Source organism: Acidovorax sp. AC410, assembly GCF_979253235.1.
In genome coordinates this window covers 5867386-5921446 of sequence record NZ_CEEDCG010000001.1, presented here as the reverse complement: position 1 = coordinate 5921446, position 54061 = coordinate 5867386, and the positions used below count along the sequence as shown (strand labels likewise).

General features: G+C 67.7%; 54 protein-coding genes and 1 riboswitch (2 of these 55 running past the window's edge). Of the genes, 25 read left to right on the top strand and 29 right to left on the bottom strand.

Going from position 1 to position 54061, the window contains the following annotated elements:
- Positions 1–657: the 3' end of a PHA/PHB synthase family protein gene (locus AC0IZS_RS27495; protein ID WP_471638585.1), read on the top strand. Its footprint begins 1047 nt before the window's first position; 657 of the gene's 1704 nt are visible here — the last part of the coding sequence; the start codon falls outside the window, past its left edge; it ends in the stop codon at positions 655–657.
- Between the two features lie 98 nt (positions 658–755).
- Positions 756–1934, top strand: coding sequence for an acetyl-CoA C-acetyltransferase (locus tag AC0IZS_RS27490; RefSeq protein ID WP_322592172.1), 1179 nt, complete (start codon positions 756–758; stop codon positions 1932–1934).
- An 82-nt stretch (positions 1935–2016) separates the two neighbouring features.
- On the opposite strand, the gene AC0IZS_RS27485 is transcribed toward AC0IZS_RS27490, so the two are convergent.
- Positions 2017–2370, bottom strand: a complete 354-nt coding sequence (locus AC0IZS_RS27485; protein WP_471639582.1) for a DOPA 4,5-dioxygenase family protein — start codon at positions 2368–2370, stop codon at positions 2017–2019.
- A gap of 223 nt (positions 2371–2593) precedes the next feature.
- On the opposite strand from AC0IZS_RS27485, the gene AC0IZS_RS27480 reads away from it, so the two are divergent.
- A complete protein-coding gene (locus tag AC0IZS_RS27480; RefSeq protein WP_471638584.1) occupies positions 2594–3079 on the top strand; it encodes a hypothetical protein in 486 nt (161 codons plus the stop codon).
- Between the two features lie 53 nt (positions 3080–3132).
- Entirely contained in the window at positions 3133–3552 is a 420-nt protein-coding gene (locus AC0IZS_RS27475; protein WP_471638583.1) for a hypothetical protein, read from the top strand.
- Positions 3553–3568: 16 nt separating this feature from the next.
- Here AC0IZS_RS27475 and AC0IZS_RS27470 read toward each other — a convergent pair whose 3' ends face one another.
- The 3 genes from AC0IZS_RS27470 to AC0IZS_RS27460 all read right to left on the bottom strand — a co-directional run bounded on the left by AC0IZS_RS27470 (position 3569) and on the right by AC0IZS_RS27460 (position 8859).
- Positions 3569–5032 carry a PepSY domain-containing protein gene (locus tag AC0IZS_RS27470; RefSeq protein ID WP_471638582.1) on the bottom strand — a complete coding sequence of 488 codons (1464 nt, stop codon included), beginning with the start codon at positions 5030–5032 and terminating at the stop codon, positions 3569–3571.
- 9 nt (positions 5033–5041) lie between these two features.
- Positions 5042–7198, bottom strand: coding sequence for a TonB-dependent receptor (locus tag AC0IZS_RS27465; protein ID WP_471638581.1), 2157 nt, complete (start codon positions 7196–7198; stop codon positions 5042–5044).
- Positions 7199–7279: 81 nt separating this feature from the next.
- Positions 7280–7504, bottom strand: a riboswitch (cobalamin riboswitch).
- 23 nt (positions 7505–7527) lie between these two features.
- The gene (locus AC0IZS_RS27460; protein WP_471638580.1) at positions 7528–8859 is read right to left on the bottom strand and encodes a lytic murein transglycosylase; all 1332 of its coding nucleotides are present in this window, start codon (positions 8857–8859) and stop codon (positions 7528–7530) included.
- 66 nt (positions 8860–8925) lie between these two features.
- Here AC0IZS_RS27460 and sbcB point away from each other — a divergent pair, with 66 nt between their 5' ends.
- The 3 genes from sbcB (at position 8926) to AC0IZS_RS27445 (ending at position 13696) form a co-directional block, all read left to right on the top strand.
- Positions 8926–10365, top strand: coding sequence for an exodeoxyribonuclease I (sbcB, locus tag AC0IZS_RS27455; RefSeq protein WP_471638579.1), 1440 nt, complete (start codon positions 8926–8928; stop codon positions 10363–10365).
- A 43-nt stretch (positions 10366–10408) separates the two neighbouring features.
- Positions 10409–11656, top strand: coding sequence for a cystathionine gamma-synthase family protein (locus AC0IZS_RS27450; protein WP_471638578.1), 1248 nt, complete (start codon positions 10409–10411; stop codon positions 11654–11656).
- Between the two features lie 108 nt (positions 11657–11764).
- Positions 11765–13696, top strand: coding sequence for a sigma-54-dependent Fis family transcriptional regulator (locus tag AC0IZS_RS27445; RefSeq protein WP_471638577.1), 1932 nt, complete (start codon positions 11765–11767; stop codon positions 13694–13696).
- A 36-nt stretch (positions 13697–13732) separates the two neighbouring features.
- Here AC0IZS_RS27445 and AC0IZS_RS27440 read toward each other — a convergent pair whose 3' ends face one another.
- Both AC0IZS_RS27440 and AC0IZS_RS27435 read right to left on the bottom strand, forming a co-directional pair.
- Positions 13733–14530 carry an isocitrate lyase/PEP mutase family protein gene (locus AC0IZS_RS27440; protein WP_471638576.1) on the bottom strand — a complete coding sequence of 266 codons (798 nt, stop codon included), beginning with the start codon at positions 14528–14530 and terminating at the stop codon, positions 13733–13735.
- A gap of 20 nt (positions 14531–14550) precedes the next feature.
- Positions 14551–15288, bottom strand: a complete 738-nt coding sequence (locus tag AC0IZS_RS27435; protein ID WP_471638575.1) for an SDR family NAD(P)-dependent oxidoreductase — start codon at positions 15286–15288, stop codon at positions 14551–14553.
- Positions 15289–15395: 107 nt separating this feature from the next.
- On the opposite strand from AC0IZS_RS27435, the gene AC0IZS_RS27430 reads away from it, so the two are divergent.
- Complete coding sequence (locus AC0IZS_RS27430) at positions 15396–15989, top strand: TetR/AcrR family transcriptional regulator (protein ID WP_471638574.1); 594 nt, start codon at positions 15396–15398, stop codon at positions 15987–15989.
- Positions 15990–16028: 39 nt separating this feature from the next.
- Here AC0IZS_RS27430 and AC0IZS_RS27425 read toward each other — a convergent pair whose 3' ends face one another.
- Positions 16029–16436: a DUF779 domain-containing protein gene (locus AC0IZS_RS27425; RefSeq protein WP_471638573.1), complete on the bottom strand. Its 408-nt coding sequence runs from the start codon at positions 16434–16436 to the stop codon at positions 16029–16031.
- Between the two features lie 11 nt (positions 16437–16447).
- Positions 16448–17968 (bottom strand): aldehyde dehydrogenase, encoded by a 1521-nt coding sequence (adh, locus tag AC0IZS_RS27420; RefSeq protein ID WP_471638572.1) that lies wholly within the window; start codon positions 17966–17968, stop codon positions 16448–16450.
- Positions 17969–18302: 334 nt separating this feature from the next.
- Here adh and AC0IZS_RS27415 point away from each other — a divergent pair, with 334 nt between their 5' ends.
- Complete coding sequence (locus AC0IZS_RS27415) at positions 18303–19643, top strand: protein kinase domain-containing protein (protein ID WP_471638571.1); 1341 nt, start codon at positions 18303–18305, stop codon at positions 19641–19643.
- On the opposite strand, the gene AC0IZS_RS27410 is transcribed toward AC0IZS_RS27415, so the two are convergent.
- Together AC0IZS_RS27410 and AC0IZS_RS27405 are read right to left on the bottom strand one after the other, a co-directional pair.
- Positions 19618–20982: an MATE family efflux transporter gene (locus AC0IZS_RS27410; RefSeq protein WP_471638570.1), complete on the bottom strand. Its 1365-nt coding sequence runs from the start codon at positions 20980–20982 to the stop codon at positions 19618–19620. The two genes, AC0IZS_RS27415 and AC0IZS_RS27410, sit on opposite strands and share 26 nt — an antisense overlap.
- Positions 20975–21430: a VOC family protein gene (locus tag AC0IZS_RS27405; protein WP_471638569.1), complete on the bottom strand. Its 456-nt coding sequence runs from the start codon at positions 21428–21430 to the stop codon at positions 20975–20977. The genes AC0IZS_RS27410 and AC0IZS_RS27405 overlap by 8 nt, the downstream gene beginning before the upstream one ends.
- Positions 21431–21524: 94 nt before the next feature.
- Between AC0IZS_RS27405 and AC0IZS_RS27400 the strand changes: the two genes are divergently transcribed.
- Complete coding sequence (locus AC0IZS_RS27400) at positions 21525–22178, top strand: TetR/AcrR family transcriptional regulator (protein ID WP_471638568.1); 654 nt, start codon at positions 21525–21527, stop codon at positions 22176–22178.
- 6 nt (positions 22179–22184) lie between these two features.
- Here the strand turns inward: AC0IZS_RS27400 and AC0IZS_RS27395 are convergent, their stop codons facing one another.
- On the bottom strand, positions 22185–23744 hold the full coding sequence (locus tag AC0IZS_RS27395; RefSeq protein ID WP_471638567.1) for an EAL domain-containing protein: 1560 nt from the start codon (positions 23742–23744) through the stop codon (positions 22185–22187).
- 110 nt (positions 23745–23854) lie between these two features.
- Entirely contained in the window at positions 23855–24376 is a 522-nt protein-coding gene (locus tag AC0IZS_RS27390) for a hypothetical protein (RefSeq protein ID WP_471638566.1), read from the bottom strand.
- 216 nt (positions 24377–24592) lie between these two features.
- Between AC0IZS_RS27390 and AC0IZS_RS27385 the strand changes: the two genes are divergently transcribed.
- A complete protein-coding gene (locus AC0IZS_RS27385; RefSeq protein WP_471638565.1) occupies positions 24593–25123 on the top strand; it encodes a hypothetical protein in 531 nt (176 codons plus the stop codon).
- A gap of 13 nt (positions 25124–25136) precedes the next feature.
- On the opposite strand, the gene AC0IZS_RS27380 is transcribed toward AC0IZS_RS27385, so the two are convergent.
- A complete protein-coding gene (locus AC0IZS_RS27380) occupies positions 25137–25874 on the bottom strand; it encodes an HAD family hydrolase (protein ID WP_471638564.1) in 738 nt (245 codons plus the stop codon).
- A gap of 225 nt (positions 25875–26099) precedes the next feature.
- Here AC0IZS_RS27380 and AC0IZS_RS27375 point away from each other — a divergent pair, with 225 nt between their 5' ends.
- From AC0IZS_RS27375 to AC0IZS_RS27365, 3 genes are read left to right on the top strand one after another with little or no spacing between them, the layout of a single operon-like run.
- Positions 26100–26600, top strand: coding sequence for a hypothetical protein (locus AC0IZS_RS27375; protein ID WP_471638563.1), 501 nt, complete (start codon positions 26100–26102; stop codon positions 26598–26600).
- A gap of 40 nt (positions 26601–26640) precedes the next feature.
- Positions 26641–27264, top strand: coding sequence for a superoxide dismutase (locus AC0IZS_RS27370; RefSeq protein WP_471638562.1), 624 nt, complete (start codon positions 26641–26643; stop codon positions 27262–27264).
- A 57-nt stretch (positions 27265–27321) separates the two neighbouring features.
- Positions 27322–28254, top strand: a complete 933-nt coding sequence (locus AC0IZS_RS27365; RefSeq protein ID WP_471638561.1) for a ZIP family metal transporter — start codon at positions 27322–27324, stop codon at positions 28252–28254.
- 182 nt (positions 28255–28436) lie between these two features.
- On the opposite strand, the gene AC0IZS_RS27360 is transcribed toward AC0IZS_RS27365, so the two are convergent.
- The gene (locus tag AC0IZS_RS27360) at positions 28437–29333 is read right to left on the bottom strand and encodes an NmrA family NAD(P)-binding protein (protein WP_471638560.1); all 897 of its coding nucleotides are present in this window, start codon (positions 29331–29333) and stop codon (positions 28437–28439) included.
- Between the two features lie 120 nt (positions 29334–29453).
- Between AC0IZS_RS27360 and AC0IZS_RS27355 the strand changes: the two genes are divergently transcribed.
- Complete coding sequence (locus AC0IZS_RS27355; protein WP_471638559.1) at positions 29454–30425, top strand: AraC family transcriptional regulator; 972 nt, start codon at positions 29454–29456, stop codon at positions 30423–30425.
- Here the strand turns inward: AC0IZS_RS27355 and AC0IZS_RS27350 are convergent.
- On the bottom strand, positions 30422–31651 hold the full coding sequence (locus AC0IZS_RS27350) for a nucleoside recognition domain-containing protein (RefSeq protein ID WP_471638558.1): 1230 nt from the start codon (positions 31649–31651) through the stop codon (positions 30422–30424). The genes AC0IZS_RS27355 and AC0IZS_RS27350 overlap by 4 nt on opposite strands.
- 194 nt (positions 31652–31845) lie before the next feature.
- On the opposite strand from AC0IZS_RS27350, the gene AC0IZS_RS27345 reads away from it, so the two are divergent.
- The 6 genes from AC0IZS_RS27345 (at position 31846) to AC0IZS_RS27320 (ending at position 36097) form a co-directional block, all read left to right on the top strand.
- Positions 31846–32559 (top strand): YebC/PmpR family DNA-binding transcriptional regulator, encoded by a 714-nt coding sequence (locus AC0IZS_RS27345; RefSeq protein ID WP_471638557.1) that lies wholly within the window; start codon positions 31846–31848, stop codon positions 32557–32559.
- Positions 32560–32610: 51 nt separating this feature from the next.
- Positions 32611–32895 (top strand): DnaJ domain-containing protein, encoded by a 285-nt coding sequence (locus tag AC0IZS_RS27340; RefSeq protein ID WP_322592253.1) that lies wholly within the window; start codon positions 32611–32613, stop codon positions 32893–32895.
- Positions 32892–33467, top strand: a complete 576-nt coding sequence (locus tag AC0IZS_RS27335; protein ID WP_471638556.1) for a hypothetical protein — start codon at positions 32892–32894, stop codon at positions 33465–33467. The genes AC0IZS_RS27340 and AC0IZS_RS27335 overlap by 4 nt, the downstream gene beginning before the upstream one ends.
- Positions 33468–33469: 2 nt before the next feature.
- Positions 33470–34225 (top strand): hypothetical protein, encoded by a 756-nt coding sequence (locus tag AC0IZS_RS27330; protein WP_471638555.1) that lies wholly within the window; start codon positions 33470–33472, stop codon positions 34223–34225.
- 16 nt (positions 34226–34241) lie between these two features.
- Positions 34242–35531, top strand: a complete 1290-nt coding sequence (locus tag AC0IZS_RS27325; protein ID WP_471638554.1) for a hypothetical protein — start codon at positions 34242–34244, stop codon at positions 35529–35531.
- Positions 35532–35605: 74 nt separating this feature from the next.
- Positions 35606–36097 carry a DUF2199 domain-containing protein gene (locus tag AC0IZS_RS27320; RefSeq protein WP_471638553.1) on the top strand — a complete coding sequence of 164 codons (492 nt, stop codon included), beginning with the start codon at positions 35606–35608 and terminating at the stop codon, positions 36095–36097.
- Between the two features lie 17 nt (positions 36098–36114).
- Here the strand turns inward: AC0IZS_RS27320 and AC0IZS_RS27315 are convergent, their stop codons facing one another.
- A complete protein-coding gene (locus AC0IZS_RS27315; protein WP_471638552.1) occupies positions 36115–36576 on the bottom strand; it encodes a hypothetical protein in 462 nt (153 codons plus the stop codon).
- Positions 36577–36604: 28 nt separating this feature from the next.
- A complete protein-coding gene (locus AC0IZS_RS27310) occupies positions 36605–37354 on the bottom strand; it encodes an AAA family ATPase (RefSeq protein WP_471638551.1) in 750 nt (249 codons plus the stop codon).
- Between the two features lie 212 nt (positions 37355–37566).
- Between AC0IZS_RS27310 and AC0IZS_RS27305 the strand changes: the two genes are divergently transcribed.
- Entirely contained in the window at positions 37567–38772 is a 1206-nt protein-coding gene (locus AC0IZS_RS27305; protein WP_471638550.1) for a GGDEF domain-containing protein, read from the top strand.
- A gap of 73 nt (positions 38773–38845) precedes the next feature.
- On the opposite strand, the gene AC0IZS_RS27300 is transcribed toward AC0IZS_RS27305, so the two are convergent.
- From AC0IZS_RS27300 to AC0IZS_RS27285, 4 genes are all read right to left on the bottom strand, one after another.
- Positions 38846–40120, bottom strand: coding sequence for an amidohydrolase family protein (locus AC0IZS_RS27300; RefSeq protein ID WP_471638549.1), 1275 nt, complete (start codon positions 40118–40120; stop codon positions 38846–38848).
- A gap of 81 nt (positions 40121–40201) precedes the next feature.
- On the bottom strand, positions 40202–40651 hold the full coding sequence (locus tag AC0IZS_RS27295; protein WP_471638548.1) for a hypothetical protein: 450 nt from the start codon (positions 40649–40651) through the stop codon (positions 40202–40204).
- On the bottom strand, positions 40648–41571 hold the full coding sequence (locus AC0IZS_RS27290) for an ABC transporter permease (protein ID WP_471638547.1): 924 nt from the start codon (positions 41569–41571) through the stop codon (positions 40648–40650). The genes AC0IZS_RS27295 and AC0IZS_RS27290 overlap by 4 nt, the downstream gene beginning before the upstream one ends.
- Positions 41568–42629: an ABC transporter permease gene (locus AC0IZS_RS27285; protein WP_471638546.1), complete on the bottom strand. Its 1062-nt coding sequence runs from the start codon at positions 42627–42629 to the stop codon at positions 41568–41570. Before AC0IZS_RS27285 ends, AC0IZS_RS27290 begins: the two co-directional genes overlap by 4 nt.
- Before the next feature lie 100 nt (positions 42630–42729).
- Between AC0IZS_RS27285 and AC0IZS_RS27280 the strand changes: the two genes are divergently transcribed.
- Complete coding sequence (locus AC0IZS_RS27280; protein ID WP_471638545.1) at positions 42730–43317, top strand: hypothetical protein; 588 nt, start codon at positions 42730–42732, stop codon at positions 43315–43317.
- 31 nt (positions 43318–43348) lie between these two features.
- Here the strand turns inward: AC0IZS_RS27280 and AC0IZS_RS27275 are convergent, their stop codons facing one another.
- From AC0IZS_RS27275 to AC0IZS_RS27255, 5 genes are all read right to left on the bottom strand, one after another.
- Positions 43349–44917: an ABC transporter ATP-binding protein gene (locus tag AC0IZS_RS27275; RefSeq protein WP_471638544.1), complete on the bottom strand. Its 1569-nt coding sequence runs from the start codon at positions 44915–44917 to the stop codon at positions 43349–43351.
- An 8-nt stretch (positions 44918–44925) separates the two neighbouring features.
- The gene (locus AC0IZS_RS27270) at positions 44926–45873 is read right to left on the bottom strand and encodes a 5'-methylthioadenosine/S-adenosylhomocysteine nucleosidase (RefSeq protein WP_471638543.1); all 948 of its coding nucleotides are present in this window, start codon (positions 45871–45873) and stop codon (positions 44926–44928) included.
- Positions 45874–45972: 99 nt separating this feature from the next.
- Positions 45973–46983: a BMP family protein gene (locus tag AC0IZS_RS27265; protein ID WP_436217692.1), complete on the bottom strand. Its 1011-nt coding sequence runs from the start codon at positions 46981–46983 to the stop codon at positions 45973–45975.
- A 318-nt stretch (positions 46984–47301) separates the two neighbouring features.
- Positions 47302–47946: a uracil phosphoribosyltransferase gene (gene upp / locus AC0IZS_RS27260; protein ID WP_428000534.1), complete on the bottom strand. Its 645-nt coding sequence runs from the start codon at positions 47944–47946 to the stop codon at positions 47302–47304.
- Between the two features lie 179 nt (positions 47947–48125).
- Positions 48126–49100, bottom strand: a complete 975-nt coding sequence (locus AC0IZS_RS27255; RefSeq protein ID WP_428000535.1) for a threo-3-hydroxy-L-aspartate ammonia-lyase — start codon at positions 49098–49100, stop codon at positions 48126–48128.
- 182 nt (positions 49101–49282) lie between these two features.
- Between AC0IZS_RS27255 and AC0IZS_RS27250 the strand changes: the two genes are divergently transcribed.
- Entirely contained in the window at positions 49283–50050 is a 768-nt protein-coding gene (locus tag AC0IZS_RS27250; protein ID WP_471638542.1) for a basic amino acid ABC transporter substrate-binding protein, read from the top strand.
- A 102-nt stretch (positions 50051–50152) separates the two neighbouring features.
- Complete coding sequence (locus AC0IZS_RS27245) at positions 50153–50923, top strand: amino acid ABC transporter permease (protein WP_471638541.1); 771 nt, start codon at positions 50153–50155, stop codon at positions 50921–50923.
- Here the strand turns inward: AC0IZS_RS27245 and AC0IZS_RS27240 are convergent.
- The 3 genes from AC0IZS_RS27240 to AC0IZS_RS27230 all read right to left on the bottom strand — a co-directional run.
- Positions 50920–51774 carry an enoyl-CoA hydratase-related protein gene (locus AC0IZS_RS27240; protein WP_471638540.1) on the bottom strand — a complete coding sequence of 285 codons (855 nt, stop codon included), beginning with the start codon at positions 51772–51774 and terminating at the stop codon, positions 50920–50922. The two genes, AC0IZS_RS27245 and AC0IZS_RS27240, sit on opposite strands and share 4 nt — an antisense overlap.
- 113 nt (positions 51775–51887) lie before the next feature.
- Positions 51888–53210: a hemolysin family protein gene (locus AC0IZS_RS27235; RefSeq protein ID WP_471638539.1), complete on the bottom strand. Its 1323-nt coding sequence runs from the start codon at positions 53208–53210 to the stop codon at positions 51888–51890.
- Positions 53211–53332: 122 nt separating this feature from the next.
- On the bottom strand, positions 53333–54061 hold the 3' portion of the coding sequence (locus AC0IZS_RS27230; protein ID WP_471638538.1) for a glycine-rich domain-containing protein. 90 nt of this gene lie beyond the right edge of the window; 729 of the gene's 819 nt are visible here — the last part of the coding sequence; the start codon falls outside the window, past its right edge; its stop codon occupies positions 53333–53335.

Here is a 54061-nt window from a genome sequence, read left to right as displayed (position 1 = left end):
CGCGAGATGGAGATGGGCAGTGGCGGCATGATGAAGGGCCAGGATCTAGCCTCGACCTTCAGCTTTCTGCGCCCCAACGACCTGGTGTGGAACTACGTGGTGGGCAACTACCTCAAGGGCGAAACGCCGCCGCCGTTCGACCTGCTCTACTGGAACAGCGACAGCACCAACCTGCCCGGGCCGTTCTACGCCTGGTACCTGCGCAATTTTTACCTCGAGAACAACCTCGTCAAGCCCGGCAAGCTCACCGTCTGCGGCGAGAAGATGGACCTGGGCCAGCTCACGCTGCCCACCTACATCTACGGCTCGCGCGAGGACCACATCGTGCCCGCCACGGCGGCCTATGCCTCGACCCAGGTGCTGCCCGGCAAGAAGCGCTTCGTGATGGGGGCCTCGGGCCACATCGCGGGCGTCATCAACCCGCCCGCCAAGGGCAAGCGCAGCCACTGGATCCGCGCCGACGGCAAGTTCCCCGCCACGCTCGATGGGTGGCTGGGCGGCGCCACCGAGCACCCCGGCAGCTGGTGGACCGACTGGTCCGGCTGGCTCAAGGGCCATGCCGGCAAGCAGATCGCCGCGCCCAAGGGCTATGGCAAGGCCCCCAAATTCAAGGCCATCGAGCCGGCCCCCGGCCGCTATGTGAAGCAAAAAGCCTGAGCCCGCAGACCTGAGAGAATTCACCGCAAGATCCGAAAGCACAGGGCCTGTTGTTCCGCCGATGGGCCCGTATCCACCCCCAGAAAGAAGGACATTCCATGGAAGACATCGTCATCGTTTCGGCCACCCGCACCGCGGTGGGCAAGTTTGGCGGCGCACTGGCAAAGGTGCCGGCGACCGAGTTGGGCTCGATCGTGATCCGCGAAGCCCTCACGCGCGCAGGGCTTGCTGCCGGCCAGGTGGGTGAAGTCATCATGGGCCAGGTGCTGGCGGCCGGCGTGGGCCAGAACCCCGCGCGCCAGGCCTCGATGAAGGCCGGTGTGGCGCAGGAGACGCCGGCGCTCACCATCAACGCCGTCTGCGGCTCCGGCCTCAAGGCCGTGATGCTGGCGGCCCAGGCCGTGGCCTGGGGCGACAGCGAGATCGTGGTGGCCGGCGGCCAGGAAAGCATGAGCCTGGCACCCCATGTGCTGCCCGGTTCGCGCGACGGCCAGCGCATGGGCGACTGGAAGCTCGTGGACACCATGATCGTGGACGGCCTGTGGGACGTGTACAACCAGTACCACATGGGCATCACGGCCGAGAACGTGGCCAAGCAGTACGGCATCACCCGCGAGCAGCAGGACGCCCTGGCCCTGAACAGCCAGCTCAAGGCCGCCGCCGCGCAGGACGCCGGCAAGTTCGCCTACGAGATCGTGGATGTGGCCCTGGCGCAGAAGAAGGGCGATCCGATCTTCTTCAACACCGACGAGTACCTCAACCGCAAGACCAACGCCGAGGCCCTGGCCGGCCTGCGCCCCGCCTTCGACAAGGCCGGCAGCGTGACGGCAGGCAATGCCTCGGGCCTGAACGACGGCGCCGCCGCCGTGGTGGTCATGAGCGCCAAGAAGGCCGCCGCCCTGGGCCTCAAGCCCCTGGCGCGCATCGCCTCCTTCGGCACCACCGGCCTGGACCCCGCCACCATGGGCATGGGCCCGGTGTCGGCCACACGCAAGGCCCTGCAGCGCGCCGGCTGGAACGCCGCCGACGTGGACCTGTTCGAGCTCAACGAAGCTTTCGCTGCCCAGGCCTGCGCCGTGAACAAGGAGCTGGAGATCGATCCGGCCAAGGTCAACGTCAACGGTGGCGCCATCGCCATCGGCCACCCCATCGGTGCATCGGGCTGCCGCATCCTGGTGACCCTGCTGCACGAAATGCAGCGCCGCGACGCCAAGAAGGGCGTGGCCGCGCTGTGCATTGGCGGCGGCATGGGCGTGTCCCTGGCCTTGGAACGCTGATCCTCCCCGGCGCAGCACCCTGCGGCGCTGCAGCCCGCCAAAGCCCACCACCCGGTGGGCTTTTTTCATGGCCCGGGCTCGCTCAGCCGGTAAAGCCCGCCAGGTTCAGTGTGTGCGAGTGCCCCAGCCAGAGTGCGCAATCGCGGTGGTCGCGCAGGCCGTCACCGGTGTTGGGGTGGGCGAACACGTCCAGCGTGCCGTGGTTGAGCGCCAGCCAGCCCACCACGTGGGGGAAGTCGGCCGGGCCGAAGGCGAGCTGGTAGCTCCACATCGGGTGGGGCCCCACGGGGCGCTCGTGGAAGCGGCCGATCTCCACCCGGCCCGCCAGTTCGCGCGCGATGGTCTCGCGCAGTGCCCAGGCCGCGTCGCGGCTCTCGGCGTCGAAGTAGACATGGGCGTGCCAGTCGCGGATCAGGACGGGGTCGAGCAGGGGCATGGGCATGGGCGGCATGTTACGGCCTGGTCGGCCGCCGTGCAGGGCTGGCCTGCCCAAGCCCCCACGGCCCAGGGCGCTGGCGGCAGTGTCGGGTTTGCGCATCATCCAGGGGCGCCGCACAGTTCCTGCGGCCCGCAGCCCTTGGCACGCAGTGGAGTGCGCGCTACATTGGTCGATTCGGCCGCTCCCGCGCGGCCCCTTCCTGCACAGGGGCATCGACACCATGGCATTGACCCGATTCACCGCATCGCTGTTGCTGCTGGGATCCACCCTGGCATGGGCCGCACAGGCGAGCCCGACCGATGAATGCCGCGTGGGTGCCCGGTATACCGCCGCGCAGGCCGAGATCGATGCTGCGCTCAAGACCGTGGGCGATGGGCCGCTGCGCAACCGGGCGCGCCTGGAATCCCAGCTCAAGGCCAGTGGGGCCACGCGCGGCTGGTCGCAGGAGCAGCAGGCCGAGATGCTGCGCAAGGCCTACAGCTCCGAGGGCTACTGGGAGCTTGAGAAGTCCAAGCAGCCGCATGTGTCCACACTCATGCAGGCCGTGACAGCGAGTTCCGGCCCGGACCCTCGGGTCTCCAAATGCACAGCCGCCAGGCAGGTGAAGGCCAGCGCCTGGGCCGTGGCCGACATCCACAGCCGCCAGTACGCCTATGTGGCGCGCGAAGTGGGGATCAGCCAGGGCATGCAGGCCAAGGCGCGCTGAGCCTCGGTCGCGCGGCAGGCAGGCCGCCGCCCGGGAGCAAGAGGACCCATCGCATGGCACAGGCAAGCATCCGCATACAGGAGACCGCGCAGGCGGTGATTCCATGCCCCTGCGGCTGCGCCGCCCTGCGCGAGCAGTACGACGGCGTGGTCCACTTTGCGCAGGGTGGCGGCTATTTCCGCGTGCTGCTGATGCACGGGCCGGGAGGGGAGCCCTGCATCTGGCTGTCCATCACCACGCGCGGGCCGGCGGACGACCCGCAGGACTGGTTGGTCACCCTGCATGGCGATGCCGAGGGCGCACGCATCGAGGACCCTGAAGCATCGCCCATTGCATTGCCCGTGTCGTACCTGGGCCGGCGGCTCCGACGCGAGGAGCTGCTGTCCATCGAGGGCGCGCCGGCGCTGTATTTCGCCTGCTTCGATGCGCTGCTGGAGCAGCATTCACGCATGCGCGACTTCCTGCGCGAGTAGTCCCCTCCAAGGCCGGTCATTTCGCCAGCCGGCGCCAGCCGATCACCACCCCCGTGACCGACACGGCCAGGCCCGCGAGCGACAGCACCCAGATCGCCAGGTACCACGCTGGCGTCTTGAGGAACAGCGGAAAATCCAGGCTGTGCAGCCCGTTGAAGAGCCAACGGCGCAGCCGGCTGTCCGAAGTGCTGGTGGACAGCAACTGCCCTGTGGCAGCGTCCACATGCAGCCAGGTGGCCGCGTCGTCGTGCAGCACGATGCGCCACACCGGCAGCACAGGCGGCACATGGCGCGCATACCAGTAGCGGTCGGGCTCGGTCAGCAGCGCCGGGGTGTCTGCGGCGATGCCTGGGTAGCTCGCCGCAGTGGCCCTCGCCAGGTCCTCGGACAGGACCGCCACGGCCAGGCCGGTGGCTGCATCCACGCTGCGGCGCGCGCCGGCGGCGTCCAACACCACCCACACCGGGCGGCCGGCATACCAGGCGGCCTCTACCGCCTTGGCGGGCGATGGGCCGCTGGCCAGCGTGCGCAGGCTTGGCAGCCCGTGCGTGAACTCCGGCCCGGCCTGTCCGAACTTCGCCGCCGCGTTGCCCGGCGTACTGTGCGACAGCCAGCGGTTGGGACCCATCGAGAACCAGCCGCTGAACACCCAGGTCAGGATGGCGATGCCGCCGATGAGGCCCAGCACGTGGTGCCAGGCCAGAAAGCCGCGGTAGGGCGTGGGCGAGTCGCCGCGGTAGCGGCGGCGCAGGCGCACGCGCAGCACGCCCACGATGAGCCCGGTGCCGGCCGACACCATCGCCAGGCCCGAGGTCCAGAGCACTAGTTGCCGCCAGAAGTCTGCATGCCGGCGGATGGGCGCATAGGTGTAGTAGTGCAGCAGCGTACCGAACAGTGTCCAGCGGCGCTCGAAGGCGCTGGTGTCGCGCACCACTTCGCCGGTCTTTTGCGACACGTAGAGTTCGGTGCCGGCTTCGTCATCGATGGCGACGCGGTGCAGCGGCCGCGCCTTGTCGAAGCTGTTGGCGTTGGGCAGGGTCCACTGGTCGTCGACACCTGTTTCCAGGTAGCGGGTCGTTGCTGAGCGGGCGAAGCCGCGCGCGATGGCCTCGGCGCGCTCGGGCGTGATTGCGCCCTGCTGCGTGGCCGATGCAGACACCACATGGTGGTTGCCCTTGGCGTCGATGGCGCGCCAGACCGGCACATCCAGGCTCTGCTCCAGCACCAGCTTGCGGGGAGCGTTCACCCCGATCTTGGCCAGGGCCTCAGCCGGTGCCACTTGCACCTGCGCCAATTCCAGGGGCGAGAGACCATCAATCCGCTCCTGCGGCGTGAGCGCCGGAAAGCGCACATGCAGCATCACCAGCCCCGACACGAACCACAGCACGAACAGGATGCAGCCGGCAATGCCCAGCCAGCGGTGGGTGAAGTACAGCGCCCGCCGCAGCGGGCGCCACAGGGCGTGCAGCGCGGGGCTCACGCTGCGCAATCAGAAGCGCACATGGGCCGACAGCTCTGCCGAGCGCGGGCGGCCGAGGATCCACTGGTTGTTGCCGCTGTACAGCGTCTGCGCGTAGATGCGGTCCGTGAGGTTGTAGACATGCAGCGCCAGCACCGTGCCCGGGCGCACGGCCCAGCGCAGGCTGGCGTCGGCCACGGTGAAAGATGCCGCGCTGCTGCTGTTGGCGTTGTCCACCTTGCGTGCGCCCACGTAGCGCAGGCCCAGGCCGGCTTCCCAGGCGGGCTGGAAGGCCCAGGTCACCCAGGCATTGGCTGTGCGCTCGGGCACGCCCGGCGGGGTGTTGCCGTTGCGCGAGACCACGCGGCCGCTGACGACCTCGTTGAAGTCGTCGAATTTGGCATCCAGTACCGCGGCATTGAGGTCCAGGCGCACGGTGGACACCGGCGCATAGCTGACCGATGCCTCGATGCCGCGCGAGGACTGGGCCCCCACCTGCTGGAAGAGGTTGGGATCCACCGCGTCGCGGATCAGGAGCTTCTTCTTCTCGATCCAGTAGGCGGCCAGCGTGAACTCGCCCTTGCGGTCATCGAACAGCTGTTTCCAGCCGATTTCGGCCTGCCCGCCCGTGGCCAGGTCGAACTGGCTCTGTTGCGCCGAGGTGTTGACCACGCCGCCCAGCGGGTCGGCCGCCGTGGAGTACTGCGCGTAGACGGACGTGACCGGCGTGACGGCATAGACCGCGCCAATGCGGCCTGACAGGTGGTTGAATCCCTTGTTCACATCGGGGTCGATGCGTTTGGAATCCTGCTTGCCGTAGGAGATCGAATCCCAGCGCAGGCCCGTGACCAAGGACAGCTGTTGGGTCAGCTGCAACTGGTCTTCGACGAACAGCGAGCGCGTATCGGTCTGCGCCTTGAACAGCTCACCGATGGTCACGCCCGTGGTCGGGAAGTTGCCGGGCACGAACTGGTAGGGGTCGAGCGACTGCGCGGCTGCGCCGTCGCCCCGCGTCTTGGCGTATTCGAGCCGGTTCACGTCGAAGCCCACCGTGAGGGTGTTGGGCAGGCCGGCAATGGGCTGCTTGAGCGTGGCGTCGAAGCGGTTGCCCACCTGGTCCAGGGTGTAATCGATGCCGATGAAGCTCGAACGCGTGATGCGTCGCGTGGCGGGCACGTAGGCATAGCCCTCGGCATTGTTCCAGTGGCGGTCCGATGCGATGCGGTACAGCGAGTTGCGCAGGGTGAGGGCAGACGATGGCGTCCACTCCGTGTCCAGGCGCGTCCACTGGTCGCGGAACTTCAGGTACGCATCCGCCACGTTGAAGTTGGCCTTGCGCATCGCCGGGTCGATCTTGCCATTGACCAGGGGGATGCCGAAGTAGGGCGACGGCTCCTGGTGGCCGTAGTCGTGCGACAGCGTCAAGCGCAGGTCGGGCGTGGCATCGAAGCGCAGGGCGCCGGCCGCCACCAGCGACTTGGAGTCGCCGCGCTCCACATGGCCGTCCGAGCGGTTGTGCGACAGGTCTACGCGGTACGACCACTGCTCGTTGATGGCGCCGCCGCTGCCGAACGCGGTGCGCGCCGTGTTCTGCGAGCCGTAGGCCAGGCGCACTTCGTTGGAAATGGCACCGCGCGTGGGCTTCTTGGGCACGGTGTTGATGGCGCCGCCGATGGCGCCTTCGCCATACAGGATGGAGGCGGGGCCGCGCAGCACCTCCACACGCTCGGCCTGCCAGGGGTCGAACGGGAAGGTCACCGTGCCACCCGACACGTACTGGCGCGTGCCGTCGTACAGGCGCATCACCGAAGTATTGCCGGCAAAGCCGCGCGCCACCAGGGCGCCACCGGCGGCCGAGGCCGTCTGCGTGATGCCGGTGGCGCGCGAGGCGGCGTCGGCGATGGACTGGTCACCGCGCTGGCGGATGGTCTCGCCCTCCAGCACCTCGATCGAGGCAGGCGTTTCCAGCGCCGTGAGGCCCAGCCGGCTGCCGGTGCTGGTGGGCGTGGTCAGCGCCTGGGGTGTGTCGATGAAGGCACCGGACTGCACGGTGACCGGTGCCAGGGTGGCGGTTTGGGCCTGTGCGCCCGTGGCAGCAGCCAGTGTGAGAACGGCACCGTAGAGGCACGAGACATGGAAGCGCGCGGGTGCATGCCCTGTTGAGGGGCGGCAAAAGTGGGGATTCATGGGGCAACGGATACAGGGGCGTCCTCCCCGGCATCCCCGCCGGGTCTGGACTGAACGGTTTGCAGCACGCCATGGGCATGCTTGCAAGCCACTTCGTTGGCCGGTATCCGGGCTGGGTGGAAAAAGCGCCCCTTGCCTTCCCAGACGTGGTACGTCCAGTGGCTTCAAGAGGGATGCCGAGCCGCAGGGCTCTTCCACCGACCGTTGCGGGGGCAGCGCAGGTCAGACTTGTTGCCAAGCCCTCCTGCTTCCCGTTGAACTGCATTCCAGAAAAGGACTGCGAGCACCAACAGGGCGCGATTGTATGTGTTTGTTAAAAATCGCTGGGTTCAGGGCGCCGCAAGCCGTTGCAACAACTCGGTGGTCGGGTAGCCATCGGCCACCGCACCCAGGCTCTGCTGGTACTGGCGCAGCCCGGCGCGCGTGGCCGGGCCCATCACCCCATCGGGCGTGCCGGCGTTGAAGCCGCGCTGGTTGAGCAGGGTCTGCATCTGCTGCATCTGGCTGCGCGACAGCGACGCGAGCTCGCGTGGCCAGGCGGTGGCCACGCCGCTGCCGCCGTCGATCTGGCGCGCCAGCATGCCCACGGCCAGCGCATAGCTCACCGAGTTGTTGTAGCGCAGGATGGCGCGGAAGTTCGGCCCCACGAGAAAGGCCGGGCCGCGCGCGCCGGCCGGCGTGGCGATGGAGGCGGCGTCCAGCGCGGGCAGCGGCTGCCCGTCAACGGTCTGCACGCCTTCGGCCGCCCACTGGGCCGCCGTCTGGCGCACCGTCTGCTCGGCGCGCGCGTAGTCAAAGCCCGGCGGCAGCCGCACCTCCACGCCCCAGGGCTGGCCGGCCTGCCAGCCCATGCGCGCGAGGAAGTTGGCGGTGGAGGCTGCCACATCCGGGATGCTGCCCCAGATATCGCGGTGGCCATCGCCGTCGGCATCGACCGCATAGGCCAAAAAGACCGAGGGCAGGAACTGCGTGTTGCCCATGGCGCCGGCCCAGGAGCCCACCATGCGTTCGTCGCTGATGTCACCCTGGTCCAGGATGCGCAGGGCCGCCAGCAGCTCGCTGCGTGCCCAGGCGGCGCGGCGGCCCTCGAAACCCAGGGTGGCCAGCGCATCGACGGCGCGGAAGGTGCCGAAGTTGCTGCCGTAGTTGCTCTCCATGCCCCAGATGGCGGTGATGATGGAGGAGGGCACGCCATAGCGTGTGGCCGCGGCGTCGATGGCGGCCTGGTGCTCGACCCGCTTCGCCTGACCCTGGGCGATGCGCTGGGCCGACACGGCGCTGTCCAGGTAGGCCCAGGGCGTGCGGTTGAATTCGGGCTGGGCGCGGTCGAGCTCGATCACGCGCGGCTGCAGCGTGGCATGGGCCAGCACCTGCTGCACGGTGGCCGGTCGAATGCCGGCGGCCAGGGCCTCGCGCGAGAAGCCGGCGATCCAGGCGGCAAAGCCGGCCTGCTCGGTATCCTGCGGCGCGGGGCTGGTGACGGGGGCGGGTGCCACCGGCGCAACGGGCGGCCGTGGTGCCGGCACCGCTGCCGGCGCGGTGGGAGCGGGTGGTGTGGCGCAGCCTGACAGGGCGCAGGCCAGGGCCAAGGCAGTCAGGGCGGGGTGGGGTGCAACCTGCAAAAAGCGGCGGGCAAAATGGGGGGCAAGCGAAATGGGCATTCCCCATTGTCCCGTGCCCGGCATACTTGCGGGTTCCGGTGTTTCTGACCGTAGCAATTTCATTCCATGCATACCTTCCTCTGGCACGACTACGAAACCTTCGGCGCCAACACGCGGCGCGACCGGCCCGCGCAGTTCGCCGCCATCCGCACCGATGCCGACCTCAACGAGATCGGCGAGCCGCTGAACATCTTCTGCCAGCCGGCCAACGACTACCTGCCCGACCCGGTCTCGTGCCTCATCACCGGCATCACCCCCCAGCAGTGCCTGGAGCAAGGCATGCCCGAGCACGCCTTCGCGGCCCGCATCGAAGCCGAACTGGCCCGTCCCGGCACCATCGGCGTGGGCTACAACACCATCCGCTTCGACGACGAGATCACGCGCTTCATGTTCTGGCGCAACCTGATCGACCCCTATGCGCGCGAGTGGCAGAACCAGTGCGGCCGCTGGGATCTGCTGGACGTGGTGCGCATGACCTATGCGCTGCGCCCCGACGGCATCACCTGGCCGAAGAAGGAAGACGGCGCGCCGAGTTTCAAGCTCGAACACCTCTCCAAGGCCAACGGCCTGCTGCACGAGGCCGCACACGATGCCCTGTCGGACGTGCGCGCCACCATTGCCCTGGCGCGCCTCATCCGCCAGCACAACACCAAGCTGTTCGACTTTGCGCTCAGCCTGCACAAGAAGGACCGCGTGGCGGCCGAGCTGCGCCTGCCGGCCACGGCCATCACGGCCAAGCCGTTTTTGCACGTCTCGGGCATGTTCCCGGTGGAGCGTGGCTGCCTGGCCGTGATGTGGCCGCTGGCCAGCCACCCGACCAACAAGAACGAGCTGATCGCCTGGGACCTGGCGCACGACCCCACGCCGCTGGCCAGCATGGGCGTGGAGGAGATCCGCCTGCGCATGTTCTCGCGCGCGGCCGACCTGCCCGAGGGCGTCACGCGCCTGCCCATCAAGACCATCCACCTGAACAAGTCGCCCATGGTGGTGGGCAATGTGAACACCCTCACGGCCGAGCGTGCCCGGCACTGGAACATGGACCTGCCCCAGGCCGCCCAGCATGCCGAGATCGCGCGCGTGCTGCCCGACATGAGCGGCATCTGGCCCCAGGTGTTCGCGCGCCCCGAAGAGCCCACGCCCGACGTGGACCAGGACCTGTACGGCGGCTTCGTGGGCAATGGCGACCGGCGCCAGCTCAACGACATGCGCGCCATGGGCGGCGAGAAGCTGGCGCGCACCCGCCCCTCGTTCGACGACCCGCGCTTGAAGGAACTGCTGTGGCGCTACCGTGCGCGCAACTTCCCCGCCACGCTGTCGCCCGAAGAGCAGGAGCGCTGGGAGGCGCACCGCGCCGCCTGCCTGTTCGACGGCGCTGGCGGCGCCCGCACTGTGGAGCAGCTGTTCACCGAGATCGACAAGCTGTCAGAGACCGCTGATGACGACCGCACCCAGGACATCCTCGGCGCCCTGTACGATTACGCCGAGCACATAGCGCCCGAGCGTTGAGCATTTTACTTTTCCCAGGCCTGCAGAGCAGGCCCGCATCCCCATGAGCAGCAACGACCAGCCCACCCGCCAGTTCACCACCCAGATCGTGCATGCCGACCGCCTGGCCGGCACCGAGTACGGTGCGGTGCACCAACCCATCCACACGTCGGTGCAATACGGCTACGAGAAGGTGGAAGACCTGATAGGGGTGTTCCAGGGCACGATCAAGGGCGGGTTCAACTACGCCCGCCAGGGCACGCCCACCACGGCGGCGCTCGAAGCCAAGGTCACGCAGATGGAGCGCGGCCAGGGCTCCATCGTGTTTGCCACCGGCATGGCGGCCGTCTGCGCGGTGTTCCTCACCTTGCTCAAGGCGGGCGACCACCTGCTGGCCAGCAAGTTCGTCTTCGGCAACACCAACAGCGTGTTCGGCACCCTGGCCGACCTGGGCGTGGAGGTGACCACCGTGGACGTGACCGATGCGGCCCAGGTCGCGGCTGCCGTGCGCCCCAACACGCGCATGGTCTTCGTGGAAACCATTGCCAACCCCGGCACGCAGGTCCCCGACCTCGAAGCCATCGGCACGCTGTGCAAGGAGCGCGGCCTGCTCTACGTGGTGGACAACACCGTGGCATCGCCCTACCTGTTTCGCCCCGTCACGGTGGGGGCAGGCCTGGTGATCAACTCGCTGACCAAGAGCATCGGCGGCCTGGGCGATGCCCTGGGCGGCGCGGTCACCGACACCGGGTTGTTCGACTGGAGCCGCTACCCCAACATCTTCGCCCCCTACCGCAAGGGCGACGCCAAGGGCTGGGGCCTGCAGCAGGTGCGCAAGAAGGGCCTGCGCGACATGGGCGGCATGCTTTCGTCCCAGGCCGCGCACCAACTGGCGCTGGGCGCCGAGACCCTGGCCCTGCGCATGGACCGCACCAGCGCCACCGCCCTGGCCCTGGCCCAGTGGCTGGAGCAGCACCCGGCCATCGCCCGCGTGCACTACCCGATGCTCGAATCGCACCCGCAGCATGCGATCGCGCGCAAGCACTTCAAGGCCGGCTCGTGGCTGCTGGCCTTCGAGTTGCGCGATGCCGACCAATGCCTGTCTTTTTGCAACCGCTTGCAGCTGCCGATCAAGGCCACGGGCCTGGCCGATACACGCACGCTGATCATCCCCGTGGCGCACACCATCTTCTGGGAGGCGGGCCCCGCCGTGCGCGCCAACATGGGCATTGGCGACGGCATGATCCGCCTGTCCGTGGGGCTGGAGGAGATCGAAGACCTGCTGGCGGACTTCGAACAGGCATTGGCCTGAAAACCCTGGTGCCGGCTGGCGCGTGCAAGCTGGCGCCAAGGTAGGCGTGCTAAGGTTCTCCGAATTGCCGGGCGGTGCAAACTGCCACGGCCGCAAGGAGACAAACCTATGCATCTGGAGCATGCTGCCGCGTCTGCAGGAGGGCTCGCCAGCCCCTTGCTGGCGATTCCACCGCAGGACCTGATACCCCACGCCCATGCCCGCTCGGCCGCCTACGGGCTGCGAGAGCAGGACGTGATGGACGCCATGCCCCTGGCCCGTGCCGACCTGCAATGCACGCTGCAGCGCAACCGGTTGCTGGCCGACCATGCGCTGCCGGTGATGGAGACGCTCTACCACCAGATCGCCGGCACCCACAGCATGGTGCTGCTCACCGACCCCGAGGGCGTGATCCTGCACGCCCTGGGCGATGACGATTTCGTGGCCCGCGCCGACCGCGTGGCCCTGCGCCCCGGCGGCGTGTGGACCGAGGAGCGCAAGGGCACCAATGCCATCGGCACCGCGCTGGCCCTGGGCCAGGGCGTGCAGGTGCATGCCGGCCAGCACTACCTGCGGGCCAACCAGTTCCTCACCTGCTCGTGCGTGCCCATCCTCGACCCGCAGGGCAGGGCGCTCGGTGCGCTGGATGTGAGCGGCGACCACCGCAGCCAGAGCAAGCACACCATGGCGCTGGTGCGCATGTCCGCCCAGATGGTGGAAAACCACCTCTGGAACCAGGTCCACGCGGACGCTGTGCGCCTGCACTTCCATGCGCGGCCCGAGTTTTTGGGCACGCTGGTGGAGGGGCTCGCGGCCTTCAGCACCGACGGGCGCTTTCTCTCGGCCAACCGCAGCGGGCAGTTCCAGCTGGGCCTGTCGCACAGTGCGCTGCAGGCCCATACCTTTGCCTCGCTGTTTGGGGTGGACATGGCGAGCGTGCTCGACCATGGCCGCAGGGCACCTGGCGCGCTGCTCACACTGCGCCTGCCCGGTGGCGTGGCGGTGATGGCCCGGCCCGAGGTCCGGCCGCAGGCCGAGCGCCTGTGGTCCGGCGGCGCAGCCGAGCCAGCCCGGGCCCCTATCCAGGTGCGGCCTGCCCGTTCGACAGGGCTCTCGGGCCTGCGCTACCTCAACACCGGCGACCCCGCGCTGGCCCAGGCCATTGACCGTGTCACCAAGCTGCTGGGCCGCGACATCGCCACGCTGATCCTGGGCGAGACCGGCACCGGCAAGGAGTTGCTGGCCCGCGCCATCCACCAGGACGGGCCGCGCCGACAGGCGCCGTTCGTGGCAGTCAACTGCGCGTCCATCCCGGAATCGCTGATCGAGTCCGAGCTGTTCGGCTACGAGGAGGGCGCCTTCACCGGCGCACGGCGCAAGGGCAGCCCCGGCAAGATCGTGCAGGCCCATGGCGGCACGCTGTTCCTCGACGAGATCGGCGACATGCCTCTGGCCTTGCAGGCCCGCCTGCTGCGCGTGCTGCAGGAGCGCAGCGTGGCGCCCCTGGGCGGAACGCGCCAGGTCGAGGTGGACATTCAGGTGGTCTGCGCCACCCACCGCAACCTGCGCGCAATGATGGCCGAGGGCAGTTTTCGCCAGGACCTGTACTACCGCCTCAATGGCCTGGTGGTGCGCCTGCCCGCGCTGCGCGAGCGCAGCGACCTGGCGGCCATCGTGCAGCGCATTTTGCAGTCGGGCACCGAGACCGCCGCGCCGCCGCTGCCCGTGTGCCCCGAGGTCATGGACCTGTTCGCACGCTGTGCCTGGCCGGGCAACCTGCGCCAGCTGACCAATGTGTTGCGCACCGCGGCGCTGATGGCCGAGGGCGATACCGCCATCCGACGCGAGCACCTGCCCGAGGATTTTCTGGAGGAATGCGAGGAGGCTGCCGCGCCAGCGGTGGCGGTCGCACCCGCCGCGCAGCCCCTGCAGGCCATCACCGCCGCCGCCATCGCGCAGGCCCTGGCCGCGCAGGGCGGCAATGTATCGGCCGTGGCGCGTGCGCTGGGCGTATCGCGCAACACCGTGTACCGGCACCTGCGCGCCCAGGTGGTGGGCTAAGGCGCGCGGCCTCGCGGCAGCGCGGGCCTTTCAGTGTCAATTGAACAGGTTCTGCATCTGCCCGTACGGGATCTGCCCCTGCAGCTTGTCCGACTCACCCCCTTGCAGAAAGTCCGTCGCCAGCTTCGCGGCATGGCCCCACAGCACCTGCGGAATGCCGGAGCCCGCGCTGAGCCGCTTCACCCCCATGGCCTGCAGCTGCGTGGCGTTGGCTAGGCCGCCCCAGGCCATCAGGTTCAGCGGCAGGTCGACACCGGCCACGACGGCCTGGATCTGCGCGGCATCGGCCAGCCCGGGGACGAACAGCCCATCCACGCCTGCGCTGCGGTACAGGTTGCCGCGCGTGATCGCTTCGCCGACCTGGCTGCCTTCATCCACCAGCCGCGCCAGCACGACATCCGTGCGCGCGTTGACGAACAGGTCCAGCCCGTCCTTGGCCAGCCGCTCCCGGATCGCCTCGGCCTTGCGGGCCAGCAATTGGGCGGGCTTGCGCCCGTCTTCGAGGTTGATGCCGGCCACGCCCACCTCGGCCAGCCGCGCGGCCAGGTCCGCGACCTGTGCAGGGTCGTCCGAATAGCCGTCTTCCATGTCCACGGACAGCGGCACCTGCAGCACCCGCACCAGGTTCTTGGCATACGCCAGCACCACGTCCACAGGCATGGCGTAGCCGTCAGGGTACCCCTGCGACCAGGCCACGCCCGCGCTGGTGGTGGCGATGGCCGTGGCCCCCAGGCTCTCGAACAGCCTGGCGCTGGCGGCGTCCCAGGCGTTGGGCAGGCGCAGCAGGGTGGCGCTGGCGTGCAGGCCGCGGAACGTGGTGGCATCTGCGGTCACAGGGGTCTCCTTGTGGGGTGTTACGCGAGCATACCGCCGTCGACCGTGAGTGCAGTGCCGGTGATGTACTGGGCCTTGGCGCTGGCAAGGAAGGCCACGGCGTGGGCGATGTCCTCGCCGCTGCCGTACTTGCCGACGGCGATGGGCTGGCGGATCAGCTCCGACAGCGGCCCGGTCGCAGGGTTCATGTCGGTGTCGATGGCGCCTGGCTGCACCAGGTTCACGGTGATCCCCTGGGGGCCGAGCTCGCGCGCCAGCCCCTTGGTGAAGGAGGCCAGTGCGGACTTGGACATCGCGTAGATGCTCAAGCCCGGCCACTGCACCTGCTCGGCGAACCAACTGCCAATGTGGATGATGCGCCCGCCCTGGCCCAGGTGGGGAATAGCCGCCTGGCTGGCGATGACCGGTGCGCGCACGTTCACGTTCAGGATCGCATCGATGTCCTTCAGCGCAGCGTCCTTCACCGGGCCCATGTGGAAGATGCCGGCGTTGTTGACCAGGATGTCGATGCCGCCGAGGAAGGCCACGGCCTTCTCGACCGAGGCCTGCACGGCCGCAGCGTCGGCGCTGTCGGCCTGGATGGCGGTGGCCCGTCGCCCGAGGGCTTCGATCTCGCGAACGACGCCGGCAGCGAGGTCGGCGGATTTTTCGTAGGTGATGGCGACGTCGGCGCCTTCGGCGGCCAGGGTCCTGGCGATGGCGGCGCCGATACCCCGGCTGGCCCCCGTGACAAGGGCGCGTTGGTTGGTTAGCAGCATGAAATTACCTTTCTGTGTTGATCGACACAAAATGATCGCGGCATTGATCTTTGCTGTCAATCGGTTTATTGTGTCGATCAACACAAAAATCACGAAAGGTGCATTCCATGCCGGTTTTGGGCCGACCGAGAGCGTTCGACCGCGATGCCGCCTTGCAGGCCGCCATGGAGGTTTTCTGGCGCCAGGGCTTTTTGGCCACGTCGATGAACGACCTTTGCGCAGCGATGGGCATCCGCTCGCCCAGTCTGTATGCGGCGTTCGGCAGCAAGGAGGCGCTGTACGCAGAAGCCATCGACCGCTACAGCGCTGCCGCCAACGAACTGATCTGGGACCACATCGATGGCAGTGCCACGGTGCGGGCGGGCATGCACAACGTGCTGCTGGCGGCAGCCCAGGTGGTGGCCGGCCGCGACGACATGCCTTCGGGCTGCATGGTGACGCTGGCCACCGGCGAAGAGTGCCCCGGCGGCTCGCCCGATACCGCCCGGCACGCGCGCGAGGGCTCGTTGGGCAAGCTGCGCGCGGGGCTCCTGCGGGCGGTGGCGGCGGGCGAGTTGCCGCAGTCCACGCACATCGACCGACTGGCCCGCTTCTATCTGGGCGTGGTGCAGGGCATGGCCATCCAGGGGCGCGATGGCGCGGACCCGGCGGACCTGGAAGACATGGCCCGAACCGCCATGGCTGCCTGGCCGGAAACGTGAAATTCCCCTGGGTCGCAGCGCGCGCCAGGGGGATTCGCGTCAAGCCACCGGGTGCAGTTTCAACGCTTGCGACTCTTCTTCGCTGAACAGCCGCGAGCGGATCAGAAAGCGCAGGCCCGTGGGCCGCTCCAGCGAGAACATGCCGCCCCCGCCGGGCACCACGTCGATGGTGAGCTGCGTGTGCTCCCACACCGCGAACTGCGGTCGGCTCATGTAGAAGGGCTCGCCAGCTACATGCCCGAGCAGCACGTCGGAGTCGCCGGTCATGAACTCGCCGCGTGCAAAGCACATGGGCGCGCTGCCATCGCAGCAACCGCCCGACTGGTGGAACATCAGCGGGCCGTGCTGTTCGCGCAGCCGCGCGATCAGTTCCAGGGCCGCAGGCGTGGCCGTGACGCGGACCGGTGGGTCCGTGCCATGGCCTTGCCGGGGTGCCTCGTGGGCCATGCAGCGCGTGCTCAGAAGAAGCCCAGGGGCGCCTGCGTGTAGCTCACCAGCAGGTTCTTGGTCTGCTGGTAGTGGTCCAGCATCATCTTGTGGTTCTCGCGGCCGATGCCTGACTGCTTGTAGCCGCCGAAGGCCGCGTGGGCCGGGTACTGGTGGTAGCAGTTGGTCCACACGCGCCCGGCCTGGATGCCCCGGCCCATGCGGAAGGCGCGGCTGCCGTCGCGGCTCCACACCCCGGCGCCCAGGCCATACAGCGTGTCGTTGGCGATCTCCAGCGCCTCTTCCTCGGTCTTGAAGGTGGTGACCGACAGCACGGGGCCGAAGATCTCTTCCTGGAAGATGCGCATCTTGTTGTGGCCCTTGAACACGGTGGGCTTGATGTAGTAGCCGCCGGCCAGGTCGCCTTCGAGGTGGTTGCGCTCGCCGCCGATCAGGCACTGCGCGCCCTCCTGCTTGCCCAGGTCCAGGTAGGAGAGGATTTTTTCGAGCTGCTCCTGGGAGGCCTGCGCGCCGATCATGGTGGCCTTGTCGAGTGGGTGGCCCTGCTTGATGGCGGCCACGCGCTTCAAGGCGCGTTCCATGAAGCGGTCATAGATCGATTCCTGGATGAGCGCGCGGCTCGGGCAGGTGCAGACCTCGCCCTGGTTCAGCGCGAACATGGCAAAGCCTTCGAGCGCCTTGTCGAAGAAGCCGTCGTCGGCGTCCATCACGTCCTCGAAGAACACGTTGGGGCTCTTGCCGCCCAGCTCCAGCGTCACCGGGATGATGTTCTGGCTGGCGTACTGCATGATCAGCCGGCCCGTGGTGGTCTCGCCCGTGAAGGCGATCTTGGCGATGCGCGGGCTGCTGGCCAGCGGCTTGCCGGCCTCCAGACCGAAGCCGTTGACGACATTGAGCACGCCTGCGGGCAGCAGGTCGCCAATGATCTCCAGCAGCACCAGGATGGAGGCGGGGGTCTGCTCGGCGGGCTTCAGCACCACGCAGTTGCCGGCGGCCAGGGCCGGGGCCAGCTTCCACACCGCCATCAGGATCGGGAAGTTCCAGGGAATGATCTGCCCGACGACGCCCAGCGGTTCGTGGAAGTGGTAGGCCATGGTGTCGTGGTCGATCTCGCTGATGCCGCCTTCCTGCGCACGGATGCAGCCCGCGAAGTAGCGGAAGTGGTCGATGGCCAGGGGGATGTCGGCCGCCATGGTCTCGCGCAGCGGCTTGCCGTTGTCGATGGTCTCGGCCACGGCGATGGTCAGCAGGTTGGCCTCCATGCGGTCGGCGATCTTGAGCAGGATGTTGGCCCGGTCCGTGGTCGAGGTCTTGCCCCAGGCGGTCTTGGCCTTGTGCGCGGCGTCGAGTGCGGCGTTGATGTCCTTGTCGTTCGAGCGCGGGATGGCGGTGAACACCTGGCCGTTGATGGGCGAGCTGTTCTCGAAATACTGCCCATCGATGGGGGCTACCCACTGGCCGCCGATGTAGTTGCCGTATTGCTTCTTGTAGGGGTTGGCGATGCCGAGGCTCGCGATTTCTGCCATGTTCATGTGCTTGTCTCCTGCGGTGGTTGGGTTGTGCCAGACCTGCTCAAAGGGCCTGCACCAGTAGATGGGCGCAATGCCCGTGCCAGCCGCAGCGTGGGGGCGCTGTCAGCACGCAAACCCAGCATCCATGCGGCTTTGGCACCATCTGCCGCCAGCGCTCAGGCCGTTTACTCGGTGTGCCATGGCACAGCCCTTGTTCAGAAACGGAACAGCGGGCGGGACACTTGCGGCACGCCGCGGAGCGCTGCCGGCGTGCAAAAAGCCACGGGTGGGGATGCCACGTGCGGTTGCAGGCCGCCGCTTTTGCCACAATGAGGCCATCGCCACCCGGATGCCCATGACCGCCACGCCCACCCTCATTCCCCCGACCATCGGCAAGTACCGCATCGAGCGCGAGCTCGGGCGCGGTGCCAGCGGCATCGTGTACCTGGGGCTCGACGGGTTCCGCGGCAAGCGCGTGGCCATCAAGCAGATGCACGCCCACCTGCTGGCCCAGCCCGACCAGGCCGAGCGCTACCGCCGCCTGCTGCGCAACGAGGCGGCCATGTCCGGCCGGCTCAAGCATCCCCACATCGTGCGCCTGCTCGACGCCGACGAGGACGCCGCCCAGCCCTACCTGGTGCTCGAATACGTGGACGGCCAGCCCCTGGCGGCCCATGCCCGGGCCGATGCGCTGCTGCCCGTGCCCCAGGTGCTGGACATCGCCTTCAAGTGCTGCAATGCGCTCGAATACGCCTACCGCGAAGGCCTGGTACACCGCGACATCAAGCCCGCCAACCTGATGCTGGCCGCCAACGGCGACGTCAAGCTCACCGACTTCGGCGCAGCGCTGTCGCTGCGCAGCGATGCCACGCAGCTCTCGGGCATGGTGGGCTCGCCGTCCTACATGTCGCCCGAGCAGGTGCGCGAGGAAGACCTCACGCACCACAGCGACATGTTCTCGCTGGCCATCGTGGTGTATGAGTTGCTCACGGGCCGCCGCCCCTTCGACGGCGAGACCGACTTCGCCACGCTCTACAAGATCAGCCACGAAGAGCCCACGCCCCCGAGCCTGCTGCGCGCTTCGCTGCCCGGGCATGTGGACGCGGTGCTGCTGCGCGCCATGGCCAAGAAGCCGGCAGACCGCTTTGCCACCTGGGGCGACTTTGCCCAGGCGCTGCTCGACGCCCACCGCGACCTGCCGCGCCAGCGCTCGCAGGACACCGAGGCCGAGCGCTTCGGCCGCCTGCGCGAGCTGCCCTTTTTTGCCGATTTTCACGACGTGGCGCTGTGGGAGCTGATGCGCCTGGGCAACTGGCGCCGGCTGGAGCAGGGCACCGTGCTCATGCGCGAGGGCCAGCCCGGCGACTCGTTCTGCATCCTCATCGAGGGCCAGGTGACCGTGAGCCGCCAGGGCTGGACCCTGAGCACCCTGGGTGCGGGCGTGACCCTGGGCGAGATGACCTACCTGCGCCCCGACAACCGCCAGCGCACCGCCACCGCCGTGGCCGAGACCGAGGTGCTGGTGCTCAAGATCCGCAACCCCGCGCTGCGCGAGGCGTCCGAAGACCTGCAGTCGCGCTTCGACAAGGCCTTCATCAAGCTGCTGGTGGGCCGACTGATCGCCGCCAACGAGCAGATCGCCGAATGGGACATGGTGGCCGGCCAGGTGTTCACGCCGGACGACGAGCAGGGTTGATCCCCCGCAGCACCCACCGCAGCCGTGCGTGGAAGGCCGCAGCCAGCACCGCGCTGAGCAGCGCCGCGGCCACCCAGCCGCCCCAGGCGCCCCAGCCCAGGGCCGGTAGCCCAGCACCCAGCGCATCAAGCGACAACCATGCTGCCAATGGCACGAACAGCAGCAGGGAGCACACCGTGTTGACGGCGCTGGCCCAGCGCACGTCGCCCAGCCCGCGCAGCGCAAAGGCACTGCCCAGGTTGATGGCATCGAGCACCTGGCAGGTGGCCACCAGCCCGAGCAGCGAGGTGGCCAGCGCCAGCGCAGCCTGGCCGGCGGGCCCAGCATCGCTGCCCAGCAGTGCTGCCAGCAGGGGCGGGCCGGCCAGCACCATGGCGGCACCCACCAGGGCCATCCAGCCCGCCATCAGCCACAGGCTGGCGCGCACCAGAGGCCCGACCTGGTGCGGCTGGCCCGCTCCCAAGGCATGCCCTACCAGCGTGGCACTGCCCGTGGCCAGGCCCAGCGCAGGCCAGAAGGCCAGGCCGGTGAGCGAGAGCAACAGCAGGGTGGCCGCGCCCTCGGCCGGGCCGATGTGCGACATCATGAGCTGGAACAGCGCCATCGCCAGCACGTCGGCCGCGGCCGCCACGCCGATGGGCATGCCGGTGCGCCACAGCTCCACGGTGCGGCCCCGCAAGCCAGCGAAGGATGAGCTCCAGCCCGCGCGTGCAACCCAGGCCAGCCCCACCGCCACGCCGATCAGGTTGGCCAAGGTGGACGCATGGGCCGAGCCCGCCAGGCCCAGGCCGGCGTCGAAGATCAGCCACTGGTTGAGCGGCACATTGGCCACGGCCGCCGCCAGGTTGGCCCACAGGCTGCCCCGCGTGTGACCCAGGCCAGCCAGGTAGCTCGACACCGCAAACAGCAGCACCACCGATACGCCACCCGCCATGCGCGGCTGCCAGTACTGCACGGCCTGCCCGGCAGATTCCGCAGGCAGTTGCCACAGCGCAAACAGCCAGGGCCCGGCCCATGCCAGCGCCAGGAAGCAGGGCAGGGTGAGCGCAGCAGCCAGCAGGCCTGCGGGCAGGTACCCCCGCGCAACGTGCGCCTGGCCGGCGCCCATGGCCTGGGCCACCGGCACCTGCACGGCAAACGCCACGCCCCCCAAAAGAACAAACACCGCCAGGTTCAGAAAGGTCTGCGCCCCCAGCCCCGCGAGTGCGTCGGCAGAAATACGGCCGGCAAACCAGGTATCGGTCACCCCGATCACGGCCTGCAGCGAATAGGTGGCGATCAGCGGCCAGGAAATGGCCAGCAGGGCGCGTGCAGGGCCCGGCGCCGCAGTGTCAGCCATGGCCGGCCATGTAGGGATCCCAGAAGCCCTCGGCAGGCTCGGCCTGCTCCACGATGTCGAGCACCAGGCCCGAGGGGTCGCGCACCTGAAAGCGCACCTGGCCCCAGGGCTCGTGCTGCACGGCGTAGGCGATTTCCACGCCGGCCGCACGCAGGCGGGCTTCTTCGCGGCGGGCATCGTCCACCTGCAGGGTCAGCAGCAGGCCTTTGCCGCTGAAGACTTCGGGGCCCGGCGGGCGCGAGGGATGGTCGGGCGCCATGAAGGCGATCGAGGTGGCGCCGCCTTCGGTGCTGCCGCGCGACAGCAGCACAAACCACGAGGCCTCGAACACCACCTCGAAGCCCAGTTGCTGCACGAAGAAGTCGCGCGAGGCTTGCACGGTGGCGGTGGTGACCAGGGGATAGGCGGAGGTCAGTTGCGAGAGGGTGGCGGGGGAGGGGGTAGACATGGGGGCTCCTGGGGTGTGAAACGGATGGACTGCGGACATCAATCGGGTACATACTGTCTGTATGTTTAATTAAATATAGATACGTACAGTCTGTATGTCAACAGGAAAATCCATTCCCACCCCCGCTGCGGGCAACCGGCGGCTGGAGCAGGGCGCCCAGTCGCGCACCAAACTCATTGCGGCGGCGCGCGCGCTGTTCGAGCAGGATGGCTATGCCGCCACCTCCACCGAAGCCCTGCTGGTGGCCACGGGCCTGACGCGGGGCGCGCTGTACCACCACTTTCGCGACAAGAAGGACTTGTTCGTTGCGGTCTGCGAGGCCGTGCATGCCGAGCTCAGTGCCGCCATCGACGGGGCGACCGATGGCCAGGCTGATCCTGCAGACCAACTGTTGGCAGGCGCGCTGGCATGGATCGACGCCGTATCCCACCCCGGCCCGCGCCAGGTGCTGCTGATCGACGGCCCCTCGGTGCTGGGCGCCCAGGCCTGGGCGGAGCTCGACGGGCGCCATGGTTACCAGCAGCTGCATGCCGTGGTCACGGAGATCCTGGCACCCACGGGCCTGTCAGCCCTGGAAGTGGATGCCTGCGCTTCGGCCCTGAATGGCGCCATCAACGAGCTGGCGCGCTGGCTTGCGCGCCACCCGGCCGATGGGCACCCGGGCGCACGCGATGCTGCCATCGCCGCGCTGCAGCGGGTGTGCGCCAGCGTGCTGCCGCCTGCGGCGAGGGCGAAAAAGGGCGCCTGAGCCTGTCTACCGGCCGGCTTGGGTCTTCAAGCCCGCCAACAGTTCGGCCAGCGGCATGGCCTTGGCAAACAGCCAGCCCTGCGCATGGCGCACGCCGCGCTCGCGCAGGAAGTCGGCCTGGAACTGGGTTTCCACCCCTTCGGCGATCAAGTCCAGCTCCAGCTTCTGCGCCATCTCGATGATGTGCGTGGTGACCGGGCTGATGGCGGCCTGCGCGCCAATGCTGGCGATGAAGATGCGGTCGATCTTGAGCGTGTCGATGTCGATGGATTCGAGCATGGACAGGCTCGAATAGCCGGTACCGAAGTCGTCCATGGCGATCGATGCGCCGATCTGCCGGCCCGCCTGCAGCGCGGGCCTGGCGGCCTCGATGTCCACCAGGCCGCGCTCGGTGACCTCCAGCATCAGAGAGCCGGGCGGCATCCCGATGGCTTCGAAGCGCTGCTGCAGGTACTGCACGGGCCCATCGGCCACCAGGTCCTGGGTGGAGAGGTTCAGGCTGACGTGGAAGCCCGGGCTGGCCTTGAGCAGATCGGGCAGGTCTTCGAGCACGCGGTCCATCACGTAGCGGGTGATGTGCGCCACCACGCCCGTGCGCTCCGCCTCGGCAATGAATTCGTCGGGTGGGACCAGCGTACCGTTGTTGCGGCGCCAGCGCAGCAGGGCCTCGGCGCCTGCCCACTGGCCGGTCTGCAGGTCCACGATGGGCTGGTAGAGCACGAAAAACTCCCGCCGCCTGAGGCCCGCGCGCAGCCGCGACCGGGAGGACAGGGTCCAGCGCGTGAGCGCCGCCACCCCCAGCGCCAGGGTGGCGCTGGCGAACAGCCCCAGCGGTGCCAGCACCAGCGCCTGGGCCGCCAGGCCTTCATAGGCCAGGGCCTTGGGCGCAGCGGCCAGGGCGGCGATGTTGTTCTCTTTCGAGCTGCGAAACACGATGTGGTGCGTGTCGCTTTCCACCAGGCTGTGGGTTGGCGCCTGGTAGAGGTCCAGCCAGGCCTCCTGCAGCGGCCCCCGGGAGCGGATCAGCGCCTTGGGCGCGATGATCGCCAGGCCCAGCGACACGTCGGCATGCAGCACGGGCATGTCGATCACGATGCCGGGGTGGATGATGACCGCATGGCCGTTGCGCGCGTAGATATTGAAAGGCTGCTCTGGCGCAAAGGGCAGCCGCGCCCCGATCCAGCTGGAGATGCCGGTCGAGGTGACCATCGGCTTGCCCGGGAGCGGCACCGGCCCGCTGCCCAGGGTGAGCGTGCTGCAGACCAGCTGGCCGTCCACCACCGAGCCCATGCCCTGCAGGTAGAACGAGGTGCCCACCATCTGCTGCATGCGGGCCAGACTGGCCTGGCTGCACGGGGGGCTCGCGTCCTTGTCCAGCTCATTGAGCGCCGCCACCAGCTGCTGGCGCGAGGCGATGCCCCGGCGCAGCACTTCGTCCGCCAGCGAGGTCAGGTAAGCGACCTGGTCATCCCGGGCCTTGCGCTGCGCCAGGTAGAGCGACGCCGCGATGGGAATCAACGCGGCCAGCAGCAAGGGGACCGAGGCAACGACGTAGAAACGTTTCATGGAGGGTGCGGCGGGCTGGGCGGGTGGTGGGCCGATGCTGGCGTGTTTTGGGCTGGCGGGCAACCGGCCGTACCCTGCCACCCAGCGCGATGCCGCCCCTCTGCCTCCCGTCAGTTGAACGGGATGTTCCGCGCGCGCAGAATGGTTTCGATGCGCTGGGTCAGGTCCGTTTCAATCTGGCCCCGGCTGGCGCAGGCGTAGGCCTCGCGCCGGGTCACCATGCCGTAGAGGTTGCGCCCGCGGAACGCGGTGGCACACAGGTGGTTGACCTGCAGCGAGCCTTCCTCATTGGGCTGCATCCGGTAGGTGGCGACCAGTTCCGACTGGGCCATGCCCCCGACGACCGAACCATTCCAGGTGCCGCAATCGCAGAACTCGGGAACGGAAAGCGCCCTGGGCTTGCTCTTGAGCTCGCCCAGTTCCGGCGTGATCGATGCAGTGGCATAGCCAGCGGACTCGAAGGCCGTCTTGGCGGCATCGAGCACAGCGGGCACGTCCTTGCTCTTGACCTGCCAGACCTTTGCCTGCGGTGTGTGCTTGGCGGCGGCAGGCCGGTCAACCGGCGAGAACGCGCAGCCGGTGGCGAGCACCGCGACGGCGCAGATGGCCAGGGTCTTGTTCATGAACATCATCGTTTCCCTCTCTCCTGTTGACGTAGTTTTTGGGTCGCTGGCGCCGGCGTCAGCGTTCTTTCCATTGGCTGAATGTTACTACTTGTTAATGGGAATTGTCGGTGCCCGCGCCCTGGGCTCGCAAAGCCGTTGCCAATGGCTTGATCCCGCCCGTCGATTCAAGGACTTGGGAAAATGGACGAAATGGAGGGGACGCCCATAAAAAGGAGGCCAGGCATGTTCATCCGCACCCCCATCTTGCAGCCCGTCCAGGGCCAGGCCGTGCGTCCGCAGCCTGTCGTGGCGGGGGATCGCTTGCGGGATGGGATCCAGGCCTTGGTTTCGGACGCCGCCATCAGGCGCATGGCACCTCCTGAAAGCACGGTCGCTTTTTCGCAGGAGGCCATGAAGGCCGCCGTGCTCGACAAGGCAGGCGTCAAGATGGGCGACCCGGAAAGCGCCCGCCAATTCCTGGCGAAGTTCGACTTCAACGCGATCAGCCCGAAGGACCTTGGGATGGTGCAGGTGACCATGTTCGCCGCCGGCATGATCTCCCGGGAGGATTCAGGCCCTCTGATCGGCACCGACATGGCCTACGAGCCGCCTTTGGACCCCTATGCACCGATAGACGCCATCCAGCATTTCGAGCACATGCTGGAGGTCAATATCTCGATGGGGCCCAACGGCGGGAGGGAGGTGGCCATCCGGGCAGCGGATTTCATCAAGCAACTGGCCAGTTTCGCTGCATCGGATCGCCGCAGCATCTGACCTCACCCGACAGTCAATGCCTGCCGTCCGGGACGTACCTGAGCGCCGTGTCGTGCGCCTCGGTCAGCGTAGCGATCGACGGTATGCAGAAGTCCGCCACGTCCGCGCAGCGGTCGCAGGTCGTGACCCAGCATGTTGCCATCCCCAGCGCTTTTGCCGGGGCAATGTCCCGTTCGAGGCTGTCGCCGACGAACAGGACCTCCTGGGGCGGCAGACCGAGCGTTCGCAGCGCTTGCAGGAACAACCGGTGGGCGGGCTTGATGGACCGCTGGTCCGAAGAGAACACCTGGCATTCCAACGCGGACGCGACCTGCGACCGGCGGAGTTCGGGCTCCCAGTGGTGGGAGGGCGCCCAGAGGTTGCTCACCACCCCCAGCCGGTGTGACCGGGCCAGCGTGAGGATCACCTGCGCTGCCCATCCCGGGACCGCGCCCACCTCGTGTCTTGCAATGACAAGTTCCAGAAGCTGGATCTCCTGCCTGGACTGTGCGCTGTACTTGGCAATCGTCTCTTGCAGGGACGGGAAGTCGTCGATCAGGGCCGGGTTGGCATAGTCGGCAAGGAAGCCCGCCACACATGCGCCAACGCACTGCGCAACAGCCTCTGCCGACAGCGCGGTACCGCCAACAGCCCGGTAGGTGGCATGGAAGTCTTCGCCGGGGCCCAGGCGGTCGCCACCGAACATGAACGTTTCGTTCATGTCGAACAAAATGGCCTTGTAGCGATGGAGATGGGAAACCAGTGACTTCAAGTGGTACCTGACGTGTGCCATGACATGAGCGGCTCGCGAAGCTGAGCCGCGCTGGGCGGAAACTGTACAACGCGCACTGAGCTGCGTGCCATTGGCCCATTCCGGGAAGCAGGTCTGCTCCAAAGCCCCCTCACTAGACAATACGAATGAGAATGCATATCATTTTAATTGCCTGAGTACGCTACGCCCCGTCCACCGCAAAAGGCTCCCACCAGGAGCATTGCCATGGACCTGCGCCACGCAGCCAGCCTTTCGACCGCCAATACTGCCCGCGACGCCCAGGCGCCCGAGCCCGCCACGCTGGCCCATTGGGAGCGCACGCTGCAGCGCGCCAATGCCGCCCTGCGCATGGACCAGCCCGTGATGGCGCTGGCCTACCAGCAGCAGGCGCTGGTCATAGCCCTGCGCATCGCCCAGGATCCCCCGGCCGGCCGCGAAGACGATTGCATTGCCGCCCTGGCGGTTTCGCACCTGAACCTGGCCGACCTGCAGGCCGAGGCGGGCGCACTGGAGGAGTGCGCGCAACTGCGGTGCAGCGTACACGCCACGCTGCTGGGCCTGATGGCCGATGGCAGCCGGGGCGCCGCGCTGCAGCAGGCCGCCTGGCGCCACAGCCGTGAAACCCACGCCGCCTTGTTGTGCCATGTGCAGGCGCACGGCGCGCACCCTGACATCAGCGCCGTGCTGGCCGCTGCTTCGGGCGTGCTGCAAGGCGCGGCCCACTGAGTTTTTTCTTCTTCTTCTTCCCCACCCCTGAAAGGACCCCATGCCCTATTCGCTGCCCGCCTTGCCCTATGCCTATGACGCGCTGGAACCCCATATCGATGCCCGCACGATGGAGATCCATCACACCAAACACCACCAGACCTACATCAACAACCTGAACGCCGCGCTGGAAGGCACGCCCCATGCCGGCCTGCCGATCGACGAGCTGGTGGCGGGCCTGGTGCAACTGCCCGAGAACCTGCAGGGACCCGTGCGCAACAACGGCGGCGGCCATGCCAACCACAGCCTGTTCTGGATGGTGATGTCCCCCACCGGCGGCGGCGAACCGCAGGGCGAGCTGGCGGCGGCCATTGCCAACGAGCTGGGCGGCTTCGATGCGTTCAAGGAGGCCTTCACCAAGGCGGCGCTCACACGCTTTGGCAGCGGCTGGGCCTGGCTGTCGGTGACCAGCGCCGGCAAGCTGGTGGTGGAGAGCTCGGGCAACCAGGACAGCCCGCTGATGGCCGGCCTGCTGTCGGGCAACACGCCCATCCTGGGCCTGGACGTGTGGGAACACGCCTACTACCTGCAGTACCAAAATCGCCGCCCCGAGTACATCGCGGCGTTCTATAACGTAGTGGACTGGGCCGAGGTGGCCCGCCGCTACGCCCTGGCGCGCGGCTGAATCGATCCGCACTGCTGCGCCTCGCACCCTGAACAGATGCCTTCCGGAGCCGACACCATGCCCGTTCCCTCGCCGTCACCCGACAACGCCGCCTTGCCCAACCGCCTGACCGAGACGCCCCGCCAGCCTTTGCACTGGCGCCAGTGGATCGGGCTGGCCATCGTGGTCACGGGTGGCGTGGTCGGCACCTGGCAGATCTGGCAGTGGATCGCTGGCCAGCCCGTGGTGCTCGATGCCTGGAAGGGAGGCATGGTGGCCGCCCTGGCCACGGCCCTGGGCACGCTGCCGGTGATGCTGTCGCAGCGCATCTCCGAGCGCACGCAGGACACGCTGTTCGGCTTTGGTGCGGGCGTGATGCTCGCGGCCTGCTCGTTCTCGTTGATCATCCCGGGCATCAATGCCTCGCGCGCGGCCGGGGCAGGGGCCTGGGAGGCGGGCGGCACCATGGGCGCCGCCATTTTGCTGGGTGCGCTGGTGCTGCTGCTGATGGAGCGCCTGCTGCCGCACGAGCACTTCATCAAGGGCGTGGAGGGCCAGACCTCGCGCACCTTGCGGCGCACCTGGCTGTTCGTGTTCGCCATTGCCCTGCACAACCTGCCCGAGGGCCTGGCCATCGGCGTGGGCTATGCGAGCGGCGACACCATGCGGGCCGGCGCCCTGGCCACGGGCATCGCCATCCAGGACGTGCCCGAGGGCCTGGTGGTGGCTGTGGCGCTGCTGGCCGCCGGCTACAAGCGCTGGCTGGCCGTGGGGCTGGGCATGGCCTCGGGCATGGTGGAGCCCATCGGCGCGGTGATCGGTGCTGCCGTGGTCAGCTACTCGGCAAGCCTGCTGCCCTGGGGCCTGGGCTTTGCCGCCGGCGCCATGCTGTTCGTGATCAGCCACGAGATCATCCCTGAATCGCACCGCAAGGGCCACGAGGCCTGGGCGACCGGTGGGCTGATGCTGGGCTTTGTGATCATGATGGTGCTGGATACCGCCCTGGGCTGATGAAATGAAGCACCCCCTCTCCTCGCATTGCTGCGCAATGCGGGAGGGGGACGCCCCCGGTGCGGCGGGGCGGCCCTTGCACGGGGGCACTGGCTCGGGTAGCGCCAGTTGCATACGCGGCGCCAGCGCATCGTCGCATTGGGGGGGAAGGCGGTATATGGCTGACAGCCTTCTCTTTCTTTCTAGGGCAGGGCCTCGTACGCTTCCTTGAGTGCCGGGGCCAGCGACTGGAGTGGGGTGGCGGTGGTATTGCGCGCATTGCGACCTTCCACCGAGCGCACGCGCCCTTCGTTGATGCCGCGTGCCATCTCCGCAAGCAACTGGGCCAGGTCGGGCGCGATGCCGGCCTGGGCCATGCCCTGGGCGGCGTCGTCATAGGGCAGTTGCTGGTAGGCCAGCGCGGGCTGGCCGATCACCCCGCCCACGAAGGCTGCGAGCTGCTCGTGGCTCAGGTCCCCGGGGCCCAGCAGCTCGCGCACGCTGTGGCCCGTCCAGCCACGCTGGTCCAGCGCCCCGGTGGCCGCATCGGCAATGTCGCGCGTGGCGATCATGGGGATGGCCAGGCCGGGCGCGAAGGCGTCCGCCAGGCTGCCACCGTACTTCACCCCGGGCAGCAGGTTGAAAAGGCCCTCGAAGAACATCGCCGGGCGCAGCGCCAGCACATGGCTGTGCTGCAGCGTGCGCAGGCGCTGCTCCTGCTCGTGCAGGCTGGTCAGCACGCCGGTGCCAGCGGGTTGCTCGGCCCCCAGGCTGCTCAGGGCCACCACATGCGGTACGCGCGCGGCCTGCAGCGCCGCCACGATGGCCTGGCCCTGGGTGCGCTGCAGTTCCATGAAGCCAGGGGCCGTGGGGTCGAAAGGCATCATGGCATAGACGGCGTCGGCGCCTTCGAAGGCGCGGGTGAGGTAGGCCGGGTCGGCACAGTCGCCCACGATCACTTGCGCACCCTGCTGGCGCAAGGCGTCGAGCCGCTCGGCCGAGCGGCCCATGGCGTGCACGCGGTGGCCCAGCGCAAGGAGATTGCGGGCAATCACGCTGCCCGTGTGGCCGGTGGCACCCATTACTGCGATGTCTGACATGTGGAACTCCAAGGGGTTGTGGGACAAACAGGCGTCCAGTGTCTCGCCCAGGGGCAGGCATGCCAATGATGAAAGGTCGGTGTTTATTGATTATTCGTCCAGACCGGCTTAGGATGTGCCATGGACATCCAGGTTGAAGCCGCCTCTGCCGCCACCGACCCGCTGGGCCGGGCCCTGCACCTGTTGCGCATGACGGGCGTGATCTACTGCTACTCCTACCTGCACCCGCCGCTGGGCATCGCGCTGCCGCCGATTCCGGGCTGCCTGATGTTCCATGCCATCACGGCCGGCGAATGCTGGCTGCGTGTGCCAGGGGTCGAGCCCGTGCTGCTGCGGGCGGGCGATTTCGCGCTGGTGCCGCGCGGCGAGGGGCACGACCTGCTGTCCACCGCCACCTCACGGGCCGATGCCTTCTTCGACCTGCCGCGCGTGCAGCTCGGTGGCCGCTTCGAAATCATGCGCCATGGCGAGGGCTCTGCCCCGGTTTCCCTGGTCTGTGGTGCCGTGCGCTTTGACGACGTGCTGGCGCGCCGCCTGGTGCATGCGCTGCCGCGCCAGATCGTGCTGAGCGGGCAGGCGCTCGGGCCATCGAACTGGCTTTCGCCCATCCTGGCGCTGTTGCAGGAGGAGGTGCAGCACCTCAAACCCGGCGGCGAAGCCGTGGCCACGCGCCTGGCCGATGTGCTGGTGCTGCAGGCCATCCGCACCTGGCTGCAGAACGACCCGGGCGCGCGCACCGGCTGGCTGGGCGCCCTGCAGGACGCCCAGCTCGGCCCGGCCCTGGTGCTCATGCACGAACAGCCCGGCACGCCCTGGACGCTGGCCTCGCTGGCCAGCGCCGTGGCCATGTCGCGCTCGGCCTTCGCCGCGCGCTTCGCGGCATCGGTGGGCATGCCGGTCATGCAGTACCTGACCCTGTGGCGCATGGCGCTGGCCCAGTCGCGCCTGCAGGAGGGCCAGGTGCGCCTGGCCGAGCTGGCTGACAGCCTGGGCTACCAGTCGGAGGCGGCATTCAGCCGTGCGTACAAGCGCTGGTCGGGGCGGTCGCCGGGGAGTGAAAGGCGGGTGGAGGCCGTGGCAGCCCTGGCTTAGCCAAAAAACCAGTAGCAGACCGCAATCGCAGCGATCACGCCAGCCAGCTCCGCCAGCAGCGCACACCCCACCGCATGCCGCGCACGCTGGATGCCCACCGCGCCGAAGTACACCGCCAGCACATAGAAGGTGGTCTCGGTGCTGCCCTGGATGATGGCGGCAGCGCGGGCGGCAAAGCTGTCCACGCCCTGGGTCTGCATGGTCTCGATCAGCATGGCGCGCGCGGCGCTGCCCGAGAAGGGCTTGACCAGGGCGGTTGGCAGGGCGTCCACGAAGCGCGTGTCGGCACCGATGGCCTCCACGCACCAGCGGATGGCGTCGAGCACATAGCCTAGCGCGCCCGAGGCGCGGAACACGCCCACCGCGCAGAGCATGGCCACCAGGTAGGGCAGCAGGCCCTTGGCCACGTCGAAGCCCTCGCGCGCGCCCTCGATGAAGGCCTCGTACACGGCCACCTTGCGCCAGGCGCCCAGCACCACGAACATCACCACCAGCGAGAACAGCGTGAGGTTGCCCAGCAGCGACGACAGGCTGGCCAGCGCCGCCGCGCTCAGCGTGGTCAGCAAGGCCATGAAGCCGCCCAGCAGCAGCGCCACGGGCAGCAGGTAGGCCAGTACCACGGGGTGCCACAGCGGCAGCCGCTGTACCAGCGCCACGGTCACGAGCCCGACCAGGGTGGAGGCGGAGGTGGCCAGCAGGATGGGCAGAAAGACCAGCGTCGGGTCTGGCGCGCCCTGCTGCATGCGGTACATGAAGATGGTGACCGGCAACAAGGTGAGCGACGAGGCGTTGAGCACCAGGAACAGGATCTGCGCGTTGGTGGCGGTGTCGGGCCGGGGGTTGAGCTCTTGCAGCGAGCGCATGGCTTTGAGGCCCATGGGCGTGGCCGCGTTGTCCAGCCCCAGGGCGTTGGCGGCAAAGTTCAGCGTGATCAAGCCCAGCGACGGGTGGCCGCGCGGCACCTCGGGCATGAGCTTGGCGAACAGCGGCGCCAGCCAGCGGGCGAGGGCGTCGACGATGCCGGCCTTTTCGGCAATGCGCAAAAAGCCCAGCCACAGTGTGAGCGTGCCGAACAGCAGCACCATCACCTCGACCGACAGTTTGGCCATGGCAAACAGCGCCTCGACCATGGCGCCGAAGATCTGCGCATTGCCAGCCACCAACCACTGGGCCAGGGCTGCTACGGCGCCAGCGACGAAAAAACCCAGCCACAGGGTGTTGAGCATCTGGTCTCCAAAAAATGCACCTGGGGCCAAGGTTACCCCGGCGCGGCTCCGGATCGGCACGGTAGTGGTACTCTATAGGGTTCGGCTGGAGCTGGTAGTGCGGCGTTTTTACAACGCATTGCGCCAGGTCTTGCAGCCCGACAGGGTGCCCCCGGGCGCCCCAATCCCAATACACACCGAGGAAGAGGTCCAACATGGGCGCGCAGTGGAAAGCAAAAGGCAAGGCACAGGTCGCTGATGCCAAGGGCAAGCTGTTTGGCAAGCTGGTCAAGGAAATCATGGTCGCTGCACGCGGCGGTGCCGACCCGGCCGGCAATGCACGCCTGCGCCTCGTGGTCGAGCAGGCCCGCAAGGTCTCCATGCCCAAGGAAACGCTGGAGCGCGCCATCAAGAAGGGCTCGGGCACGGGGGCCGACGCGGTCAACTACGAACACGTGATCTATGAGGGCTTTGCCCCGCACCAGGTGGCGGTGATGGTTGAGTGCCTGACCGACAACGTCAACCGCACCGCACCCGAGATGCGCGTGCTGTTCCGCAAGGGCCAACTGGGTACCTCCGGCTCGGTGGCCTGGGATTTCAACCACGTGGGCATGATCGAAGCCGAGCCCGCCAATGGCGATGCCGACCCCGAACTCGCCGCCATCGAGGCCGGTGCGCAGGACTTTGAAGCCGGCGACGAAGAAGGCACCACCACCTTCTGGACCGACCCGACCGACCTGGACCTGGTGAGCCGTGCGCTGCCCGCCCAGGGTTTCACGGTGCTGTCGGCCAAGCTCGGCTACAAGCCCAAGAACCCGGTGAACCCTGCCAACCTGACGGCGGAACAGCTCGAAGAAGTGGAAACCTTTTTGGCGGCCATCGACTCCAACGACGACGTGCAGAACGTTTACGTGAGCCTGGGTGGTTAAAAGGCTGTTGGCTGCGGTGCCAGCGCCTGGCCGCCGCAACCCTTCAAATCCATGACCGCAGACCACTACGCTGCCCTGGGGCTGGCGGCCAACGCCTCGCTCGCCGACATCAAGAAGGCCTACCGCCAGAAGGCGGCCTTCTACCACCCGGACCGCAACCCGGCGCCCGATGCTGCGCAGCGCTTCCAGGCTGTGCAGAAGGCCTACGACGTGCTGTCCGACGACGAGGCCCGCCAGGCCTACGACGACAACCGCCGCCGCAACCTGCTGGACGACCCGCTGCAGACCGCCCAGGAAATCTGGCACACCTATACCCAAGGCATTCTTCCTTCGTGAAACTCTCTCCCTATTTTTATGACCTGCGTTCGGCCTACCAGGCCGAGCTTGATGACCTGACCCAGGATTCCGAAGGCAAGGACGTGCTGCGCAAGCGGCTCACGCAAAAGCGCAGCGAAATCGCCTTTCTCGTGCAGATGATGGAGCTGGCCCCCGAGATGGTGGCCGTGGTCTTCCACCAGGGCTTTCGCTTCGCGCGCCCTGCGGCGCTGGAAAACCTGATCAGCAGGGGCGCTGACAACCTGCCGGCCTGGAACACCCTGGCCGACGGCGCCGTGCTGCTCGAACCCTGGGCTGCGGGCCTGGCGAAGACGGTACTGGCCGAACCTGGTGGCGAGCGCTTCATGGCCGTGGCCGCGGGCCTCGAATACCTGCAGCTGCATTCGCGCCTGGCGCCTGCGGCCCAGCATGCCGACGCCGACGAAGAGGGCGACGATGAAGATGCCGCCGAGCACGACGACGATTACGACAACCTGAGCGCCGACGACGCCGCCGACCCGCACAACGCCCGCTCCCGTGACGAGGCCAGCGACAACTGGCTGTCCGACGTAGGCTTTGACCGCAAGGACTGACCATGAGCAACAACCATCTGGCCCTGATCACCAAGACCACCAGCCTCATCGCCGCAGGCGACATCGTGGGCGCCGAATCGGCGCTGGCCGAACTGGCCGATACCGATGGCGACAACGCCCTGATGGTGGTGCTGGACCAGCTCGCGCCCAAGGACATCCTGGCCGTGATGCGCGAGTACGACGACTCCAAGGCCTCGGTGGTCAACCTGCTGGTCACGCCCGAGCAGTTTGCGCGCGCCATGGTGCTCGAAAAGCAGTACAAGGACCTCACCCACACGCACCTGCGCAACATGGTCAACGCCGTGGTGTTCCGCGACGATGCCGACCCGGTGGCCTTCCTCACCGCCATTGGCGATCTGGAGGGCGGCAGCGAAGCCCTGGCCAACTACTTTGCCGAAAAGTGGAGCCGCATCGAGGCCTTTGCCCGCACGGGCACCTTCGACGCGGTGGAAGACTATGGCCCCACGCTGACCGACGACGAGCTGCTGGCCTCGGGCTATGTGCAGCCGCGCATCGACCAGGACGAAGTGGCCGACCGCGACTGGATGCAGATGGCCTGGCTGCTGCGCTATGAGTGCCGCGACCTGTTCATCGAAACCCTGCTGGTGCTGCGCGCCAAGGCCCGCGCCTTCGATCTGGGCCTGGAGGAGGGCGACGAGCCGGCCGAAGAGGACGACGGCAAGTTCGAGACCAGCGAGACCGACCGCGGCAAGGCCACGCCCGCTGCGCGCGCTTCCGACGAAGAGTCCGCGATTTAAGGCGGGCGGACAACCCATGCCTTCGCCCGAGACGACTTCGCCGGCCGACCAGCCCACGCCTGCAGCCGCCAATGCACTGCAGTTGCACGATGCCCGGCCATTTTTCGAAAAGGCCCTGGCCCACGGCGTGGCGCACGGCATCATCGACGCGGCGAAGTTGGCGGCGATGAACACCGACGCCCCCAAGGGCATGGTGCAGATCGCACGCTACTTCGGCAGCGAGTTCCTGCGCCCGGAGCTGGAAAAGGCCCGTGACCGCATGGTCAACATGATCAGCCTGTTCCTCCTGGACACCACGGATGGCGACCTGCAGAAGGCGGCGGTATCGCTGCGCGACAACTCCTTCCTGTCGCGCTCCAAGGGCGGCTCGGACATGCTCAAGCGCCTGATCGCCATGCCCGAGAGCAGCAACTTCGGCATGGGCGGCTATGCCGATGCCGAAACGCCGCTGCTGGCCGTGTGGTCCCTGCGCAGCCATGCCGACTACCGCGCCGAGCTGGCGCGGCGCAGCCAGATCGCGGCGGCCATCAGCGCCGCCCGGTGGATGGCCGAGCAGTACGACCTGGACGACGATGCGCTCGAGGAATCAGGCGCCGACGCCGAGGCCGTGGTCCGCACCGGCCTGCTGCTGCAGGCCCTGGCCCCCAAGGTGGGCGACTGGCCGAACGCCGTGGTGTTCGAGAAGATCGCCACGGCCCACCGCAAGAAGAAGACCACGGCCGACCAGGTCCGGCTGTCGCTGCCACCCGGCCTGCCTGCGGACCTGCGGGACGTGGTGCAGGCCCAGCGCGCTGCCGTGCTGGCCGACCTGCCCAAGCTGCTCGATACCGCCACGCCGCTGCGCAACCTGCTGCGGCCCACCAGCGGTTTCCGTGCGCGCTACTTTCTGCTCGACGACCCGCTGGCCGAGGTGGACGAGTACCACCGCAACCTGGCCGTCCTGGACGAGGAGGGCGACGCGCCCCAGCCCGCCAGCAAGACCTGGACGAAGACGGTGCAGGGCAACGAGGACGAGCCCAGCCTGCTCACCCTGTTCCTGTGTCTGGCCACCGGCACGCCCAAAAAGACCGTGCTGACCGAAAAAACCGCCGCCAGCCTGGTGCGCAAGCTGCGCAAGAGCGGCTGGCAGCCCGCGCTGGCCGCGGATTTCATCCGCGCGAATGCCCCCGGCGTGCGCCAGGCCGACTATGTGGACCTGTGGAACAGCTTCGTGCAGGAATCGCAGGCCACGCTGGCCAGCGACATGGACTACCAGATGCACGATGCCCTGGCGCTGCTGCGCCGGGAGTGCAACGTGGCCGCGTGAGAGTCCAGGAGGCTGGCCTTGGCGCTGGCCGTTGCCTGGGTTTACATTGCTGACCATCTCACCTGGGGGTTCTGATGTCGTCTGTTTGCAGCAGCTGCGGAAAAGTGCACGCCGAGATATCCCGCTACTTCATGTGGCGCGTGCCCAAGCTGGGGTTCCCGGCTGCGGTGAAGCTGGTAACGGACAGCGAGTACACCTGCCGTGTAGGCAACAAGCGGCACTTCATCAGCTGCGAGCTGGAGCTTCCGTTCAAGGACTCATCGGAGACCCCGTTGGGATTCATCGGCTGGGTGGAGGTTGCTCGCGCAGAGTACGAGGCTTACCAGCGCTACCGCAGTGAGGAGGAGACACTGCCTCCCATGGAGTCATGGATCGAAGGTCGGCTGGCGAATCCGGTGCCCGGGGTGGACAAATCGCTGGGAACCTCGGTTCGTTTCGAGGTGGTCTGCGGCGACCCCACGCCGTACATCACCTGGGTGCAGCCCGGCACGGCCCTGGCGGCGCGTGTGCTGGAGGGGGCTACCGAGGCGTTTTGGCACGAGGCTGCGGGCTTGGGCGGTTCCTGAGACACCACGGACTGGTATCAGCGGCCTTGCTTGCGCTGCTGCAGGGTGACGCTCATCCAAGGTTCCCAACCCGCACGGCCCTCGGCCTGCAGCGACCAGGTGCCCGACATCTCGCTGCCATCGCCGTTGAAAGCGCCGCGAAAGCGCACGCCATCGCCGTCGTAGGCCACGCTGTTGCCATTCACCACGGCACGCATGGTCTCGGCCTTGCCTGTGCTGTCAAAGGAATGCATGGTGTAGTGGCCGCTCGCCGCGCCGTCCGGCGCATCGGGGCCGATGATCTCGATGCCCTGCGAGCGGCCGTCGGGCATGGCCGCATCCCAGCGGTGCACCAGGAAGTGCCCGCCCGGCAGCCACTCGTAGATGTCGGTGGCCGTGTAGGCGGCCGAGGTCGCGATCACGGTGCCGGTGGTGTGCCAGGTGCCCACGAAGGGAGTGAGGCGCTGCATTGCAGGCGGGATGCTGTGGTCGATGGCCATGGTGGGGTTCTCCCAATGGGCTGGGTTGCTACTGCGCGAACAATTGGTCCAGCATGCGCTGCGGGTCCATGAGGAAATCGCGGGTCACCCGGTAGTGCTCGGTGTCCTGGTAGGCGATCTCCTCGATTCCGTCCTTGCCGCAATGGAAGATCGTGGCGTCAGGGTAGGCCATGAGAATGGGCGAATGCGTGGCGATGATGAACTGGGAATTTTCTTCCACCAGATCGCGCATGCGCACCAGCGTGGCCAACTGCCGCTGCGGCGACAGCGCGGCCTCGGGCTCGTCCAGGATGTACAGGTCCTGGCCGCCAAAGCGTTCCATCATCAGCGCCATGAAGGATTCACCGTGCGATTGCTCGTGCAGAGAGCGTCCGCCATAGGAGTTGATGATGGGCGGGGCCGGGCAAGGTATCTTGTCCATCTCCTCGATCTCGGTCGCCACGTTGAAGAAGCTCTCGGCCCGCAGGAAGTAGCCATCGCGCGGCCGGCGCAGGCCTTTGGCGATGCGCAGGTACCCGTGCAGTACGGAGTGGGATTGCCGCGTGCCGAAGCTGAAGTTCTTCGACCCGCCCTCGGCGTTGAACCCCAGCGAGACTGCGATGGCTTCGAGCAGCGTCGATTTGCCCGAGCCGTTCTCGCCCACGAAGAAACTGACGTGCGGGTGCAGGTCGATCTGCTCCAGGTGGCGCACGACGGGCAGTGAAAAGGGGTACTGCTCGAACGACTCGACCTGGTCGCGGCGCAGGGTGATGCGGCTGACGTACTGGGATGAGATCATGGTTGCAGGCGCGTGGCAGCAGGGCGGGGCGTGGTGCGCAGCCATTTCCCTGGATGCGGGCCGCACAGGTGTTTGTTTTCAGCAAAACCTGCAGCAACACAGTCAGCCACTGGTCATGGCGCAAGAGTAACATTGGAGCCCCATCGGCATTCCATCACTGATTGTTGCTCGACCCACGCGCGCGCCCGCCAACCGCCAGCCTTTAACCCTCAGTGCACAGTCCCACACTCGTCATCCTCGCTGCCATCCTGTCTGCACTGGTCACCGCCGTGCTGTTTGCGATGTGGCACTTCAACAGGAATATTCCGGGCCTGAGGCTGTGGATGCTGTCGTATTTTTTCGCCTTCGTGTTCGGCGTGGGCTTGCTGGCGCGCGGGCAGTTGCCCGAGGTGGTGTCGGTGGTGTTCTCGCAGGCGTCGGTGTCGCTGGCGGCCTACCTCTGCCTGCTGGGCGCCCGTGCCTACATGGGGCGGCCTGCGGTGTCGCATGGCTATGCGGCAGTGGCCATCGGGACGCTGGTGCTGCTCGCGGTCTATTTCACCGTGGTGCGGCCGCATCTGGGCATGCGTTTCGTCTTTGCGGGCCTGGGGGCCGGGGTGTTCTTCCTGCTGACGGCCCGCACGCTGGCCCACGGGGGCATCGGGCTGGTGCCTGCGCGCTACATGTTCGCGGCGGCTGCCGGGGGGCATGGCCTGTTTCTGCTGCTGCGGCCGGTGCTGTTCACCCTGGGAGACGGCCCAGTGGACGGGCCGCTGAACGCGACCGTGGTGGCCCAGATCTCGCAGTTCGTGGTGCTGGAGTCCCTGGTGGCGCTGCTGCTGCTGGCCTTTGGCACGCTGATGCTGGCCAATGAATTCATCACCAGCGAACTGCGGCACCTGGCCGAGGTGGACCCGCTGACCAATGTGTTCAACCGCCGCGCCTTTCTGACCCTGCTGGACAAGGCCATGAGCCATGCCCAGCGCACGGCTGGGGGCGGGCCTCCTGTGCTGGTGATCGACCTGGACCACTTCAAGAAGGTCAACGACACCTGGGGCCACCAATGCGGCGACGAGGTGCTGCGCCACTTCGTGCTGCTGGCCAACCGCTGCCTGCGCCGTGAAGACGTGCTGGGCCGCCTGGGGGGAGAAGAATTCGCCATCGTGCTGCCCAACGCCGGCTACGAGGGGGCCCGCACCGTGGCCGAGCGCCTGTGCGCCATGGTCGCCGCACAGCCGATGCCCACAGCCCGGGGGCCGATTGCACTGACGGTCAGCATCGGAGTCACCCTGTGTACTCCGGGTGACGCGCCTGATGCGGCACTGCAACGTGCCGACGAGGCCATGTACCTGGCCAAGAAGCGCGGGCGCAACCGGGTGGAGGTGGTGCAGGCGCCCGAGAGGGCGGTGGCGGCCGCCAATGCCGTGCCCGCTCTCTGAGCATCGGGGCCCCGAGGGGCGCGAGGCCGGGGTGGTCACGCTCAGCCTGGCAGACCCATCGCCAGCGCGCTGATCACTCCGCCAGAAACCCCACGCTGCCCGGCCTGCCGGGCAAGGCCAGACTGGCCACGGGTGCGGGGCTGCTGGCGACCTTGCGGCCGCGCCGGTACACGGCCAGGCGGGCAGACCGCAGGCGAATGGCCTCGACCGGGTTGCGCGCATGCAGCAGCACGAAGTCGGCATGGCAGCCGGCGGCAAGCCCATAGCCTTCCAGGCCCAGCAGTTGTGCCGGGTTGGTGGTCACGGCCTCGAAGCACTGGCGCATGGCGGCCTGGCTGGTCATCTGGGCCACGTGCAGGCCCATGTGGGCGGCTTCGAGCATGTCGGCGCTGCCGCCGCCGTACCAGGGGTCCATCACGCAGTCGTGGCCAAAGGCCACGGTGAGGCCCGCAGCCATCAGCTCGGGCACGCGCGTCATGCCGCGGCGCTTGGGGTAGGTGTCGTGGCGGCCCTGCAGGGTGATGTTGATCAGCGGGTTGGCCACCACGCCCAGCTGCGCCTCGGCCATCAGCGGAATGAGCTTGCTCACGTAGTAGTTGTCCATGCTGTGCATCGACGTGAGGTGCGAGCCCGCCACGCGGCCGTGCAGGCCCAGGCGGTGGGTTTCGTGCGCCAGCGTCTCCACGTGGCGCGAAAGCGGGTCGTCCGACTCGTCGCAGTGCATGTCGACGCGCTTGCCCAGGCTGGCGGCCAGCTCGCACAGAATTCGCACGCTCTCGGCCCCCTGGGCCATGGTGCGCTCAAAATGGGGGATGCCGCCCACCACGTCCACGCCCAGGTCCAGCGCGCGTTTCAGGTTGTCGAGCCCGCCCGGCGAGCGCAGCACGCCGTCCTGCGGAAAGGCCACCAGCTGCAGGTCGAGGTAAGGCGCTACGCGCTGCTTCACGTCGAGCAGCGCACGCACCGGCAGCAGGCTCGGGTCGCTGGTGTCCACATGCGAGCGGATCGCCAGCAGGCCATGGGCCACGGCCCAGTCGCAGTACTGCAGCGCGCGCTGCACGATGGCCTCGTGCGTGAGCTGGGGCTTGAGCTCGCCCCACAGTGCAATGCCTTCGAGCAGGGTGCCGCTCTGGTTCACGCGCGGCTGGCCATAGCTCAGCGTGGAATCCATATGGAAATGCGCATCCACGAACGGCGGGCTGAGCAGCAGGCCGCCGGCGTCCACCGTCTCGTGCGCGGGGGCTGTGAGGCCCTCGGTCACTTCGGTGATGCGCCCGTCCTGCACGGCCACGGACATGTGGGTACGGCCGTCGGGCAGGGTGGCGTTGTGGATGAGCAGGTCGAGCATGGTGGGCAAAGCGTGGTTCGTGGCGGGTACCGCAGGGGGCTATTTTCTCGCGGATTCGACCCAGGGGCTCGGTGGCTGGCTTCAACGCCCTGGACGGGCCGTGTAGCGGTACACCCCGGGCCGGTGGTCGGCGTCGATGGCCACGCTGCGCAACTTGTCTTCGTGGCCCGAGTTGGCGCGCGCCGTGATGCGGATGCCGGTGCGCGTAGCGCGGCAGGTAATGTGGGTCAGGGTGATCTCGGCGTGGTCGTTGTTGAGTTCGCGGATGCTCTGGGTATGCACCGCCTGCAGCGTGCCGTTGTCGTCACGCTGCATCCACTGCAGGTACAGAAACGACTGCGCGTACTGCGAGCCATGCACGATGCGGTAAACCCCCTCGTTCTTGCGCGTGGGCCACTGGCCGCAGACCTGCACCCAGTCCACCGCGTCGGCGGTGGCAAAGCGTTCGTAGGGCACATCCATGCCCAGGGCATGGGCGGGCGCGTTGCAGACCAGTGCCAGCGCGGCCAGCCAACTCCTTGCCGCGCTCACCGCTCGCCCTTGCGGTAGGGCTTCATCAGCGCCTGCGGATACGCCGCCTTACGCGCCACCAGCACCAGGGCCAGGATGGACAGCAGGTAAGGCAGCATCAGGTAGACCTGGTAGGGCAGCCAGGCATCGCCCGCCTGCTGCAGGCGCAGTTGCAGTGCATCGAAGAAAGCAAACAGCAGGGCGCCCAGCAGCGCCTTGCCCGGCCGCCACGAGGCAAACACCACCAGCGCCACGCAGATCCAGCCGCGCCCGTTGACCATGTTGAAGAAAAAAGCGTTGAACGCCGACAGCGTGAGGAACGAGCCCGCCACCCCCATGAGTGCCGAGCCCGCCACGATGGCGCCGGTGCGCGTGGCCGCGACCGACAGGCCCTGGCCTTCGGCCGCCTGCGGGTTCTCGCCCACCATGCGCACCGCCAGGCCCAGCGGCGTGCGCATGAGCACCCAGGCCAGCAGTGGCACCAATGCCAGCGCCAGCAAGGTGAGCGGCGTCTGCGCCGAGAGGATGGGGATGCCCAGCCATTCCATGGGCGCGAAGGGCTCGATGGTGGGCGGTGTGTTCACTTTGGGAAAGCTCACGCGGTAGCCGTAGTAGCTGAGCGCCGTGGCCAGCAAGGTGATGCCCAGCCCCGACACATGCTGCGACAGCGCCAGCCCCACGGTGAGCCAGGCATGCAAGAGCCCGAATATTGCGCCCGTGAGCGCTGCCACCAGCACCCCCGTCCACAGGCCGTAGCCGGCATACACCGCCAGCCAGCCCGTGAAGGCGCCCGCGACCATGATGCCCTCGATGCCCAGGTTGAGCACACCGGCGCGCTCGCACAGCAGCACCCCGAGCGTGCCCAGGATGAGCGGCGTGGCCACGCGCAGGGTGGCGATCCAGAAGGCCGGATTGGCCAGGATGTCGAGCAGTTCGGTCATTTCCACTTCACCCGGTACTGTGTGAGCAGGGTGGCGACGAGCACTGCAATGAGCGACGTGGCGACGATCACATCGGCGATGTAGGTGGGCACGCCCACCGCGCGGCTCATGCTGTCGGCGCCCACGAGCACGCCGGCCACGAAGGTGCCGGCCGCGATCACGCCCAGCGGATGCAGACCGGCCAGCATGGCGATGACGATGCCGCTGTAGCCATAGCCCGGTGACATGTCGAGCGTGACGTAGCCCGTGCGGCCCGCCACCTCGATGGCACCGGCCAACCCCGCCAGGCCGCCCGACAGCAGGGCCACCAGCACGACGGTGCGGGTGATGGGCACGCCGGCAAAGGCCGCAGCGCGCGCATTGGCGCCCGCCGCGCGGATGTCGAAGCCCGGCACCGTGCGCCGCAAAATGGCCCAGAGCATGAGCGCAAGCCCGATGGCCCACAGCAGCCCCGTGTGCAGGCGCGTCTGCGGCACCAGCTTGGACAGTTCCATGTCACCCTGCAGCGCCACGCTCTGCGGCCAGCCCATGGAGAGCGGGTCCTTCATGGGCCCGTCGAGCAGGGCCGAGACCAGCAGCAGGGCGATGAAATTGAGCAGCAGCGTGGTCACCACCTCATCCACCCCCAGGCGCGACTTCATCAGTGCCGGGCCCAGCAGCAGCAGGGCCCCGGCCAGGGCCGCTGCTAGCATCATGAGTGGGAACAGCAGCCAAGGCGACCATTCCAGCCCCGTGCCGCCATGCAGGCCGCCCACGGCCACGGCGGCCAGCGCGCCGGCATAGAGCTGCCCCTCGGCCCCGATGTTGAACAGCCGGGCGCGGAAGGCCACGGCCGCGGCCAGCCCGGTCAGGATCAGCGGCGTGGCGCGCGTGAGCGTTTCGGTCAGCGCAAAGACCGAACCGAACGCGCCTTGCACCAGCAGCCCATAGGTGCGGCCCACGGGCGCGCCGGCCCACAGCACCAGCAGGCCGCTGATGAGCAGGGTGAACACCACGGCGCCCACCGGGGCGGCCACGTAGGCGGCCGGGGAGATGTGGTTGCGTTTTTCAAGCCGCATGGGTCATCGCGTGTTGGGGTGTGGAATGCATCGGACTACCATGCGTGGAGCAAAGACAGGGCTCGCGTTGCGCTGGGCCGCCAACAAGGAGAGGGACATCATGCAAGACCTGGTGCGGGGATGGGCTGAGCGCATCGCCATTGCGTTTGCGCGCGGCATGCCCAGGCGGCATCTGCTGCTGTGCGGTGCGCTGGCGCTGGTGGGCGCCGAGGCCACGGCGCAACCACGGCCTGGCGTGGAGCCGGCAACGGCTGCATCGACCGCTGCGCTGGACCTGCCATTGAAAAACGAGGCCGAATACACGGCCCGGCTCAATGCCGACCTCCAGGCGGCGCATGAGGATCGAGAGCGGCGCAGGGAGCGGGCGCGGTGGATTTCCGCAGCTTGTGTGTCGGGCCTGGTGATCGGCTTTGCCGCATTGTCCGGCTGGGCGCTGCGCAGCCGCCAGCCCCGGGTGGTGCGGCTCAGCCGCCTGGCGCTGTGGACGCCGTGCCTGCTGCTGGCCAGCGCCTGGTTCTTTCCCTGGTCGCTGTACGCCGCCGCTGCATTGGCCCCGGTCTTTGCCGTGGTGTGGTGGAAAAGGGCACTGCCCTGGTGGGAACTGGGCGTGGCCTCGGCGCTGTACCTGCCAGCCCTGGTGTTCACCTGGCTTGTCTTCAGAGCCTTGGCTGGCATGGGTGGCGGGTAAGGGGCAAGGCGCTGCATCGGCAGCTGCGCGCTCATGGGGCGCCCTCCGCATTTTTCGCAGCCCCTGCCATGGCCAGGCCTATCGCTTCGCGGCTCCAGGCCTGTGCAGGCTGGGTGGGGGTGAGATGCCCCTCGTGCATCACCGCCACGCGGTCACCCAGTGCCAGCACTTCGTCGAGGTCGTCCGAGATCAGCAGCACGGCGGCACCGCCGTCGCGCGCGTTGATGAGCTGCTGCTGCACGAAGGTGACGGCGCCGATGTCCAGGCCCCAGGTGGGCTGGTGGGCCACGATGAGGCGCGGCGCAGGGGCGCTTTGGGTGGCGTCGTAGGGCGGCAGCAGGGCGCGGCCCAGGATGAGTTTTTGCATGTTGCCGCCCGAGAGCGCGCGGGCCGGGGTGTCGGGCCCGCCACCGCGCACGTCGAAGGTCTCGGCCACGCGCTGGGCGTGCTGGCGCGCAGCGCCGCGCTTGACCCAGAAACCGCGGAACCACGGGTGGGCGAACCAGTGGCTGCGCAGGCGCTCGGACACGGCGTTCTCCCACACCGGCAGGTCGCCCACCACGCCCACGGCATGGCGGTCCTCGGGGATGCGGGCCACGCCCTGGTTCACCACCCAGGCCGGCCGGGCCTGCAGCGGCACGCCGAGCAGCGTGACCTGGCCGGCCGTGGCGGCGCGCACGCCGCACAGCAGGTCGGCCAGCGCCACCTGGCCATTGCCCGAGACACCGGCGATGGCGACGATCTCGCCTGCGTTCAGGGTGAGCGATACGCCCTGCAGTCGGTCGCGCCCGGTGGGAGCGGTGGATACATCAGCCAGTGTGCATACCGGCGCGCCCACGCTTTTGGCGGGCCTGCGTTCGCTGGCCTCGATGGCATGGCCCACCATCCACTGGGCCAGCTGCCCTTGCGTGGTGCCCTGTGCGGGTGCCTCGGCCACCAGCCGGCCCTGGCGCAGCACGGCCACGCGGTGCGACACGCGCAGCACCTCAGCGAGCTTGTGGCTGATGAAGATGATGGACAGGCCCTGGGCCACCATCTGCGACAGGGTGGCGAACAGGGCCTCGCTCTCCTGCGGGGTGAGCACGGCGGTGGGCTCGTCCAGGATGAGGATGCGCGCGCCCCGGTACAGGGCCTTGAGGATCTCGACCCGCTGGCGCTCGCCCACCGAGAGGCTGCCCACGCGCGCCTCGGGTTGCACCGGCAGGCCGAACCGGGCGGACACGGCCAGCAGCTTCTCGCGCGCGGCGCCGCGGCGCGAGAACGGCTGCCACAGCGGCTCGCTGCCCAGCAGCACGTTGTCCAGCACGGTGAGGTTGTCGGCCAGCGTGAAGTGCTGGTGCACCATGCCGATGCCGGCGGCCAGCGCCGCGCGCGGCTGGCCCGGGGGCAGGGGCTGGCCGAAAACCTCGATGTGGCCCTCGTCGGCCACATAGTGCCCGAACAGGATGGACATCAGCGTGGACTTGCCCGCGCCGTTCTCGCCCAGCAGGGCCAGCACCTCGCCGCGCGCCAGCGTGAGGCCGATACCATCATTGGCCACCAGCTTGCCGAAGCGCTTGGTGATGCCGGTGAGGCGCAGGACGGTGTCAGCAGGCTCCATGGACAGTGCTACTTCCAAGCTGCGAGAAATGCCTGCAACACCTTGGCCGAGTTGGCGGCCGCCAGGTGCATGAAGGTGTCCATCTCGTTGGCGCCGTCGCCGCCGCCCGCCAGGTCGCTCAGCGAGCGGAAGGCGATGTAGGGCACGCCGTTGCTGTGCGCCACCATGGCGGTGGCGGCGGTCTCCATGTCGAGCACATTGGCCTCGAAGGTCTTGAACGCGTATTCGCGGAAGGCCTTGTTGTCCACGAAGGCCTGGCCCGACACGCCGTTGCCGCCCACCACCATGCGTGGGCGCTCCTTCAGGCAGTGGCTGGCGTGGCAGTGTTCCAGCGGCACGGCGCCCAGGCCATTGGCCACGGCCAGCATGCGCGGGTCGGCCTCGAACCAGAATTTCTGCGTGACCTTTGGGTTGGCAGCCGAGCGCACCTCCACCGGGCGCGGGTGCATCATGCCGAAGGCGGGCAGGGTGAGCTCGGCCTGCATCCAGCCCGGGGCCGTGTACTTGCCCGGCTGGTCTTCGCGCGCCATCAGCCATTCCAGGTACTGGCCCCAGCGCGCGGGCACGGTCACGTCGCCGATGTGCAGGCCCGGGTTCACGCCGCCGGCAATGCCGGAAAAGACGATGTGGCTGACGTTGAAACGGTCCAGCACCAGTTGCGTGTTCATGGCCGCATTGGTCATGCTGATACCCGAGAGGAACACCACCACGGGCTTGCCCTGCAGCGTGCCGGTGGTGAACTCCACGCCGTTGACGCTGTGCTTGACCGGCTGCTGCACTTGGGGCAGCAGCACGGTGAGTTCGGGCGCGAAGGCTGAGATCACGGCAATGCGTGGTGTGCTGTCAAGGCGCGTGCCCTGGGCTGCGGGGATGGCGGAACAGCCCGCCAGCGCACCTGCCAGGGCCAGGGTTCCGAGCAGTTGGGCGATACGGGGGAGCAGGGCGGTGAGGGTCATGGGCAGCAGATGAAGGCAAGGCAGGCGCCAATGAAAAGGGCCACCGCGGTGAGGTGGTGGCCCGGATGATGGTGGGGGTGCCATGGCACCCGCAACTTCTTACTTGGCCGTGGACTTGGGCTGGCTGTCGTCCACCTTCACGGTGAACTTGCCGGCCAGGATGTCGGCTTCCTTGGCCTTGACCTTGGCCACGATGTCGGCCGGCACCTTCTTCTCGAAGGTGCCCAGGGGCGCGAGCTCCGAGCCCTTGTGCTTCATCATCGAGTACGGGCCGTAGTCCTCGGGTGTGAACTTGCCTTCCTTGACCAGCTTGAGCGCGCGGTCGATGCTGGGCTCCATGTGCCACAGGGCCGAAGCGACCACCGTGTCGGGGTACTTGTCCTGCGTGTTGATCACATTGCCAATGGCCAGCTTGCCCTTTTCCTTGGCGGCATCGCTCACGCCGAAGCGCTCGGCGTACAGCACGTCGGCGCCCTTGTCGATCATGGCGAAGGTGGCTTCCTTGGCCTTTGGTGGGTCGAACCAGCTGTTGATGAAGCTGATGGTGAACTCCACCTTTGGGTTCACTTCCTTGGCGCCGGCCATGAAGGCGTGCATCAGGCGGTTCACCTCGGGGATGGGGAAACCTCCCACCATGCCGATCTTGTTGCTCTTGGTCATGCCGCCGGCCACCATGCCCGACAGGTAGGCCGGCTCCTGGATGTAGTTGTCGAACACGCTGAAATTGGGCGCCTGCGGCTTGCCCGAGGAGCCGAGCAGGAAGGACGTCTTGGGGAAATCCTTGGCCACCTTGCGGGCGGCGGCTTCCACCGCGAAGGCCTCGCCCACGATGAGCTGGTTGCCGCCGGTGGCGTACTCGCGCATCACGCGCTCGTAGTCGGCGTTGGTCACGTTCTCGCTGGACTTGTATTCGATCTCGCCGCGCGCCTCGGCCGCCTTGAGCGCCTTGTGGATGCGGCTCACCCACTGCTGCTCATAGGGCACCGTGTAGATCGCCGCCACCTTGGTCTTGGCCTGCGCCATGGCCGCGCCGGGCGCCAGCCCGATCATGGCCGACAGCGCCAGCGAGGTGGAGAACAGGTGGCCGGTGAAGATGCGGCGTGAGGTCATGGGGTGATTCCTTCTTCGGATGGAGGATGGGCGATCGGATCTGGCGTTGTCTCAAGCAATTTGTGCGCCAATGGATGGCAGGCGCTGGCATGGAGTCTGCCAGAAGAAAGCCACCAGTTGGTAAAAATTCGCACCGGCTTGGGGCGTAAAAAAGCCGCCGCGGGAAAGACATCTCTGCAGCGGCTTCTGGGATTAGCCCTGTGTCCAGAGCGGCTAACAAAGCTCAGCGAAGCGGTTCTGGCTAGGCGCTGAGCCGCAGGCAGTACGTTAGTACGACAAGGCTCAGCAACGACGCCAGAAGAGTTTTGTTGGCTGCTCTTACTTGGTGCCAAAAATGCGGTCGCCGGCATCGCCCAGGCCCGGCAGAATGTAGCCATGGTCGTTGAGCTCGCGGTCGATGGCGGCGGTGAAGATCGGCACGTCCGGGTGCGCCTTCTGCAGCGTGGCAACGCCTTCGGGGGCGGCCAGCAGGCACACGAACTTGATGGAGCGGGGGTTGAGCTTCTTGAGCCGGTCGACGCAGGCGGCGGCCGAGTTGCCGGTGGCCAGCATGGGGTCGACCACGATGATGTCGCGCTCGTCCATCTCGGACGGCATCTTGAAGTAGTACTCCACCGGCTGCAGCGTGGCCGGGTCACGGTACAGGCCGATGTGGCCCACGCGCGCGCCAGGCACCACAGTGAGCATGCCGTCGAGGAAACCGTTGCCCGCGCGCAGGATGGAGACCAGCACCAGCTTCTTGCCGTCGATCACCTGACCGGTCATGGTCTCCAGCGGGGTTTCGATCTCGATGTCCTGCAGCGGCATGTCGCGCGTGACCTCGTAGGCCATGAGCGTGCTCAGCTCGCCCAGCAGGCGGCGAAAGCTGTTGGTGCTGGCGTCCTTCTTGCGCATCAGCGTGAGCTTGTGCTGGACGAGGGGGTGCTTGATGACGGTGACGTTGCTGTTGGTAGCGGTGCTCATGGCGCGGCCTTTGTTATGCGGATGTGAATGAATAGAGGTGGTGGTATTTTGACGCCCCTTCGGGCCTCCGGGCGTGGAAACTGGCAAGGCCACATGCCAGGGACCCCGTGGATCCGGCTTTGCCGGGCCACTGGGGTCGCCCCCTTGAGGGGGAGGCGACGCAGTCGCTTCGGGGGGAATCAATCCGCCAGAAAGCGCGCGTACCTTGCCATGTCCACGTTGCCCCCGCTGATGAGGATGCCGACCTTTGCGCCATGCACGTCCACGCTGCCATGCCGTGCGCCGGCAAAGGCCAGCGCGCCCGTGGGTTCCACCACCAGCTTCATGCGCTCGGCAAAGAAGCGCATGGCCTCGACCAGTTGCTCGTCGGTGGCGGTGACGATGTCTTCCGCGAGGCGCTGGATGATGGGAAAGGGGATCTGCCCGAGCGAGCGGGCCTGTGCGCCATCGGCAATCGTGTGCGGCGTGGGGATCTGCACCAGCTGTCCGCTGCGCAGCGATTGCTGGCCGTCGTTGCCGGCCTCGGGCTCCACGCCCACCACGCGGCAGCGCGGCGCCAGGGCCTCGCTCGCCAGCAGGCTGCCGGCCAGCAGGCCGCCGCCGCCCACGCAGACGAAAAGGTAATCGAGGTCGGGTATCTCCTCCAGGAATTCCTTGGCGGCAGTGCCCTCGCCGGCGATCACGTGCGGGTGATCGAAGGGCGGCACCAGCGTCATGCCGCGCTCCTGGGCCAGCCTCTGGCTGATGGCCTCGCGGTCCTCGGTGTAGCGGTCGTAGGTGACGACCTGGGCGCCGTACTCGCGCGTGGCGGCCATCTTGGTGGTGGGTGCGTCCTCGGGCATCACGATCAGGGCTGGCATGTCCAGCAGCCGGGCCGACAGCGCGATGGCCTGCGCATGGTTGCCGGCCGAGAAGGCCAGCACGCCGCGCTTGCGCTGTTCGTCGCTGAACTGCGAGAGGGTGTTGTAGGCCCCGCGGAACTTGAACGAACCCGTGCGCTGCTGGTTTTCGCACTTGAAGAACACCTGCGTGCCCAGCAGCGCGTCGGCCATGTTGGAGCGCAGCACGTGCGTGCGGTGGGCCACGCCAGCGAGCCGCTGTGCGGCAGAAACAACATCCGCGTAGGTGGGCGGGGCAAGGCTGGCGTTGCTCATAGTGGAATCTTTCGGGGATGAACGGGCTCAACTATTCCATCCATCATAAAACTGCCTGACTTTTGGCCACAGGGGGCGCGCAAGGCCCAGAAACAGGGCATGCCCCGCTATGAATATTGATGCCTGTGTCCCTGGGGCATGGATATACTGCCCTTTTTCCCGACTTTCCCCAAGAGCCCACCATGTCCATTTCCCGCCGTATTGCCACCCTGGGCCTCGGCCTGGCCGCCTCGTTCGGCGTTTCCCTGGCCGCCCAGGCACAGACCCGCGAGCTCACCGTGGCCTCCAGCGCGACCTATGCGCCGTTCGCGTTCGAGAACAAGGACAAGCAGATCGTCGGCTTCGACATCGACATCATCAACGCCATCGCCAAGCACCAGAACCTCAAGATCAAGGTCGTGAACACGCCCTGGAGCGGTATCTTTGCGGCGCTCAACAATGGCGACGTGGACCTGGTGATCTCGGGCGTGACCATCAACGACAAGCGCCGCCAGAGCTATGACTTCTCGGCCCCGTACTTCGCGGCCCACCAGCTCATCGCTGTCGCCAAGGGCAGCACCGTGGCCTCGCTCAAGGACCTGGCGGGCAAGAAGATCGCCGTGGTGAATGCCTCCACGGCCGACGACGTGGCCTCGCGCGAATTCGGCAAGACCAGTGCCAACATCCGCCGCTTCGAGAGCACGCCGCTCATCATCTCCGAACTGGCTGGCGGCGGTGTGGATGCGGCCATCGGCGACAACGGCGTGATTGCCTACCGCGTGAGCCAGAATGCGGCGCTCAAGACGGTGGAAGACCCATCCTTCCCCGAAGAAGGCTTCGGCATCGTCGTCAAGAAGGGCGACAAGGCCCTGCAGGACAAACTCAACGCCGGCCTGGCTGCCGTGCGCGCCGATGGCAGCTATGGCGAGATCTACAAGAAGTGGTTCGCAAAAGAATACAAAGGCCGCTGAGCCGGGTTTCGATGGAGTCACTTGCAGCGGCCGCCATGCGGCCGCTTTTTTGTTTTCCGACGGGTGGCTGCGTGAGTGGCCGTGAAAGAGGGGAGAAAACGCATGGAACAACCCGAATTGTGGTTTGGCTGGTTCCGGCCAGACATCCTGGTGGAGTACCGCGAGCTGTTCTTCAAGGGCGCGTGGATGACCCTGTGCATGACGGTGGTCTGTGTGCTGATGGGCGGCAGCTGGGGCCTGGTGCTGGCCCTGGCCCGGCTGGCGCAGGCGCGCCATGCGCCGTGGAACTGGGTGTGCCGCTTTCTGCTGCGCTGGCCGTCCACGGTGTATGTGAGCTTCTTTCGCGGCACACCGCTGTTCGTGCAGATTTTGCTCATGCATTTTGCGGTGATGCCGCTGTTCATCCACCCGGTGTCGGGCCTGCTGGTGGACGGCGACCTGGCGCGCACCCTCAAGCAGGAGCATGGCGCGCTGATCTCGGGCATCGCGGCGCTCACGCTGAATTCTGCCGCCTACATCTCGGAGGTGTTCCGCGCAGGCATCCAGTCCATCTCGCGCGGCCAGTCCGACGCCGGGCGCTCGCTGGGGCTCACACCCCTGCAGGTGCTGCGTTACGTGGTGCTGCCCCAGGCCCTTCGTCGCATGCTGCCGCCGCTGGGCAACAACATGATCGCGCTGCTCAAGGACACCTCGCTGGTCTCGGCCATCGGCCTGGCCGAGATGGCCTACGCCGCGCGCACCGTGGCCGGCGCCTATGCGCGCTACTGGGAGCCGTACCTGGCCATCTCGCTGGCCTACTGGTGCATGACGCTGGCGCTGACCACCTTGCTGCGCCGGCTGGAGCACCACATGGCGCGCAGCGAGCGCAGTTAGCCCAGCTCTGAAAACCGCTGCAGGGGGGTGAGGGCAGGGAAGTCGCCCGCGCGCTTTTGCTTCATCGCCGTGACCGACTCCTGCACGTGGCGGTTGCTCCAGATCGCGCCCTGCAGCCAGCCCATCTGGCGCAGGCTGTCTTCCACCGAGTGGTCGCGCGCATAGTTCACGGCCTGCTTGGTGCCCCAGATGGCCACGGGCGGCTTGCTGGCGATCTCCTGGGCGCACTGCAGGGCAGCAGCCAGCATGCCCTCCTGCGTGTCGAAGACCTCGTTGACCAGGCCGTAGCCCAGCGCTTTCTGGGCGGGCATGCGCCGGCCGGTGTAGGCCAGCTCCTTGACCACGCCCATGGGCACCAGCTTGGGCAGGCGCTGCAGGGTGCCCACATCGGCCACCATGCCGATGTTGATCTCCTGGATGCAGAAGAAGGCGTCGGCCGTGGCGTAGCGGATGCAGGCCGCCGTCACCATGTCCACCGCGCCACCGATGCAGCCGCCATGGATGGCCATGATCACCGGGATGCGCAGTTCCTCCAGGCGGGTGAAGGTGTGCTGCATGTCGGTCAGCAGGTCGAAGATGGCGGCGCGGCCTTCGGGGCTCTGGTCGTCCATGGTGATGGCGCCGCCGAAGGTCTCGAGCGCCATGCCCGCGCTGAAGTGCCTTCCGGTGCTGCTGATGACCAGCGCGCGCGCCTCGCCAGCCTGGTGCAGATGCACCAGCACCGCATCCAGCTCGCGCCAGAAGGTGGGGTGCATGGTGTTCATGGCCTCGGGCCGGTTCATCACCAGGTGGGCCACATGGCCGGCGGTGGTCAGGGAGAAGCAGGTAAGGGTGGGAGCAGCAGTGTTCATGGGCGAACACTGTAGGCCCCGCGCCCGCGCCGTCAAGGTCGCGTGTGCGACTGTGGATGGGTGGGTGCGGGTTTGCCCCTATCTGCGCTGTGGCAGAGGGGGGCAGGGCGGGGTCAGCCGTCCGTGGTTTCGGTGGCGTCGGCGATCTCGGGCACGGGCAGGCGGCTGGCCAGGATCTTGTCGATGGTCTTGCCGTCCATGTCCACCACCTCAAGCTTCCAGCCCTCCCACTCCACTGTGTCGGTCACTTTGGGCAGGCGGCCGGTGAGCAGCATGATCATGCCGCTCAGGGTGTGGTAGCGGCCGCGCTCTTCCTCGGGCACGGCGTCCAGGTTCAGCCGGTCCTTGAGCTCGGGCACGGGGATGTGGCCGTCCAGCAGCCAGCTGCCATCTTCACGCTGCAGCGCCCACGAGGTCTCGGGGTCGCGCGGCTGGAACTCGCCGGTGATCGCCTCGATCAGGTCCTGCAGCGTGACGATGCCCTGCACCTCGCCGTACTCGTCGATCACGAAGGCCATGTGTACGTCCGACAGACGGAAGTTGTCCAGCAGCTCCATGCCGGTGATGGTCTCGGGCACGTACAGCGCCGTCTGCAGCGGCTGGTCGGTCAGGCCGTGTGCCTTGTCGCGGATGGTGCGCGAGAGCCACTGGCGCGCGTTGAGCACGCCACGGATGTTGTCCATGCCGCCGCGCACCACGGGGAAGCGGGCGTGGTCCGACTCCTCGATGCGCTGCAGGTTTTCTTCGAAGGACAGGTCCAGGTCCAGGCAGACCACGTCGCCGCGCGGCACCATGAGCGAGCCGATCTGGCGGTCGTCCAGGCGGAACACGTTGCGCACCATGGTGTGCTCGTGCGATTCGATCACACCGGCCGTCGTGCCTTCGACCAGCATGGCGTGGATCTCCTCTTCGGTCACCGGGCTGCCGCTGGTCTCCTTGACACCCAGCAGGCGCAGCAGTGTGCGCGTGGAGGTGGACAGCAGGATGACGAAGGGCTTGGTCGCCACCGCCAGGAAGTTGATGGGTCGCGAGACCAGGCGCGCAAAGGTCTCGGGGTGCGACTGGCCAATGCGCTTGGGCACCAGTTCGCCCACGACGATGGAGAAGTAGGTGATCAGCACCACCACCAGGCCCGTGGCGGCATAGCCACCATAGGGGGCGGGCACGCCCATGGCCGCCAGCCAGGTGGCCAGCGGGGCTGCCAGGGCGGCCTCGCCCACGATACCGTTGAGCACGCCGATCGAGGTGATGCCGATCTGGATGGTGGAGAGAAAGCGGGTGGGGTCTTCGCCCAGCTTCACGGCGGCGGCAGCGCCGCTATCGCCCTCATCAATCAGCTTTTGCAGCCGTGCCTTGCGTGCAGTGACCAGAGCGATCTCTGACATGGCGAACAGCCCGTTCAAAAGGATGAGGGCGAACAGTATTGCGATTTCCATAGACAGGGGACACACGGTCCCCTTGAAGTTCAGAAGCTGTCCATTGTAGGGGTGTGGTTATTGCCGTGGTCGGCAACGGTTATCCAGCCGGCAGGCGCCGTCAGTTTTCCGTCATGGCGTTCTCAGTCGCCCCCACCACCGCCGCAGCCACCACCGCCGCAACTGCCCCCATCGCTCCCGCCGTCGCTGCTGCTGCTGGAATGGTCGGCTCCGCCAAAATCGTCCGAGCTGCCGCTGTGGCTGCCATCGGAAAAGCTGGTGCCGCAGTAGGTGCCGCTGCCATCGCCGCCCGCAGCGTTCTTGGCCAAAATGCTGCTGCAGTCGGGCAGGTAGGTGAAGCCGCCGGCAATCGCCATCTTGGCGTCCAGCGCAAACAGCAGCGGCAGCCGGCTCGGTGCCTTGGGGTTGATGGCCTCGTCCTTGCAGGCCCAGAACCATGCGCGGCGCAGGCCGTCGTTGTTCTTGGCCTTGGTGCCCAGGGCTTCGGCAGGGGTGTGGTGCAAAAAGAAGCCCAGCGCGTTGTGGCACCAGGTCTTGTAGGCCTGGGTGTGCAGGATGAAGTCGTGCCAGAGCGCATCCACGGCCTTCGAAGGCATGGCCACGAACTGCTTGCGGCTGCGCATGCAGGCCATGAAAAACTGGCGCAGCCCGCGCTCCACCAGTTCGCAGTCTTTTTGGCTGAGGTGCGGGTAGGTCTCGCGCAGCTTGCGCTTCAAATACGCGGGCAGGCGCGCCTCGCGGATGTAGCGCTCGCGCACCGTGCGCGTCCACTGCACGACGATGGCGGTGACCGCCACGGTACACACCAGGTAGATGGCCCAACGCCAGTTGGGCCGCAGCAGCCCCATGAA

Excerpts from the sequence above, each read along its gene's own strand:
- AC0IZS_RS27490 (WP_322592172.1), top strand. The coding sequence starts at position 756 with ATGGAAGACATCGTCATCGTTTCGGCCACCCGCACCGCGGTGGGCAAG.
- AC0IZS_RS27485 (WP_471639582.1), bottom strand. The coding sequence starts at position 2,370 with ATGCCCCTGCTCGACCCCGTCCTGATCCGCGACTGGCACGCCCATGTC.
- AC0IZS_RS27480 (WP_471638584.1), top strand. The coding sequence starts at position 2,594 with ATGGCATTGACCCGATTCACCGCATCGCTGTTGCTGCTGGGATCCACC.
- AC0IZS_RS27475 (WP_471638583.1), top strand. The coding sequence starts at position 3,133 with ATGGCACAGGCAAGCATCCGCATACAGGAGACCGCGCAGGCGGTGATT.
- AC0IZS_RS27465 (WP_471638581.1), bottom strand. The coding sequence starts at position 7,198 with ATGAATCCCCACTTTTGCCGCCCCTCAACAGGGCATGCACCCGCGCGC.
- AC0IZS_RS27460 (WP_471638580.1), bottom strand. The coding sequence starts at position 8,859 with ATGCCCATTTCGCTTGCCCCCCATTTTGCCCGCCGCTTTTTGCAGGTT.
- sbcB (WP_471638579.1), top strand. The coding sequence starts at position 8,926 with ATGCATACCTTCCTCTGGCACGACTACGAAACCTTCGGCGCCAACACG.
- AC0IZS_RS27450 (WP_471638578.1), top strand. The coding sequence starts at position 10,409 with ATGAGCAGCAACGACCAGCCCACCCGCCAGTTCACCACCCAGATCGTG.
- AC0IZS_RS27445 (WP_471638577.1), top strand. The coding sequence starts at position 11,765 with ATGCATCTGGAGCATGCTGCCGCGTCTGCAGGAGGGCTCGCCAGCCCC.
- AC0IZS_RS27435 (WP_471638575.1), bottom strand. The coding sequence starts at position 15,288 with ATGCTGCTAACCAACCAACGCGCCCTTGTCACGGGGGCCAGCCGGGGT.
- AC0IZS_RS27430 (WP_471638574.1), top strand. The coding sequence starts at position 15,396 with ATGCCGGTTTTGGGCCGACCGAGAGCGTTCGACCGCGATGCCGCCTTG.
- AC0IZS_RS27425 (WP_471638573.1), bottom strand. The coding sequence starts at position 16,436 with ATGGCCCACGAGGCACCCCGGCAAGGCCATGGCACGGACCCACCGGTC.
- adh (WP_471638572.1), bottom strand. The coding sequence starts at position 17,968 with ATGAACATGGCAGAAATCGCGAGCCTCGGCATCGCCAACCCCTACAAG.
- AC0IZS_RS27415 (WP_471638571.1), top strand. The coding sequence starts at position 18,303 with ATGACCGCCACGCCCACCCTCATTCCCCCGACCATCGGCAAGTACCGC.
- AC0IZS_RS27410 (WP_471638570.1), bottom strand. The coding sequence starts at position 20,982 with ATGGCTGACACTGCGGCGCCGGGCCCTGCACGCGCCCTGCTGGCCATT.
- AC0IZS_RS27405 (WP_471638569.1), bottom strand. The coding sequence starts at position 21,430 with ATGTCTACCCCCTCCCCCGCCACCCTCTCGCAACTGACCTCCGCCTAT.
- AC0IZS_RS27400 (WP_471638568.1), top strand. The coding sequence starts at position 21,525 with ATGTCAACAGGAAAATCCATTCCCACCCCCGCTGCGGGCAACCGGCGG.
- AC0IZS_RS27395 (WP_471638567.1), bottom strand. The coding sequence starts at position 23,744 with ATGAAACGTTTCTACGTCGTTGCCTCGGTCCCCTTGCTGCTGGCCGCG.
- AC0IZS_RS27390 (WP_471638566.1), bottom strand. The coding sequence starts at position 24,376 with ATGATGTTCATGAACAAGACCCTGGCCATCTGCGCCGTCGCGGTGCTC.
- AC0IZS_RS27385 (WP_471638565.1), top strand. The coding sequence starts at position 24,593 with ATGTTCATCCGCACCCCCATCTTGCAGCCCGTCCAGGGCCAGGCCGTG.
- AC0IZS_RS27375 (WP_471638563.1), top strand. The coding sequence starts at position 26,100 with ATGGACCTGCGCCACGCAGCCAGCCTTTCGACCGCCAATACTGCCCGC.
- AC0IZS_RS27370 (WP_471638562.1), top strand. The coding sequence starts at position 26,641 with ATGCCCTATTCGCTGCCCGCCTTGCCCTATGCCTATGACGCGCTGGAA.
- AC0IZS_RS27365 (WP_471638561.1), top strand. The coding sequence starts at position 27,322 with ATGCCCGTTCCCTCGCCGTCACCCGACAACGCCGCCTTGCCCAACCGC.
- AC0IZS_RS27360 (WP_471638560.1), bottom strand. The coding sequence starts at position 29,333 with ATGTCAGACATCGCAGTAATGGGTGCCACCGGCCACACGGGCAGCGTG.
- AC0IZS_RS27355 (WP_471638559.1), top strand. The coding sequence starts at position 29,454 with ATGGACATCCAGGTTGAAGCCGCCTCTGCCGCCACCGACCCGCTGGGC.
- AC0IZS_RS27350 (WP_471638558.1), bottom strand. The coding sequence starts at position 31,651 with ATGCTCAACACCCTGTGGCTGGGTTTTTTCGTCGCTGGCGCCGTAGCA.
- AC0IZS_RS27345 (WP_471638557.1), top strand. The coding sequence starts at position 31,846 with ATGGGCGCGCAGTGGAAAGCAAAAGGCAAGGCACAGGTCGCTGATGCC.
- AC0IZS_RS27340 (WP_322592253.1), top strand. The coding sequence starts at position 32,611 with ATGACCGCAGACCACTACGCTGCCCTGGGGCTGGCGGCCAACGCCTCG.
- AC0IZS_RS27330 (WP_471638555.1), top strand. The coding sequence starts at position 33,470 with ATGAGCAACAACCATCTGGCCCTGATCACCAAGACCACCAGCCTCATC.
- AC0IZS_RS27325 (WP_471638554.1), top strand. The coding sequence starts at position 34,242 with ATGCCTTCGCCCGAGACGACTTCGCCGGCCGACCAGCCCACGCCTGCA.
- AC0IZS_RS27320 (WP_471638553.1), top strand. The coding sequence starts at position 35,606 with ATGTCGTCTGTTTGCAGCAGCTGCGGAAAAGTGCACGCCGAGATATCC.
- AC0IZS_RS27315 (WP_471638552.1), bottom strand. The coding sequence starts at position 36,576 with ATGGCCATCGACCACAGCATCCCGCCTGCAATGCAGCGCCTCACTCCC.
- AC0IZS_RS27310 (WP_471638551.1), bottom strand. The coding sequence starts at position 37,354 with ATGATCTCATCCCAGTACGTCAGCCGCATCACCCTGCGCCGCGACCAG.
- AC0IZS_RS27300 (WP_471638549.1), bottom strand. The coding sequence starts at position 40,120 with ATGCTCGACCTGCTCATCCACAACGCCACCCTGCCCGACGGCCGTACC.
- AC0IZS_RS27290 (WP_471638547.1), bottom strand. The coding sequence starts at position 41,571 with ATGACCGAACTGCTCGACATCCTGGCCAATCCGGCCTTCTGGATCGCC.
- AC0IZS_RS27285 (WP_471638546.1), bottom strand. The coding sequence starts at position 42,629 with ATGCGGCTTGAAAAACGCAACCACATCTCCCCGGCCGCCTACGTGGCC.
- AC0IZS_RS27280 (WP_471638545.1), top strand. The coding sequence starts at position 42,730 with ATGCAAGACCTGGTGCGGGGATGGGCTGAGCGCATCGCCATTGCGTTT.
- AC0IZS_RS27275 (WP_471638544.1), bottom strand. The coding sequence starts at position 44,917 with ATGGAGCCTGCTGACACCGTCCTGCGCCTCACCGGCATCACCAAGCGC.
- AC0IZS_RS27270 (WP_471638543.1), bottom strand. The coding sequence starts at position 45,873 with ATGACCCTCACCGCCCTGCTCCCCCGTATCGCCCAACTGCTCGGAACC.
- AC0IZS_RS27265 (WP_436217692.1), bottom strand. The coding sequence starts at position 46,983 with ATGACCTCACGCCGCATCTTCACCGGCCACCTGTTCTCCACCTCGCTG.
- upp (WP_428000534.1), bottom strand. The coding sequence starts at position 47,946 with ATGAGCACCGCTACCAACAGCAACGTCACCGTCATCAAGCACCCCCTC.
- AC0IZS_RS27255 (WP_428000535.1), bottom strand. The coding sequence starts at position 49,100 with ATGAGCAACGCCAGCCTTGCCCCGCCCACCTACGCGGATGTTGTTTCT.
- AC0IZS_RS27250 (WP_471638542.1), top strand. The coding sequence starts at position 49,283 with ATGTCCATTTCCCGCCGTATTGCCACCCTGGGCCTCGGCCTGGCCGCC.
- AC0IZS_RS27245 (WP_471638541.1), top strand. The coding sequence starts at position 50,153 with ATGGAACAACCCGAATTGTGGTTTGGCTGGTTCCGGCCAGACATCCTG.
- AC0IZS_RS27240 (WP_471638540.1), bottom strand. The coding sequence starts at position 51,774 with ATGAACACTGCTGCTCCCACCCTTACCTGCTTCTCCCTGACCACCGCC.
- AC0IZS_RS27235 (WP_471638539.1), bottom strand. The coding sequence starts at position 53,210 with ATGGAAATCGCAATACTGTTCGCCCTCATCCTTTTGAACGGGCTGTTC.